The sequence below is a fragment of the Acinetobacter junii genome (assembly GCF_018336855.1).
In the GTDB taxonomy this organism is placed as follows: Bacteria; Pseudomonadota; Gammaproteobacteria; order Pseudomonadales; family Moraxellaceae; genus Acinetobacter; species Acinetobacter junii.
Genome location: NZ_CP059558.1, coordinates 922,744 through 980,414, shown reverse-complemented (window position 1 = coordinate 980,414; position 57,671 = coordinate 922,744). Strand labels below are relative to the sequence as shown.

The window sequence follows — 57,671 nt, the reverse complement described above, 5'->3', positions numbered from 1 at the left end:
AATTCGTGCATTGCGAATAATACGCGACGATGAACAGGTTTGAGACCGTCTCTCACATCTGGCAATGCACGAGATACGATTACGCTCATTGCATAATCTAAATATGAATGCTTGAGTTCGTCCTCAATGGCAATCGGTCTGATTTCCGATACGCTCATGCATACTCCTTGTTTACAGATAGAAACATCTACCTGTTTTTTATGTCTTCAATCTTACAAAAATTTAGCTCAAGGGCTTGAACTAAAAATAAAAATACAATGGAAAATTATAGCATAAAATGCTCGCAAGCTGGGAGTTTTTGATACAAATAGATTGTCGTATTTTCTTTATTTATATAGAATTTGCGGAAAATTATTAAGCAAAAATTTATTTCGGGAAATATGTCAAAACCAAATCAAAATTATCGCTACCGCGTCTCAAAACGCATGTTTAAATACTACAATCAAGAAAATCATAATATACTCTTTGGAATTGGTCGTATGCTTTGCAACGCACCATTTTCAAATGTATTTTCTCAGCATATTTTCCCCATAAAGAACAAACATAGAAAAATTGACATAGACTTCCTAAAACAAATAGTTATCCCATATCATTTAGATTATTTCCGCAATAATATACATTATACAGTTTCAACAAAGCAGATCACTCATTTACACGAAAATGAATTGCAATGGGTTCTTGAAGTCTTTCAATCAACACAAATTAACCGCTATATTGCCAAACAACTCACCCACACATTACACAACTTCCAATCAACTGAAAACCTAGAAGAAATATTCAAATATGGCATTGAATATATTTCATGGAAACTGACTGATAATCTTACCTTTATGAATAATGACTGGAGTATCAAATTTCCGACGTGGAAATGTGAAATTTCCTCACCTTACTACAAATATCATTTATTAATTATGCAGTTAACACATGGTGTAGTTGTTATATCCTTTTGTTTCCCTATTTTAAACTCTTCCCAATAAAAAACGCTCCCTTTCGGAGCGTTCTTTCACTTTATTCAGAACGAATTAAAGTTTAGATACCAATTCTGGTACAACAGTATTCAAATCACCAACTAACCAGTAGTCAGCAACGCTGTTGATTGGTGCTTCTTCGTCTTTGTTGATAGCAACAATAACTTTAGAATCTTTCATACCAGCTAAGTGCTGGATCGCACCAGAGATACCGATCGCCATGTATAGATCAGGCGCAACGATTTTACCAGTTTGACCAACTTGGAAGTCGTTAGGTACGAAACCAGCATCAACTGCTGCACGTGATGCACCTTGTGCAGCACCAAGCTTGTCAGCTAATGGGTCAAGTACTTTATGGTAGTTCTCACCAGAACCTACACCACGACCACCAGAAACAACGATGCGCGCAGCAGTTAATTCTGGACGATCAAGTTTCACGATTTCTTCGCTTACAAACTTAGAAATACCAGCATCTTTCGCTTCAGCAACAGCTTCAACAGCAGCAGAACCACCTTCAGCAGCTACAGCATCAAACGCTGTACCACGAACTGTACCAACGATAATTGCTTCATCTGATTGAACAGTTGCAATCGCGTTACCAGCGTAGATTGGTCGTTTAAATGTATTTGCAGATTCTACAGAAATGATATCTGTGATCATGCTTACATCAAGAAGTGCAGCAACACGTGGAAGAATGTTCTTACCAGTTGTTGTAGAAGCAGCTAATACGTATTTGTAACCTTTCGCTAAATCCGCAACTAAAGCAGCTACGTTTTCAGCCAATTGGTTTGCATAAGCAGCATTGTCAGCAAGTAATACTTTGCTCACACCAGCAACTTTAGCAGCAGCATCAGCAACTGCTTGAGCGCCAGAACCAGCTACTAATACAGTAATATCACCACCGATTTTTTGAGCTGCCGCAACAACGTTTAAAGTTGCACCGTTAAGTGTCTGGTTGTTGTGATCAGCGATAACTAAAATACTCATGATTGTATCCTTCTGTATTAGATCACTTTCGCTTCGTTTTTCAATTTTTCAACAAGCTCGTCTACAGACTTCACTTGTACGCCAGCTTTACGTTCAGCAGGTGCTTCAACTTTAACAGTTTTAAGTTTAGTACCAGTTGCAACGCCATAATCAGCAGGAGATTTAGTATCAAGCGGCTTCTTACGAGCTTTCATAATGTTTGGAAGAGCAGCATAACGTGGCTCATTCAAACGTAAGTCAGTTGTGATGATTGCAGGAAGTGCAAGCTCAACAGTTTGTAAACCACCGTCGATTTCACGAGTAACTTGAACTTTACCGCCGTCAACCTTAACTTCAGATGCGAAAGTACCTTGACCAGCACCAAGTAAAGCGCCAAGCATTTGACCTACTTGGTTAGAGTCGTCATCAATTGCTTGTTTACCAAGAAGAATAAGTTCTGGTTTCTCAGCATCAACAATGCCTTTGAGGATTTTAGCAACTTCTAGAGCACCAATTTCATCAGCAGTTTCAACTAAAATACCACGGTCAGCACCTAAAGCCATTGCAGAACGGATTTGTTCTTGAGCATCTTTAGGACCCACTGAAACAACAACGATTTCAGAAACTGTTCCTTTTTCTTTTAAGCGAACCGCTTCTTCCACTGCGATTTCACAGAATGGGTTGATTGACATTTTAACGTTAGTAAGGTCAACCCCACTATTGTCCGGCTTAACACGAACTTTAACGTTGGCATCAACCACACGTTTTACAGCGACAAGAGCCTTCATGTAATCCTCGGCTGTTCTAAGCAAGTAAATGTAGTGAAGAGTATTCTAACTCTTCGTTTGAAACTTTTTAGGTGCCCTATCTTGCAATGTATTTGGCATTTCGGTCAAGTCACAATTTCTGCTCGGGGTAGAAAAAAGATGAAATGCTCAGTTCAATTATTTGTAGTTGTTGATGTAATTGAATTGCTGTGTATTTAATAGGATATTCATTAGACTTTGATTTTTTTAATATTTTAATATAATTCAACAACCTAAATATCGACTATTTTTTAAATTTGATGGATCTGTAACGGATCATTTCGAGCAAATCAAATCCCCTTTTAGACTTCAAAAAATATTGGCAATAAAGTAAGAACCCAAAACGGACATGATTCACTCTCATCACATTTTAATAGTCGCTTATTAATCACCCAACTTTGCAACATAATATAACCAAATTTAGTCTTTTTGAGCCCGTGGATGGGTTTGATCATAAACTCTTGCCAATTGATCAAAATCAACATGAGTATAAATTTGTGTAGTAGACAAATTGCTATGTCCTAACATTTCTTGCACTGACCTTAGATCACCACTTGCAGATAACATATGACTGGCAAAACAATGTCTCAACAAATGAGGGTGTAAATCAACATTCACTCCAGCTCTTTGTGCTTGTAGCTTGACCCGATTCTCAATTTGTCGAGGGGTAAGTCGATTACCACGTTGTGAGATAAAAACAGCACTATCTAAGTTAAATTCACCTTGCCAGATTCGATAAATTTTCAGCCATTCAATTAGACTATCTTTCGCTTTCTGACCAAACGGAACGATTCGAGTCTTATTGCCTTTACCTGTAATTCTTAACAATTGACGATTGAAGTCGATATCTTTAATCATCAAACCTTGTAATTCAGCGAGCCGCAGTCCACTGGAATAAAGTAATTCCAGTATCGCTTTGTCACGCAGCCACAACTGCTGTTCAATTGGTTTATCTGGTGGAGCTTGGTCTAAAATTTGATGTACAGTTTCAATATCGACCATACCTGGCAAGGGTCTAGGCTGTCTTTTTAACTTAAAATCTTCTGATGGATTTTGTTGTAAATATTGTCCTTGCTCAGCCCACTTCATAAACTGGCGTATTGAGGTCAAATGACGCTGCAAACTGCTTGAACTCAACTGATCTTTTTCAACACGATTTGCCAAATATTCGCGTAAGTCAGATGCTTCAATATCGTATAAAGCTAAACTCTTGCTGTCACAAAAGTTAAAAAAATCAGTAAGATCACGTTGATAAGCTTCAATCGTATGTTCTGACTGATTTTGAATAATTCGTTCTTTTAACCACATTGATAGCAGTTTTTCAGGAGCTTCCAAGCTATATTCTCTTGTTTGCATGTGCTATTTATAGCGTAGTTTAACAAATTTTTATTCATTAAAGATTATACAAGCATCGAAGATGAACAATTGATGTAATACAATAAATTTCAAGTTTCGAGCGGTGGCTTTATATAATGCTTACTCTTCTGATCCCTTACCTGATTGCAATCACTTTACTCACCATTACACCTGGATTGGATACAACTTTAGTTATTCGCACAGCAACTATTGAAGGAAAAGCTAAAGCCTTTCAAGCAGCTTTGGGTATCACGCTAGGCTGTATTGTTTGGGGTGTAGTTGTTGCTTGTGGGTTAGGTGCGCTTTTAATGACTTCTGATTTGGCATTTAACATGCTGAAATGGATGGGAGCAGCCTACTTAGCTTGGCTTGGTTTAAATTTACTATTGAAACCACGAACTCAACTTGCAGATATAAATGATACGACGAATACTCAAAATTGGTTTGTTAAAGGTTTTTTGGGAAACTTACTCAATCCCAAAGTAGGTGTCTTTTACCTCTCCTTTCTTCCTCAATTTATTCCACACACTGCTTCTCCTGTGATTTGGACGATGGGCTTAGTCATGATCCATGTTGTGATTGGGATTATTTGGTCTATCATTTTAATCTCTGCGATGCAATCAATCTCTGCTTACCTAAAACGACCAAAGTTTATTAAGTATATGGATCGTATTACTGGCAGTATTTTTATCCTGTTTGCCTTAAAACTAGCATTTAGTAAAAGATAATCAATCCAATAGCGTGTTTGTGGAACACACTCGACATAAAGCTAAATAGTTTCTAAAAACCTATTAATTTGCAACGCGACTTCATTGGCACATTTTTCTGCCAACTGATGATCACCACCCTCGACAATATATAAATTAGATTTTTCAATTAAATGATTTAGATACTTACCTACCTCAACGGGGCTAATTGGATCATGATCACCCCAAATCAATAAGGTTTTGATATCTATCGAGGATATGAATTCCTCGTAATTGATGCTGGCTGTGATAAACCAGTTCGGATATTCTGCGTATTCTTGCTGATAAAATTCACGCCAATCTTGAACCTGAAACTGATCTAAATTGACCCCACCCGAGGTTGCAATCAAGATTAAACCTTTTATTAAAGAGGTTTTTTCTAGTGCAGCTTTGATTGCAAAGATTCCACCCATTGACTGTGCAATTAAGATTGAAGGTTGTTGAATCTGCTCAACAACATAATCACTCAAATCATCAAAACTGTTTATATCAGGATGTGCAGCCACACCATGGAAACTTGGATAGGCAATCACTTGCTTTGTGTAAGTTTTGGGAAGTTGTGCAATTAAAGGATACCAAAATTGTGTATTACCTGAAGCGCCTGGAAGAAAAACCAAGTTATTCATTATTGTCCTTGAGACTTATTATTCTTAGAGATAAACACCCTACTAATTGCAAGGTGTTTATTTACCACTCAATTTAGCTTTGGAAATATCTTAAATCAAGACGCGCATCATAAACATGCGTGGTTGGACCTGTCATCCACACCACATCGCCTTCACGCCAAGCTATATGTAATTTCCCACCAGCTAACTGAACTTCAACTTCATTAGCGAGTAAACCACGGCGCATACCACTGACAGCAGCGGCACAAGCACCTGTACCACAAGCTAAAGTCTCACCTACACCACGTTCAAACACACGTAAGCGAATATGTTTTTCATCAACGATTTGCATAAAACCAGCATTTACTCTTGCTGGAAAACGAGCATGTGATTCAACTTGAGGACCGATTCCTGCAACATCAGCCGTTAATACATCTGGCACGATCGTAACTGCATGAGGATTTCCCATGTTAACGACATCAATGTTGATGCTTTTATTATCAGCAAGACCCAGTTTGTAAAGACCTTCAGTGTCTTCGTGTTCATCCGTTAGGAATGGAATCTCAGCTGGAAGAAACTTCGGAGGACCCATATTGACACGTACCCAACCATTTGCTCCCAATTCAGGCTCTACAATACCTGCTTTTGTTTGCACACGAATCTTGGTTTTAGTCGTCAGTTGGCGCTCATGTACAAATCGAGCAAAACAACGCACACCATTACCACACTGTTCAACTTCAGAACCATCTGCATTAAAAATACGGTATTTAAAGTCAGCATCTGGAAAATCAGGCGGTTCAACGATAAGTAACTGATCAAAGCCTACGCCAAAATGACGATCAGCTAAACGCTGAATCGTGACTGTATCTAAATAAGCGCGTTGGGTGACAAGGTCAACAACCATAAAATCATTGCCCAAACCATGCATTTTGGTAAATTCTAAATACATCCAATTTACTCCTCAGGCAATAAACGTTCTTTTTCCCAAAGTGATTCGATGGTTTCACGCTCACGTATTAAATAAGCTTGATCACCACTGACCATCACTTCAGCAGCACGACCACGTGTATTATAGTTTGAGCTCATTACAAAACCATAAGCTCCAGCACCCAATACTGCTAAGACATCATTTTCTTGCAGCGCTAAATCACGCTGTTTCCCCAAGAAATCACCTGTTTCACAGATCGCACCGACCAAATCCCATGTTTTTACTTCAACATCTGAATGTGGGGCAACAGATTGAATATCCATCCATGCTTCATATAAAGCAGGACGAATCAAATCGTTCATTGCTGCGTCAATAATTGCAAAATTTCGATGATTCGTTGGTTTCAACAAATCAACCTTTGTTAATAATGCACCTGCATTTGCAGAAATACTACGACCAGGCTCCATATAAACTTTCAAACCTAGTTTTTCTAATACAGGGCGCATCGCATTTGCATATTCAGCAACGGTTGGCGGTGTTTCATCTTTATAGCGCACACCTAAACCACCACCAATATCAATATGTTTGAGGTTGATGCCTAACTTTTTCAACTCTTCAATCATTAAAACCACACGATCAAGCGCATCAACGAATGGCTTGGTCTCAGTCAACTGTGATCCAATATGACAGTCGATCCCGACAATTTCTAAGTTTAGTAAAGACGCTGCGTATTGATAAGTTTCATACACTGTATCGCTTGGGATACCGAATTTATTTTCTTTCAAGCCTGTTGAAATATAAGGATGCGTCTTTGCATCAACATCTGGATTGACACGCAATGAAATCGGAGCTTTTTTTCCAAGTTTAGCTGCAACTTTCTGAATACGATCAAGTTCAGCATAAGATTCAACATTGAAACAAGCGATGCCAACATCTAATGCTTTTTCAATGTCTGCTTCTGACTTACCCAAGCCTGAAAAAACGATCTTCGCTGGATTACCACCCGCCGCAAGAACGCGCGCAAGCTCTCCACCAGTCACAATATCAAAACCAGCACCTAGTTTTGCCAAAACATTAAGAACAGCTAAGTTTGAGTTTGATTTCACCGCAAAACAGATTTGATGATCAATAAAATCAAAAGCACGATCCATATCTAGATAATGTTTTTCCAAAGTTGCTTTGGAATAAACATAGAGTGGCGTGCCGAATTGCTGCGCGAGCTGATCAAGTGAACATTGCTCAGCATGCAATACGCCATTAATGCGAGTGAAACTCATGAAGATGTCCTTATTTACAAACTTAAGGTGAGATGGTTTTGACTACTGTGATGATGATGTTGAGTTTTCAACTTGAGTATCATCATCCTTTTGATCAGATGAGCTTTGAGATTGCGATGCATCGTTTTTGTAAAGCAAATACTTTGCTCTTTTATCATGGTTTGGATCAGACGGTAACTGTAAAGCACCAGATTGACCACACGCTGTTAATACAATACTGCTAAACAATAAACTGATCGAACAAATGACTTTAAGCATCTGAGCACCTAATTTTTACAATTCGGAGCAGTATAGCGTGAACCTCAAATTGGCTAAAGTCCAAACATAAAAAAACGCCAACATAAGCTGACGTTTTCATATATCACGGTTGATCTTATTTTTTCTTTGCGAAGAAATAACCAATGATCAGAATAATGAACCAAATTGGACTGACAATCAGAGATTTTCGAGTATCTTCATCCAATGCTAAAACGCCAATCGTACATAAGAAGAAAATAATCACGATCCAGCATGTCATCACACCACCTGGCAATTTAAAAATTGACTGCTCATGAAGTTCAGGAGATCGTTTGCGGTAGTTCATATAACTCCACATAATGATGATCCAAACGCAAATAAACAAAATCGTAGATAAGGTCGTTGCCAAAACAAATGCTGTTACTTCATCGTTAGTTCCGCTTTGTAATTTATATACAAACTGAATCAATGCACCGATGAAAATACAGATCGCGGAGAAAATCAATGCATTTGCTGGAACAGCTGCTTTAGACAAACCTGCAAATAGTCGAGGCGCTTGTTTATCTGTTGATAAACCAAAAAGCATACGACTCGTTGAGAATACCCCACTGTTCATAGATGACATTACCGAAGATAACACCACCAAATTCATAATAATTGCAGCAGAGGCAATACCAGCCTGAGAGAAAATATTCACAAATGGGCTGACTTTAGGATTAATCTGATCCCAAGGCGTGACACTCATTACGACAAAAAGAGCCAAGACATAGAAAATGATAATACGTATTGGAATCGAGTTAATCGCTTTGGGTAAGTTTCGCTGAGGGTCTTGAGTTTCAGCAGCCGTAGTTCCGACAAGCTCTACCCCAACAAATGCAAAAATTGCAATTTGGAATCCTGCAAGGAACCCTTCGAAGCCTTTAGGAAACATACCTCCATGCGTCCATAAGTTTGAAACGCTGGCTACAGTTCCCGATGTATTGGTAAAACCTGTGAAAATCATCCATAAACCCACAAGGATTAATACAATAATCGCTGTGATTTTCACCATTGCAAACCAGAATTCCATTTCACCAAATAACTTCACGGTAACGAGATTCAGACCCAATACGAATGCTATGGCAACGGTACTAATTAACAAACCACCTAAAGGCGTAAATGACTGTCCACCATTAAAAAATTCGAGGTAATAAATGATCGCGGACAGGTCAGCAATACCAATCGTGACCCAACATAACCAATACGTCCAGCCAACGAAATAACCTGCCCACGGACCGATCAAGTCAGTTGATAAATCAATAAATGATTTATAGTTTAGGTTTGAAAGCAATAATTCGCCCAATGCACGCATGACAAAGAACACCATCAAACCAATCAACATGTAAATAAATAGAATTGATGGGCCAGCTAAACTAATCGTTTTGCCTGAACCCATAAACAATCCTGTTCCAATTGCGCCACCAATTGCAATCAGTTGAAGATGTCGATTAGATAGACTACGGTGAAGCCCACTTTGCTCGTTGACCTCACCTAAATTTTGATTCGACATTTTTACAAAAACTCTCCAGTATCTTTCGTTCATTAGCTAATGATCAAATCAAAATGACAATTCGCACCATTTAATGGCATCTTCTTGCACTGTAAATTGTTTTGATGATGTTTTAGCTAACCAATTTTCTGTCTGTACAACTCAACATTTCAAGTTAAATACAAATGGGCCTGATCATACGCACAAGGATGTACCAACTCAATGCACTTTTTTGACTCCATATTTTTCAATAGCTTAAAAATTAGGCAATAAAAAAAGCAACCTCTGAAGGCTGCTTTTTTATCTAGATTTTTACTTTAATTTATTATGATATTACTTTTGTTTATTCTTAATACGATCTTCCCAGAACGTAGCATTACGAATACCAAGTTTTACTGGATCAAAAGTAAACTCTTTAACACCCGCTTTTTGCTGCTGTTCATAATCTCTTAATGCTTTAATCGTTGGTTTCCAAATGAAGTAAGTCACAATAATACCAATGATGTTAATCCAAGCCATTAAGCCCACACCGATATCACCAATTCCCCAAATATAGCCCGTCGCACTGATTACGCCATATGAAACAGAAAGAATGATGAAGCATTTGGTGATAAATAATAAAGATGGAGTTTTGGTAATATAACTTAAATAAGTAATGTTGGTTTCAGCGATATAGTAATAGGCAACAATCGTTGTAAATGCGAAAAAGAATACAGCTAACGCAACAAAGATTTGTCCAAAACCACCAAATACCGTGCTCACAGCCATTTGTGTAAATGCTGGCGAACCAATTTCAGCTGTAGCAGCAACGTTTTGTACAATAAATTGACCAGCTTCTAATGTACCTTGAACATTATACATGCCCGTGATCAAAATCATAAACGCAGTTGCTGAACAAACGAATAAAGTATCTACATAAATCGAGAATGCTTGTACTAAACCTTGTTGCGCAGGATGCTGTACCTCAGCTGCGGCAGCGGCATGTGGTCCTGTACCCTGTCCTGCTTCATTCGAATAAACACCACGTTTTACCCCCCAACCAATTGCAGCACCCAGACCTGCCATAGGTGAAAAGGCATCAGCAAAAATTAAAGAAATCACACCAGGTAACTTATCAATATTGATGAAGACAATAATTAAAGCCATCAAAATATAGCCTGCCGCCATAAATGGCACCACGAATTCAGCAAATTTTGCAATTCGTTTAATACCACCAAAGATAATGACCGCAAGTAATGCCACAATCACAACTAAAGCTAAAAGCTTATAAGTACCGACGTTTCCAAATACAATCGCACCTTCACCAGTAATTTGAGTGAATGCGTTACCAACCGCATTTGCTTGAATACCTGGTAAGAATAAACCACATGAAATAATTGCTGCAATTGCAAATAGAATCCCTAACCAACGTTGACCTAGACCACGGTCAAAATAGAATGCAGGACCACCACGATATTGACCTTGATATTCAACTTTATAGATTTGACCCAAGGTTGATTCAACATATGCGGTACTTGCTCCTAGAAAAGCAACGACCCACATCCAGAAGACTGCACCTGGTCCACCAAAACCAATTGCAGCAGCAACACCTGCAATATTACCTACACCAACACGACCTGACAGTGAAACAGCGAGTGCTTGAAACGAAGAAATACCTTGTGCTGATGAGCCTCCTTTAATGAGGAGCCTTATCATATCTTTGATCTGACGAACTTGAACAAACCTTGTTAGGACGGAGAAAAATAAACCTGCACCTAAACATAAATAGATCAGAGCTTTGCTCCAAATAATACTATTTATCCAATCAACAATTTCTGCTGCACTCATAAACACCAACCTTTTGTATAATTTAAAAATATATCAATTGATACATTTTCATTTGTCTGAGCATCAGCAATATTTATGCCATTCAATATAATTCTTATGACAACAAATGAGCAAATGCTCAAAGACCTTCCGTGGAAAAAGTGAATTTAAAGAATTTTTCGACTCAAAAACCTACTATATCTTACTTGTAAAAGTCTTATATCGTGTTATTTTTCTGAGCACTTCCCTTTAACCAGTCAATTACGAAAACACCGTTTACTCTTAATTCCTTATCAAGAAAATGAACGATATTGATCTTTTCCGTAATTACTCTACTTTTTAACTAATTTATCGCAAATTTTCAATTTTATATATGGCAAAAATTAAAACTGTTTATCGATGTGAACAATGTGGCGCCGATCATCCAAAATGGGCAGGACAATGCTCTGAATGTGGAGAATGGAATAGCCTCGTAGAAGTTCGCATAGAGCCAATCGTATCCCACAGAGCGCAATCAAAGATGGGAGGCGGTTATGCAGGTCAAGCAGCGAGCATCACAACTCTAAATAAAATTTCCGTTTCACATGAAACTCGTCTAGCTACTGGGATTGGCGAATTTGATCGCGTACTCGGTGGCGGTTTAGTGACTGGATCAGTCGTTTTAATCGGTGGTGACCCTGGTATCGGAAAATCTACCATCTTATTGCAAACAGCTACTCATATGGCAGCAGCTAAAAGTTCCGCTCTTTATGTCACAGGTGAAGAATCATTATCACAAGTCGCTTTACGTGCGCAGCGATTAGATTTACCTACAGACCAGCTCAAAGTAATGGCTGAAACCTGTGTGGAAAGAATCTGTGAAGTATTGGCTCAAGAAAGACCAGCCGTTGCGATTTTAGACTCGATTCAGACCTTATATACAGAAACCTTACAATCTGCACCGGGGGGTGTCTCACAAATCCGTGAATCAGCCGCCCTGCTCACACGTTTTGCAAAAAATAGCGGAACAGCGTTATTTATCGTGGGGCATGTAACTAAAGAAGGTGCTTTAGCTGGACCACGTGTGCTTGAACATATGGTGGATTGCGTACTGTATTTCGAAGGTCAGGCGGATTCTCGATATCGTATGATTCGTGCCGTGAAAAACCGTTTCGGAGCAGTCAACGAGCTAGGTGTCTTTGGCATGACCGATAAAGGGCTACGAGAAGTCGCCAATCCCTCCGCTATTTTCCTCAGTCGTTATGATGAAGCCATTCCGGGTTCAATTGTGATGATTAGCCGTGAAGGCACTCGCCCATTACTCGTCGAAGTTCAAGCTCTTGTTGATGATGCACATGCTCAACCTCGGCGTGTTGCATTAGGACTTGAACAAAATCGTCTGAACATGCTACTTGCGGTAATGCATCGACATGGTGGTGTTCAAACCGCGGGACAAGATGTTTATGTCAATGTCGTAGGTGGATTAAAGATCACGGAAACTGGTTCAGATCTAGCGGTATTACTCGCCTGCGCTTCAAGTTTGCGTGGTAAAGCATTACCACAACAACTGGCTGTTTTTGGTGAAGTTGGTTTATCGGGAGAAATACGCCCTGTTCCGAATGGTCAGGAACGCTTAAAAGAAGCGGCAAAACATGGTTTTAAATATGTGATTTTACCAAGAGCAAATGCGCCACAAAAAAGTATTGATGGTGTTCAAATCATTGCTGTAGCCCGTTTACATGAAGCATTGACTGAAGCAATGCAGCTTAGTGATGAGCTGACATAAAAAAACATACTTTTTTAGTTGAAATTATCAACGAATACCTTCATAAATACACTTACATCTTGGAATTAAATAGGAATTTTCGATGCAAGTACACCAGCGTGGCTTGATGGCAGCTTTATTGATGGCAACTTTGGTCGCGGCACCAGTTGCAGAAGCTAAACGTGCGGGCGGTGGCAAAAGTCATGGTATGACTCGTTCAACAACGACGACTCAATCTCAGCCAACTACAACTCAATCGTACCAACAACCTACAACTAAAACTACGACGACTCAAAAATCAGGTCCAGGCGTAGGTTCTATGGTTGCTGCTGGTGTAGCAGGTGCTGCTGTAGGTGCGGTTGCTGCAAATGCATTGGCAGATGACAACAATCCTACTTCTGCTGAGCAGCAAGCTGCGCAAGAAGAGGAAAAAGGTGGTATTCCAGGTTGGTTATGGGTACTCCTAGCTGCTGCAGTTGCATTCTTTGTATTCCGTAAATTCGGTGCAAAAAAAAAATTAGCCGCAGCTAATCCATATGCTCCAAATAATAACGGTCAAAACAACTTTGGCCGTCCTGTAAGCCCACAACCAACTATGCGTCAAACGGCTGGTGACAACACCAATATTTTTGGTCAATCAGTTGGTGGTGGTGTTGCGACTCAGGCTCCATTTGGTGGTGCCTCAATGAGTAGTGGCAATCAATTACCTGATGGGACTGAACCTGCTGCTTTCCTCCGTATTGCACGCCAACGCTTCAATCACATTCAATCAGTAAATAGCGCAAATAATATCGAAGAAATTCGTCGTTACTTGACTCCTGAGCTTTATAACTCAATGTATAGCGACATCATGGCTAACCAAGACCAAGATGTGGCTGAGTTTAGCAATCTCAATGCGATGGTTGCTGAAAGCACAACTGAAAATGGACAATATGTGGTTAGCGTTCGTTTCACAGGTACGGTAAGTGAAGATTTAAATAGCTTGCCACAACCATTTACTGAAATTTGGCACTTTGTTAAACCTGTTGGCTCGCAACAAGATTGGGTTGTTGCAGGAATCCAACAAGCATAATTGCTAATATCATTTGAAAAAGGAGCTATTCAATAGCTCCTTTTTTATTGGTGCAATTATCTGAGAAATAAAAAAAGCCACTCTCGATTTCTGAGAATGGCGGAGTGTAAACGAAATTTAAGTAAAACGTTGTTTACAATAAGGATAACCAAACATATAGGCATCTTCATAATAATTAATATTTGTCAGGAAACATATTCCACATTTGGGGAATAGCCTTCACTTATTTGAATTTTTAGATGCACATGCTGCTGATTTGAATTTCATAGATGGATAGTTTAGTGCAAAGCTAAAAATGACTAGTTACAACGTAAAAAAAAGAGCTGAAATCAATGTTTAAAACAATCTATTGGATCAGGTGACTAAGCCTTTGCTTAGCAACAGATATACTGATAGTGCAATTAGCTCAAAGATTAAAGCAATAAAAAGCCTTGCCGAAGCAAAGCTTTTATTTCTATTCTAAATATTCTAACTATACTTAAGACACAAATTGTAGGAATACCCAGTACAAGCCACCTGACAAACAGATCGTTGCAGGTAAGGTAAATACCCAAGCTGAAAGAATGGTACGTACTGTCGCAAAATTCAAACCTGATTTATTTGCCACCATCGTACCTGCAACCGCACTGTTCAAAACGTGTGTTGTTGATACAGGCATACCTAAACCATCAGCAGCAGCAATCGTACTCATCGCAACTAATTCCGCTGACATCCCTTGACCATAAGTCATGTGGTTTTTACCGATACGCTCACCCACTGTGATCACGATACGTTTCCAACCCACCATCGTACCTAAACCAAGAGCAAGCGCGACTGCGACCTTCACCCAGTTTGGAATGTATTGTAAGAATGAATCTAAGTTACTACGATATTCTTTTACCAATTTTTCTTGGTCTTTATTCATTTCAGGTAAAGCATCTGCTTTATCTAAACGTTTAAATGTCGTTGTACTTAAATACATGTCATTACGAATTTCACTCACAGCAGCTTCAGGAATATCCTTTAAGTTGCCATAAGTCGCTACACGATCACCCAAATGAGAGGTCATGCTTGCAAGAGCAGGAACAACTTCTGGAGTTTGCTCTTTGGTTTGAATAAATTTCGTCAAAACTTCACGAGCTTTTTCATCAGATAATTCATTCTGATTGACATTCAACACTGTCGCTGTTTGAGCCGAAAGCTGTTCGAATGATTGTAGATGTTGAGCATCTAAGTTTTTATTCAATGAATAAGCCAAAGGAACCAAACCAATCAAAATCAACATGATTAAGCCCATGCCTTTTTGACCATCATTTGAACCATGCGCAAAACTTACACCCGTACAGGTAAAGATTAAAATCGCACGAATAAGTGGTGGTGGTGGTTTGTTACCAACAGGAGGTTGGAACAATTCCAATTGGCGCTTAAAGATTGTTTTAACCAGTAAGAATACAATTGCTGCAAATGCAAAACCGATCAAAGGAGAAAATAACAATGCCTTCCCGACTTTGATGACTTGATCCATATCAATGCCACTGGTTGCACCAGTTGATGCATTTAACAAGTGATTCATGATCCCCACACCCAAGATCGAACCGATCAAAGTATGAGAACTTGATGCAGGAATACCTAAGAACCAAGTTCCTAAGTTCCACAGAATCGCTGCAATCAACAGTGCAAAAACCATAGCAAAGCCAGCACCACTGCCGACATTCATGATCATTTCAACTGGAAGTAATGCAATAATTCCGTAAGCAACTGCTCCACTTGCCACCATAACTCCAAGAAAGTTACAGAAGCCAGCCCACATCACTGCAACAGGTGCAGGTAAGGCATTGGTGTAAATTACGGTTGCTACAGCATTCGCTGTATCGTGAAAACCATTTACAAACTCAAAACCTAAGGCAATGAATAATGCCGTAGACAAAAGAATAACTGAATATAAACTCAAAGGTGGTACATGCGCTAAATCAGCACTCACCTGAAATCCAATATATATAAGTGTTGAAACAATGATCGTCAAAAACACCGGCATAAAGAATTTCGGTGTAGGTACATGTACATTCGTCGATTTTGCCGAAGAGTTGGCAAGCGGTGAATCCGAAACAGGAGGAATATTAGAATTCATGTAGACGGTTAGAGGATAAAAAAATCCCCTGTATTGTTTAATTAAATTATGACAATTATATGACAAAGAGATGTCATATAAAGCTGATATTTCATCATTTCAGCTCATTTTGTGATGTTTTTTGTTCTAATCTTTAGTCTATTAAATTAAATATCCCTTTAAATACAATATGATATAAAAACAAAAAGTCTTAAAAACTGTTTGTCTGATTTTGCAACAAATGCTACTAAATATGACATCAATTTGTCATATTTCAGTTCATTCGCTGGTTTTTGGAGCATTATTCCTCATAATTATTACAAATTAATGAAGGTTTTGTGACACATCAAAATTGAACTGAAGAATCAGTGCTCTGTGTTGTTGAAAATACGCGCTTTCTGTTCGCTTCTGTTACAATGCCTCAGCTTTTTATATTTGCCATATACTGGGGTTCCTTATGTCCACGCTTGCCACCCTAAAATCTCTTCTCGCCCAACGCATCTTGATTATTGATGGTGCAATGGGAACCATGATTCAACGCCATAAATTAGAAGAAGAAGATTATCGTGGTGAACGTTTCGCAGATTGGGCTTCTGATCTCAAAGGTAATAATGACCTTTTAGTACTGACTCAACCACAGATTATTCAGGGTATCCATGAAGCTTATTTGGATGCTGGTGCAGACATTATTGAAACCAACAGCTTCAATGGTACACGTGTTTCAATGTCAGATTATCACATGGAAGATCTTGTACCTGAGATCAACCGTGAAGCAGCACGTCTCGCGAGAGCGGCTTGTGACAAATACTCTACCCCAGATAAGCCACGATTCGTGGCAGGTGTACTTGGCCCTACATCACGTACATGTTCGATCTCACCGAACGTCAATGATCCAGCATTCCGTAATATTACTTTCGATGAACTAAAAGAAAATTATATCGAAGCAACACACGCCTTAATTGAAGGTGGTGCTGACATTCTATTGATCGAAACAGTTTTCGATACATTGAACTGTAAAGCGGCAATCTTTGCGGTCAAAGAAGTCTTTAAGCAAATCGGTTATGAACTTCCATTGATGATTTCAGGTACGATCACAGATGCCTCAGGTCGTACATTGACAGGTCAAACGGCTGAAGCATTCTGGAACTCAGTGCGTCATGGTGATTTGCTATCAATTGGTTTTAACTGTGCATTAGGTGCAGATGCAATGCGCCCTCACGTTAAAACGATTTCTGACGTTGCAGATACCTTTGTTTCAGCCCATCCTAATGCTGGTTTACCGAATGCATTTGGTGAGTATGATGAAACCCCAGAACAAACCGCAGCCTTTATTAAAGAATTTGCTGAGAGTGGTTTGATCAATATTACTGGTGGTTGCTGTGGTACCACACCAGATCATATCCGTGCGATCTACCAAGCTGTTAAAGATATTCCACCACGTAAAATTCCTGAGACTGTTCATGCTTGCCGTTTGAGTGGTTTAGAACCATTTAATATCTATGATGATTCTTTATTCGTAAACGTTGGTGAACGTACTAACGTTACAGGATCAAAAAAGTTCCTTCGTCTCATCCGTGAAGAAAATTTTGCAGAAGCTTTAGAAGTCGCTCAGCAACAAGTTGAAGCTGGTGCGCAGATCATTGATATCAACATGGATGAAGGGATGCTCGATTCGCAAGGTGCGATGGTGCATTTCCTAAACCTCGTCGCTTCAGAACCTGATATTTCACGTGTGCCGATCATGATTGACTCATCGAAATGGGAAATCATTGAAGCAGGTCTAAAATGTGTTCAAGGTAAACCTGTTGTAAACTCGATTTCCTTAAAAGAAGGTTATGACGAGTTTGTCGAAAAAGCTCGCCTCTGCCGTCAGTACGGTGCAGCAGTTATTGTCATGGCTTTTGACGAAGTTGGTCAGGCAGATACCGCTGAGCGTAAGCGTGAAATTTGTAAACGCTCTTATGACATTTTAGTCAATGAAGTTGGCTATCCAGCTGAAGATATTATTTTCGATCCAAACGTGTTTGCAGTAGCAACAGGGATCGAAGAACACAATAACTATGCCGTAGACTTTATTGAAGCAACGGGTTGGATCAAACAAAACTTACCACATGCCATGATTTCAGGTGGTGTTTCTAACGTTTCGTTCTCATTCCGTGGTAATGAACCTGTACGCGAAGCGATTCACTCAGTATTCCTCTATCATGCCATCAAACAAGGCATGACTATGGGTATCGTAAACGCTGGTCAGATGGCGATTTATGACGATATCAATAAAGAGCTGAAAGATGCTGTTGAGGATGTTGTACTTAACCAAAATCAAGGTGAGACAGGTCAAGCAGCAACTGAAAAACTCCTAGAAGTTGCTGAAAAATATCGTGGTCAAGCGGGTGCTACCAAAGAAGCTGAAAATCTTGAATGGCGTAATGAATCTGTCGAAAAACGTCTCGAATATGCTTTAGTTAAAGGTATTACCACGTATATCGATCAAGATACTGAAGAAGCACGTTTAAAATCAAAACGTCCGCTTGATGTGATCGAAGGCCCACTAATGGACGGCATGAACGTGGTCGGTGACTTGTTTGGTTCAGGAAAAATGTTCCTTCCTCAAGTCGTTAAATCTGCACGCGTCATGAAACAAGCTGTAGCATGGCTCAACCCATACATTGAAGCTGAGAAGTCAGAAGGACAATCTAAAGGTAAAGTCCTGATGGCAACGGTAAAAGGTGACGTACACGATATTGGTAAAAATATTGTGGGTGTTGTCTTGGGTTGTAATGGTTATGACATCGTTGATCTTGGCGTGATGGTACCTGCAGAGAAAATTCTGCAAACAGCAATAGATGAGAAATGTGACATCATTGGTTTGTCAGGTTTGATCACCCCTTCTTTGGATGAAATGGTCTTTGTTGCCAAAGAAATGCAACGTAAAGGTTTTAATATTCCTTTATTGATCGGCGGCGCAACTACATCCAAAGCACACACCGCAGTTAAAATTGATCCTCAATATTCAAATGATGCAGTAATTTACGTCGCGGATGCTTCACGTGCAGTGGGTGTCGCAACCACCCTACTTTCTCCTGAAATGCGCGGTAACTTTATTGCAGAGCATCGTGCTGAATATGCCAAGATTCGTGAACGCTTAGCGAATAAGCAACCGAAAGCTGCAAAATTGAGTTATGCAGAATCAGTCGAAAACGGTTTTAAAATTGATAATAACTATGTACCACCAAAACCAAATGCTTTGGGTACACAAGTTATTAAGAATTATCCGCTTGAAACCTTAGTTGAATATTTTGATTGGACACCATTCTTTATCTCTTGGAGTTTGGCGGGTAAATTCCCGAAAATCTTAGAAGATGAAGTGGTCGGTGAAGCAGCGACTGATCTTTATAATCAAGCGCAAGCGATGCTGAAAGACATCATTGAAAATAAACGTTTCGATGCTCGTGCTGTATTTGGCTTATACCCTGCGCAGCGTACTGGTGCAGATACTGTCAGCGTATTTGATGAATCAGGTCAAAATCGTACTCATACCTTTGAGCACGTACGTCAGCAATCAGACAAAGTGACAGGTAAACCAAACTTGTCTTTGGCAGATTATATTAAGCCTTCTGAACAGCCTGAAGATTATCTCGGTGGTTTCACGGTGTCGATCTTTGGTGCAGAAGAATTGGCAAATGAATATAAAGCCAAAGGTGATGACTATTCAGCGATTCTGGTTCAGTCTTTAGCAGATCGTTTTGCAGAAGCTTTCGCTGAACATTTACATGAACGTATCCGTAAAGAGTTCTGGGGCTATAAAGCAGATGAAACGTTGAGTAATGAAGAACTGATCAAAGAGAAATATGTCGGTATTCGTCCTGCGCCAGGCTATCCTGCTTGTCCAGAGCATTCTGAAAAAGCTGTGTTGTTTGACTGGTTAGACTCTGAAGCGAAGATTGGTACAAAGCTAACTGAACACTTTGCGATGATCCCTCCTTCTTCTGTCAGTGGTTTCTATTATTCGCACCCTGAAAGTGAATACTTTAACGTTGGTAAAATTTCTCAAGATCAGCTTGAAGATTATGCAAAGCGTAAAGGCTGGACATTGGATGAAGCAAAGCGTTGGTTAGCACCGAATTTAGATGATTCGATTGGTTAACCCCGCTCGATCCCCCTTTAACAAAGGGGGAAGAAAATCAATTCTTATCAAATAAAAGAATCCCCTCAAATTGAGGGGATTCTTTTATATTTTTTCAGGTAAATATTTTGAGAATCTACTATTTAATTTAAGCATTATTCGTGCACAATCCTCTAGAGTACCACGCTCGAGTTTCTTTAAATTAAAGAAATCGAATGTATATTCAAGTTTAGGATGTTCTTGATTTATTTCATAACGCATAAATACTGAACGTCCTGATTGTAAACATGCTAATTCATAGAAATCCCTAGTATTTTCATATTTGGGATGAATAAACCTATAGTTATTAAGTGAAAAATCAACTGATTCATCGTATTTATTATTATCAATTAAATAATTAATAAAATCTGTTCTCGTACCTTTTTGTGCTCCTGTATTACATCTCCTACAAGAAATGACTAAATTACGATCATCAAAACTATAACAAACATATTTATGCTTAGGTAAAACATGTTCAATATCAATAATAATATCTTCATCTTCTGCTAAAGTTCTTTGACAAAAAGCACACGTATTATCAAAATCTTTTTTCAACTTAACTTTTAACCTTTTTTTCAAAGGAAAAAATTCTTTGCAAGCCCATGGAGTATTTTCACATTTACACTTAATCTCACGACCTCTACCACAATTAGATTTTTTAGGGTACGGGCACTGATAACTTAAAAGACTAGTTTTCATTTCTTATTACAAACCTTTCTTCAATATCAGTTAATACCTGTCTTTGCAATGTTAAGTCACAAGCTTCTTTCATTCTTTGAAATTCACGTCTAATTTCAGCATAAGTAATTTTCTTGAGATCAAACTTATCCAACAGCTGAACACAATACCTTGATAAAAATGAATTATCTGGTGTTAACACACCAAAAACCTCCCAATACAGAGATTCGATACTATAATCCTCATCATCTTCAACACTTTGAAGTTTCTCATGTTCTACTTTAAAAATATTATATTTCACTTTTTGTATGTAATCTTGATATATATCTTTGTTCGCAACTTGTACTTTTGAAATAATTAAAGGTGAATGTGTTGCAATAAATAACTTAATATCATGTTTATAAAAATAATCATAAATCTTTAAAACATATTCTCTTTGCCATTTAGGATGCAAACTTATTTCAGGCTCATCAATTAAAATAATATTAGTCTTATAGTCCAACAAATTATTAATCAAAAACAACATGTTAGATATAAAATGCGCCTCACCTGAGCTTGTAGCATTTAAAGAAAATTCATCATTATTTTTTGAAAGAAAGATATCAACTTTAACAATATTAGATGGAAGTTCAAAACTTAAAATTTTATCTAAAAAATAATTATATTTAGTTTTATTTCTTACATCAAAATCACTTAATGACAAATAGAATCTACCCTCACCTTGATCATCCATTTGATCTAAAAATATATTGGATATTTCATCAATTTCATGAATATCATAGTATTTTTTAATTAAAGGTTTATTTCTAGAATTTAATTGCTCAGCAAGGTAATTGTATAAATTCCTTTTACAAACTCTTTTAGGAAACTTGAATAATATTTTAACTTCTCTATTAAAACCAAGATAATTAAGAACATCATATGCTCTTATAGACTTATCATCACTTAATAATGATTCAATAAAGGTCTTTTTGAGCATGTACCTACCACGATTAGCACTTATCTTCTTACTGTATTTTGAGTCAATTTTATCAAAAACTGTATTTGAAATTGCCAAAACATTATATTGATAACTATTGAATTTTTTTGCAATTTTATTTAAATACCTACTTTTTCCACTACCATTCACACCAACAAGAAAATTGATACTCTCATATTGCTCCCCATACATAAAAAACCTCAAAAAAATAAATTTATGTGCATGAATTATATAACTAAAAATAAAACATGTAAAAGATTCAACAATACTACACATTATCTTTAAGCTAATAGTAGTTCTGTAGAATCAACAATATAATTTAAAATAGATTTGTGTCGATAAAACTATAACCCTAAAATCTGTTTACGGCGTAATCTTTGCCAAAGCAGTTGTTCTGCATCAGTCATATTACTGCGTAAATCACGCGATGGAAGTTTTAAGTTTTTATTATAAGATTTCATTGTTTTTATTTTCTAAGCACTCAATCTATCCACAAACAACACTCCATCTAAATGATCAACTTCATGTTGCACAATACGTGCAGGAAAACCATCAAATGTTGTTTCAATCACCTCGCCTTGTAAAGTGTGATAACGCACTTTGATACTCTGTGCTCGTTGCACTTGCCCACGCTCATCAGGAACACTTAAACATCCCTCTTCCCCCAAACAAGTCGCTTGAGAAAACTCCAAAATCTCAGGATTAACCATCACCACAGCATCCATCTCAGGCGCATCGGGATAACGAGGATTGGGACGAGATGCCACGATAATTATACGCTTGGAGATATAAACCTGTGGTGCAGCAATTCCAACACCATTACGCTCCAACATCGTTGCATGCATCGCAGAAGCCAGTTGCAACAACCATTCACTATTAAACTCTGCATCTGAGACTAAAGCTGCTTTAATTTTTAAAATCTCTTCACCGCGTTGCGCTACTGGCAAAATTACACTCATCACAGAACCTTATAATTTTTAAATCGAACCTAGATTGATACTATTGGATAATGAATTTGGCTTCTATCATTTTCATTTAAGAATCTTGTCATAATATTTTCTAATAAAAAAACATATGGAATTAGCATGAATGCACTAACGCTTTATTTGAGTGTTCTTTTTAGTTCGATTGGCTTAGGCTATTTTATATATGGTAAGAGACAGAAAATGACTGTGCCTCTGATCTGTGGCTTATTGCTTATGCTATTTACTTATTTTATTGAGAGTACAACTATGATCAGTATGATTGGGCTAATACTTTCCATAGTTCCTTATTTTCTGCGCTTCTAGACAATAAAAAACTCTCCTTCATCAAACCGTTCTTCGTTAGATCAGTCGATTCAGGAGAGTTTATTTTTAGCTTAAATTAAAGCTGTTTCTTTAACTCATCTTCTACGATTTCAATTTCAAGTTGGCTAAATTTACGAATTTCGCCTTCAGCGTGCTTTTCAAGCATACCGCCAATCAAAGGTACTTTTACTTTCACATTCCAAGTCAATGAAATATCTACTTTTTCACTATTACCTGTAACTTTGCGTTCAGCTTTTGCTTCTAAAGGAAGGTTTGCGCCAAGTTCTACAGTCGAAGTTAGATTTTTAAGATTAGTGATATCTGAACGTTTTAAGCGGAATGCATTTTTTAATAATTTTTTAGCAACATCTGGAATGCTGACGTCAAGATTGTATTCACGACGCAAAGTATAAATGTCACCATTTACATTTGATTCAAGAATTTCGAGGTTATCCCCTGGAATACGTTTACACACTGCTTCATGCAATGATGTTTGAGCAACTAATCGTGTAAAATCTTCAATTGAAACACCGTGAATTGTTTCATTAACCGTAAATTGATGCGCCATTTTAAAATTTCCGTTTCGTTTTATTTGGGATTTCATCTCTGCTCGGAAGTATAGCATTGAGATAAAAATCGCAAAGGCTGTTCACTCTAAAATAGATGACTGCTCGGATTAATTATTTTTATTGTAGTCATGTCGCATGCCAAGTTTTACCGTGACCTTTTCAGTTCGACTGATATATAGATAGTGTCGCCCATACTCTATGATAGCGTAAAATTGCTCTGCCCCATTATCTAAGCCTGTCGCAGACCACGTCGTACCTTGCGGAAATTCATCCAACCATTCTGCTTTATAAAAATCCGAAACAGAATCAAATCCCAGATATTGATCAGGATCAGCCATAATTTTCGCAGCAACCTGATCAAACTTCTGCTGTTTAAATGCTTCTAAATTGAGTAACACTGAGATTCCTTTAGGTTAAAGTTTGATTAATAAAAAGAAGCAAACAGTCATGTGAGTTTTAAAGTAAATTACAAAAATACCGATATTTTGTTATATCTCTATTTTGCTGTGGAATTTACTGTATTGCAGCAATATTTTCAGTTTTATCATACATTTTTGATCATGGTCTAATTTGCTAGACGACGTTCAATATGCTATCAACATAATATAACTTTATCTTTTTACAACGATAAACAATAAGGAGCAAATATGTCTTATCAAAATATTTTAGTTGCAGTTGATGACTCTCCAATTTCTTATGCAGCCATTGAGCATGCACTGTCTTTAGCTAAATTATCTGGGGCAAAGGTCACGGTATTGAGTGTTGTTGCGGTTGATCCTTATGTGGGCGTAGATTTTTATCAAGTTGCACCCGCAATTACAGAGCATTTTATGCAAGCAGAGGCACATGCTAAAACACAGTTGCAAGATATCGCTCAGTCATTTACCCGTGATGGAATTCAAGTAACCACAAAAATACATCATGGTCCTGCAAGCGAAGGGATTATCTTTGTCGCAGAGGAAGTCGGCGCTGACTTAATTATTATGGGTTCTCATGGTCGCACTGGTGTTAAGCGTTTATTACTCGGTAGCGTAGCACGTGCTGTGTTGACCGAATCACATATCCCTGTGTTGATCGTTAAACAGTAATAAATAAAGCTTCAAAAAAAACCTTGTGATTTTGCACAAGGTTTTTTATTTCTTAAATTTATTAATTAACTTGCAGCCTGATAAAACGGTGCATCACCATTGATGGTGGCGCGATGCATAATCCGATGCGCATCATCATAATCAAATAAAGCCTTATGCTGTGTACAACGGTTATCCCAAATCGCCACATCACCTTCTTGCCATTGCCAACGTAAATGAAACTGCTCATGAGTCGCGTGGGCGAATAGATATTGCAATAACTCAGCACTTTCTGATTCTTCTAGCTCATTAATGCGCGTGGTGAAACCTTCGCTCACAAACAAAATCGGCTGTCCTGTCACAGGATGGGTTCTCACCACAGGATGAACAACGGGTGGATTACGTTTGAAGGTTTCCTCCAATTTCTTACGCTCAACATCATTATGCGCAAAACGTTCAATCGGGAAAGACTGACGAATATCGTGTGTAGCCGTTAAACCTTTTAACTTTTGTTGCAAGCTTTGATCCAAAGCAGCAAATGCGGCTACCCCACTCGACCACAATGTATCACCACCTACAGGTGGAATCTTGATGGCTTGTAAGACACACCCTAATGGCGGATTTTGACTGAAAGTCACATCAGTATGCCAAAGCTCGTTGTCACGTAAATCTTGCTTCCAACTGTCTAGAACAATAATTTCAGGCACATTTTCTACTGTCGGGAAAATAGGATGAATATGTAAAGAACCAAAGCCACGTGCAAGTTCAGCTTGAGCCTGAGGTACAAGCTGCTGATTGCGGAAGAAAATTACATGATGATCCAGCAATGCCTGTTGAATTTGTTGTGTGGTATTTTCATCAACCGTATTTAAATCAACATCGTGAATAATTGCACCAATGGTTGGTTTAATAACTTCAATATTTAACGTCATCTTCTACTACTCACACTTATAACTGTTGACCATACCAAGGAGAGAGTTGCTTCTGTAACCAACGCAAAAACAACTCAAAACTCACTGCAACGATCGCAATAACAATAATGCCGAGAACCACAGTATCGGTAATCAAGAATTGAGCTGCTGACTGCACCATAAAACCAATACCACGATCTGCTGCGACTAATTCCGAAGCCACTAGAGTCGACCAGCCCACACCTAAACCAATACGGATACCCGTTAAGATATGCGGTAAGGCTGTCGGCAGAATCACATGCCAAAACACTTGCGATTGGCTTGCGCCTAAAGATAAGGCTGCGCGCTCACGATTGAGCTGATGACTGATTACGCCATGAGTGCTACTGATAATGACTGGTGCAAGGATTGAAAAGAAAATCAAAAGAACTTTAGTGGTTTCACCAATCCCGAACCAGATCACCAATAATGGCAAATAGGCTAGAGGTGGTATCGGACGTAACAGCTCAACCAAAGGATCAAGTACGGCGCGCACCCATTTGTTCAAGCCCATCCATAAACCTAAAGGTATACCAATCGCAATTGCAGCAACTAAAGCCAATAAGACACGCGAAATACTGGCGGCTAAATGTTGCCATAAAGTCGCTTTCATAAAGCCTTGTTGACTGACTTCAAGAAACTTCTGCCATACCGCTTGTGGGCTTGGCAAAAACAAACTTGGAACAATTTTTAAAGCAGTGATCAAATACCAGATCACCAGCACACTGATAACACTCGATAAACTCAGCACCAAACTACGATGACGCGCAAAAAAAACACCTACAGCATTTCGTCCTGAAGCTGATTTTTTCGGGTCAATTTGTGCAAATTCTGCTGTGTTACTTAGCTCATAGGCTGTATTTTTTGCTTGTCCCGTCATACAGTCACCTCATACCCTGCTTGTTTCTGTACACGCAAACGCTCAAACAGTTGCTCACGTAATTGAATAAATTTTGGATCGGATTTAATTGTTCGAATCGATTCGCCTAGCTTATAGCGCTCTGCAAAGTCTAGTTTTAAAGTTTCAACAATCTTTCCTGGACGAGCTGTCATCAATACCAGTTGATTACTGAGCAATAACGCTTCTTCAATGTCATGGGTAATGAGGAAAAAAGATTTATTTTGTTGAATCCATAAATCCAAAACCAACTGCTGCATAGTTTCACGGGTAAATGCATCAAGCGCAGCAAAAGGTTCATCCAGCAAAATGAATGCCGCATGGCTGATCAGGGCACGTGCAATACCAACGCGCTGTTTCATACCACCTGACAGTTCCCAAATATTGGCTTGTGCAACATGGCTCAAACCTACTATCTTCAGGATGGATTCTACTTGCTGATGAATATGTTGTTCTTTTAAACCCTTAAGTCGTAAAGCAAAACCGATATTTTCAGAGACATTTAACCAAGGTAATAGCGCATGATCTTGGAACACCACTGCACGGCGAGCATCAGGTGTCGTTAGTACTTCATCATCAAGTTTGATCTGTCCTGAACTTGGTTTTTGAAAACCAGCCAAAATATTGAGCAATGTGGTTTTTCCACAACCGGACTCACCCAAAATTACCGTCAAAGTGCCCTCTTCAATTTTGAGATTAATATCTTGCAATACAGGTACGGTCTGGTTTGGAAAAGTTAAATGAAGATGCTCAGCAGCTAATACGCTCATTTCGATCTCCTATGGTTGTAAGAATTGAGTGGTGACATTGGCTTGATAGTTAGGTTTTACTTGATCTACCTTGCCTTGGCTTTTTAAGAAAGTAGCTGTATCAAAAATGTTCTCTGCAAATTCATCCGATAAAGTGGCTTGTTGCTGCTGACGATCAAGGTATATATTTCCTGAAAGAAGCAATGGAATATCTTTGGCATCAGAACCCGTCAATTGTGCGATTTTCTGAATATTGTCTGCATTTTGCTCAAATGATTTAGGATCTTGGTTATAGCTTTCAATCTGCTTTAAGCTGGTTCTCACGAAGGCGTTTAAGAACTCAGGATTTTTCTCAGCGAAATCTTTACGAACCACCCATAAATCATAGGTTGGTGCGCCCCACTCGCCGACTTCTTTCGAGTCTGTTAAGACATGACCAGTCGCTTTAACTTTGCTTAAGGCAGGTTCCCAAACATAGGTCGCATCAATATCACCACGCTCCCAAGCTGCTGTGATTTCTGGTGGACGTAAGTTAATAATCTTGACTTGGTTATCCGCAATATTCCAATGCTTGAGTACTGACAATAGGCTGTAATGCGTGGTTGAAACGAATGGCACAGCAATGGTTTTACCAATCAAATCTTGCGGGTTTTTAATGCCTGATTTGTTGCTCACCACCAATGCCTCTGAACCGCCTAATTTAGCCGTCACCAGAAAGACTTCAATCGGTAAATCACGACTTGCAGCAGCAGCCAAAGGACTAGAACCGATATTGCCGATCACTACATCACCCGAAGCCAATGCATTAACTACATCTGAACCCGCATCAAATTTACGCCATTGAATTGCTTGATTAGTATCACGTTCATATTCTCCATTTGCCTGTGCAACCTTGGTCGGATCAACACCTGTTTGATAGGCAATCACAACTGCTTTGTTGTTTTTAGACTGAGCTGGTACAGCATCTTTTTGATTTTGATAGATAATAAAAGCAACAATCGCCACAAGGACGATCGCTGTTACAATCAATGGCTTGGTGTTCTTGATGCCCATAATTAGATGATCTTTCAATAATATAGGCTTATGGTATGCGTCACACTTTATGATTAAAAATAAGAAAAAATGCGTTGTTTATGCAATTTAAAGATATATAAGCTAGATTCTTTGATCTTTAGACGTGAAATAAATTTAAGAAAAGTCATCAATTTGAATTATCAAATCAATAAAATATATAAAGAAATAAATTGGATTCATCTAGAATCATCACCTTCATATGATGTGCAATAAACTCGCGATATTCAAAAAATAAACGCTCTATTTGAGAATGATTATGCAGCAATCTGATGCAACAACCGCACCTGACCACGTTCCTTTTTGGCAAGCCTTTTTATTTTGGCTAAAACTTGGATTTATTAGTTTTGGTGGACCCGCAGGTCAAATTGCAGTGATGCATCAGGAGCTAGTTGAACAAAAGCGCTGGATCTCTGAAAAACGATTTTTACATGCACTCAACTATTGTATGTTGTTACCTGGACCTGAAGCTCAACAACTTTCTATCTACATCGGCTGGTTAATGCACCGTACTTTAGGTGGTTTAGTGGCAGGCATTCTATTTGTGCTGCCCTCATTGTTTATCCTGATTGCCTTGTCATGGATCTATGTGCAGTTTGGAGATGTCCCAATTATCGCAGGTTTATTTTATGGAATTAAACCTGCGGTCACGGCTATTGTCTTTCATGCAACTTATCGTATAGGTAGTCGTTCACTCAAGAATAAATTCTTATGGCTCATTGCAGCCGCAGCATTTATCGCAATATTTTTCTTTAATATCCCATTTCCATTGATTGTATTCAGTGCCGCTATACTTGGATATTTACTCAGTAAAAAGCAGCCACATTTATTTAGTCAGCAAGCATCTCATCAAAGTAATCAAAAAAATTATGGTGCAGCACTGATTGATGACAATACACCACCACCTGCCCATGCTATTTTTCGCTGGGCGAATCTCGCTAAAATTGTTCTTATCGCAGCATTTTTATGGTGTATTCCGATCTTACTGTTGACCTTCAGCCTAGGCTGGCAACACGCTTATACTCAGATGGCATGGTTCTTTACTAAAGCAGCCTTGCTTACCTTTGGCGGAGCATATGCTGTGCTGCCTTATGTCTACCAAGGTGCAGTGAATTACTACGGATGGTTAAACCCAACTCAAATGATTGATGGATTGGCTCTCGGAGAAAGTACACCTGGCCCATTAATTATGGTTGTCGCATTTGTGGGCTTCTTGGGTGGTTTTAATCAAGCTTTACTCGGAACTGAGCATCTGTTTCTTGCAGGTGCCGTGGGTGCAGTAATTGTTACTTGGTTTACCTTTCTCTTTTCCTTCGTTTTTATTTTCGCTGGCGCACCACTAATTGAATCTACACATAACGAGCTTAAGTTTACCGCACCACTCACTGCGATCACCGCTGCTGTTGTAGGTGTCATTCTTAATCTTGCTCTATTCTTTAGCTATCACGTGCTATGGCCAAATGGTTTTGATCATGCATTTAACTACGAAGCGGCAATCATTACCGTTGCAGCGATGATCGCACTCTTTAAATTTCAGATTAATGTTCTTTACGTGATCTTTGCTTCAGCACTTTGTGGTTTGATCCTATATCTCTTTGTTTAAACTATTAAGCTAGAGTTGAGTTATTCGACTCTAGCTTCAGTCTCAGAAATATTAAATATGATGAATTTCAACTGAGGCATGCACAATTTCTTCATGTATGGATAGCTCACGTTTGACTTGATCAGGAGTCAAATCAGCTATCGATGTTTCCAATCCTAAAATACAAGAGAATTTGCCTTTCCCGACTTTCCATACGTGTAGGTCTGTAATTTCTACCTGTGGAAGTTGGGCAATTACATCCTTTATTTCTTGTACCACGGGGTGCCCCATTTCAGCATCTAATAAGGTTTTACCTGTTTCTTGAATTAACCCCCAAGACCATTTTGCAACCAGTAATGCACCAATAATTCCAAGCAAGGCATCTAGAAAATTCCAACTAAAATATTTTGCAGCAAATAAAGCAATAATTGCGAGCACTGAAGTCACCGCATCTGCCACTACATGCAAAAATGCGGCTTTTTGATTTAAATCATGGTGATGATGGTGATCGTGTGTATGCTGATGATCATCGTGATGGTGATCATGTGAATGATGATGGTGATGCTCATGTCCACCATCATGTAATAACCATGCACAGACCAAGTTTATAACTAAACCTACAACCGCGATTGGAATCGCTTCATTGAAATGAATCGTAACGGGATTAAATAATCGTTCAATCGACTGAATCCCCATCAGTAGCGCAACGACCATCAATAAAATAGCACTGCTATAGCCTGCTAAAATTTCTATTTTCCATGTTCCAAAACTAAATCTGGAGTCACTTGCATACTGTCGAGCCATTCGATAAGCAAAGTAAGCCAAACCTAGTGCTAGCATGTGGGAACTCATATGCCAACCATCAGCCAGTAATGCCATCGAATTAAAAATCCATCCCCCTAAGATTTCTAAGATCATCATCACAGCGGTTAAAATTGTGGCGATCAAAATCTTTTTCTGGGCTAAAGGATTTCCCTGATCAAATTGATGAGAATGGCGTCTTTCTAGGTTAGTATGCTGCATTTGCTTTAACTTTAAAATATACTCCCCCTCAGTATATATTTTTTCAGGAAAAATGTATGTCTCATCTACACCATGACAAAAAAATTCTAAATCGAGTGAAGCGCATTCAAGGACAAATTACCGCGGTTGAAAAATCATTAACCGATCCAGAGAGTTCATGTATCGAAGTTTTACAGCAAGTCGCCGCGGTTAAAGGTGCTGTAAATGGTTTAATGAATCAATTAATTGAACAACACTTAAAAGAACACGTACTAAAGGATGCTGAACATATTAATGAAGAAGAAATACAAAAGTTTCTTGCTTTATTACAACGTTATTTATAGATACCAAATCTCGTGAGTGAGTTGTTCGATTTCTGATTTATCATGACTCACATACAGCATCGGAATTTTTATCTCTGCTTTGATTTTTTGAAAGAAAGGGATAATCTCTTTTTTGTGCGCTGAATCAAGAGCAGAAAGTGGTTCATCTAATAATAATAATTGTGGTGAGTACAGTAATGCACGACCAAGTGCAACACGTTGTTTTTCCCCTCCTGAAAGCTTAATCGGCATCCTTTCAGTTAAATGATCCAATTTAAGCAATTCAACAATATATTCGAGTTCAAACTGACGCTGCTCGGGGCGAATATGTTTGAAGCCAAACAGTAGATTCTGCATTACATTTTTATGAGGAAATAACTGTGCATCCTGAAATACCAAACCAATCCGACGCTGTTGTGTACTCAGGTTAATGTTCTGTGCCCGATCAAACCATGTTTGATTCTGTATTTTAATCCAACCTGATTGAGGTTTAATCAACCCAGCAATACTATGCAAAATCGTGGTTTTTCCTGAACCTGAAGCTCCAAATAAACCAATCACAGACTGATCGGATTGAAAGCGTTGATCTAGAGAAAATTGTCCTTGGGTAAGTTGGATATGACAATCAATCATGCTTAACGACCACGTTTATTTTTCTGATAACGATTGAACCATTGCGCAAACCATAGTGCAAAGAAAGCTACGGATAAGGATAAGATAATCAAACGCCAAACTGCTGCTTCAGTATCAGGTTGCTGCATCAAACTATACATGGCTAAAGGCAAAGTACGAGTTTCACTGGCAATATTCCCCACGAAAGTAATCGTTGCGCCAAACTCCCCTAAACTTCGGCAAAAACATAAAATACTTCCCACCAAAATTCCGCTGCTTGCAAGTGGCAAAGTTACCTGCATAAACGTGCCGAATGCAGAAGCCCCTAAAGTTTTTGCAGCCATTTCTAAACGCTGATCCACCAGTTCAATCGCCAATCGAATTGATTGTACGAGTAAAGGAAAGCCCATTACCGCAGATGCCAATACCGCCCCTTTCCAATTAAACGCAAACTCCAATCCTAGTGGTGCTAGATATTGTCCTATGATGCCTCGATTGCCAAAAATTTGAAGTAACAAATAACCAGGTACAACTGGTGGTAAAACTAAAGGTAAGAAAACCAGTGTTTCAAATAGTGATTTACCCCAGAACTCTTTCCTAGCTAAAATCCAAGCAATCAAAATTGCTGGGATTAAACTCACAATCAAACATGTTGCTGCCACTTTAGATGACAGTAGCAACACTTCAAGTTCTTCAGGAGTCAGAATCATCATTTAATTACTTAAGTACGCTAAAACCATATTTTTTAAATACTTTTTTTGCCTGACTGCTTTGTAAAAACTTATAGAATTTCATTGACTCTGTATTCTTCTTTACTAAACCTATTGGATAAATAATAGGTTGATGGGTATTTTCTGGAAATGTTCCAATGATGACGACATTTTTGCTGATCGCTGCATCAGTAGCGTAAACAATCCCTAACTGACATTCACCACGTGCCACAAAGTTTAAGGCTGCACGTACATCTTCTGTTTCCACTAGACGAGTTGAAACCTTATCCCACCAACCGATCGACGTCAAAGCCTGCTTTGCATATTTCCCAACAGGTACACTCTTAGTATCACCTGTACACCATTTACCTTGAACAACCCTAGTGAAATCAAAACTTTTATCTATTTTTAATTTGATTGGACGAGCTTTGGGAGCAATCACTACCAAACGATTACCCAATAAATTCACGTGATCATTTTCCGATACCAACTGTTTTTTTTGCAAATAATCCATCCATTGAACATCTGCTGATATAAAAATATCAGCTGGCGCACCTGCTTCAATTTGTTTGGCTAAAGTTGATGAACCTGCATAAGATGTTTGGATTTGAACTTTATTTTTCTGCTCATAGATCACATCTAATTCATTGATCGCATTGGTTAAACTTGCAGCTGCATATACTGTAACTTTATCAACCGCAAATGCTTGTGTGTGGCTAAATAAGCCGACGCATACAGCCAAAACATATCGGTATTTTTGTATCATCACCAATGGAACGACCTCATCCTCAGAATTCGATATATTCTTGCGAACATATCGCTTAATAAAGATACACTAAAAACAAAAATTCGCTAGCCTTGTTCTTCTTCATAGTCATCTGTTTTTAAAGCTCAATGATCTTAACGATAGGAATCAACATCATCATTTAGTGCAAAAGTCAGTTTCTTAGCAGTTCAGGGCATCATCATATCAATTCCGATACTAGCGATAGATGTTATCATCTAGACCAAACATTCTCTCAATTAATCGTTATCTACTGAAAAATATAACGATAAGCAATATTTTGCTTTTCATCGATTAATAAAATAAAGTATATTTTATATTGATGACCCCACTCTTTTAGACGAGGACGTAAACTGCTTCAATCACTTATCAAAACTGTATATATTTTAATTACACTTAACAATCTCATTTTTTATAGGTTTAACTTAAAATTATTTTTAGATAAACATGAGTGATTAATAAATTCATATTGTCTCAAATATTTACCTTTTTCAATCTCTAGTCTAATTTGTGTTTCTAAACTATTATATTTTAATTTCAATGGGTCAAAACAAAAAATATACTTACTTTTCTTATTAGATATTTTTTAAATCTTCTTCACATATATCAATCGATATTTTTCATCAAAAATATTTTCTTTATATTTAAATGAGCTATCTAACCGTCCAAACTCACTAGCTGCTTTCATATCACTTGTTTTTAGAGCACAAAGCTTATTCCCAGAGAAATCGTAGTTAATGTCCGCCACCTTCTTTTCTTTACAACCTAACAAAAAAGTGAGTAATAAAACTACCGTAATATTTTTGTACATAGCAATGTAAGGCCTCAATCAATATTTTTTTACTTATCTCAGTCTCACAAATATTTAAGTAAATCAATTTCACCGGTTTAGTGATCAAAATTGGATTTTCTATTGGGAGATATCATAAATCAATCACAAGTTGATTTTCCTGGCTCAACATATCTAACTTCTAGCTTATTATCTTTACCCACAACACAAATACTTGTATGAAAGCTTTTATTTGTATCTAAAATAATTTCGTAAGCAACATTATGTTTAATTTCATTTAATGGTATTGCAACGCAATTTTTTTCATCTATAGGTAGAGGGGTACTAGTGTATAGCTTTTCATAAGTACTTTTAAAACCTTTATTGTAGTCGATCCTTCCTAAATAAATAAGGAACGTATTATCAAGACCATAATAAGTTTTAGAATTATTTGTAAATACACATAAATGATCCTGATGAATCGTAACTTCTAATGGACGTGGCCCTTGATTACAAGAAGCAGTTGATAGTACTATCATTAATAAAAATAGAAGCTTGAATTTTTTTCTTATCATTTAAGATCTCGGTAATAATGATTTATCGTAAGGATTCAAAATAAAGTCTCTTAAAATCTTTTCAACATTTCCTAGAAGTTTTAGGCTTTGTCTATGATGTGAGCGATTAGGATTTACATTTTGCAAATAGCATGCATCAAACCAAAATTCTATTAAACGTCCTTGCTGTTCGAAATTAAATTCATTAAATTTTTTTCCTAAGTCGCGACCTAATATATCAGTATCATAAGCTTTTAATTCATTACCCGAATCAGCAGATTGTACTTCTGTGGTATAGCCACCTTTACATAATTGTTTTAGACCTAACCAACCATTCGGTGTTCCTAATTGATACTGCCAAACATGAACCATTTCATGTATAAACCAATGTCGATAGTCTCCAGTTGATTGGCTAAAGTCAGAATTTTTTAGGTAGTCAGATCGAGGTAGCATAATTTCACCAGCAGGTGTCATTGCATTTCCAGTTGCACTATGTAAATAACCTCCTATATGAATCCATACTCTTGAATAATCAATTGCATCTTTGAAGATCAATTGACACATTTTAATTTCACCAGAAGTTAGTTTTCTTTTGGTTTCAATTTTTATTTCTGTTGTTGGAGGTGGTTGATTGTTTTTTAGTCTTGATAATTTTGCTGTTGCATTTGCTACTATTATCTTAGCTGATTGACTTAATGGATCTTTATCCATGTCTATGTTCCTCATAAATAATACTAATATTTATTTCTTCTGCATTTTTATTAGTGACTAGTTCAGTAAAGCCTTGGTTATCAGTTGTACCATGAAGAGTCTCACCATTTTTATCAATTTCATAACAGACGTTACTTAAAGGTTTCCCTGTTAATTCGTCTTTTAACTGAAATCTATGCCCATAATTTTCTGAGTTTAAGAAGTTGTTAGTATTATTATTCTCAGAAAATTTATTAGACCTAGAACCACCCGCATTATCTTGAACAACCAAATTCTGCTTCGGTAACAGCTTACATCCGCAAGATAAAGGATCATTGACTCGTGCTGCTGCCTTGCCCATGACTTGCATATTCGGGTCACCAGCAATAATTGTTGCAACAGTCTGATGCTTTGGACAAGTTGCCTTATCCCCAATACAAGCTATTGGGATACCTTCGATGAGAAAGCTAGCATTTCCTGTAATCACTTGACCACCGCCTGTTGTAGGACAACCAATGACAATATAAGGTGTTGCCATAAAGTAATTACTCCGCTAAATAAGTAAAATCTTCAAAGTACTTCAAACTCTATTCGCCGGTTCTTCTTACGACCATCAGCAGTTGCATTATCTGCAACAGGTTGGCTTGAGCCTTTACCTTCTGTACTTAAACGTTCTGCGGCGATACTTTTAGCAACTAAATAACTTTGTACAGCTGCCGCACGCTCTTGACTCAATACAGTATTTTTATTGGCATCACCTGAACTATCCGTATGACCAATAATTTTGACTTTTTTGCTACCTACTTTATTAAGAGCAATTGCCATTTCATCTAGAATTTTTTTACCAGCAATAGTCAAAATTGCACTGCCAGACTCAAATTCAATAATTCGATTCTTCAAAGCATCATCAATTATTTTTTGCTCTGCATGATTCACTGAAAGCTGAGCATTAAAGCGATAAGGTTGTTGAACTAATGATTGAAAACTACTAGTTGTAGGTTGAATTTGACTTGAATCAGTCATTTTACCCGTCAAGTCCACCTGAGTACCTTTAACTCTCAACTGCCCTTGTGAAATCTTCTTCAAATCAGGAGTAATCACTCGAGCAACTGAATCACTCCAGTCAGATGGTGCAGAAACTGGACGAACCTGTATTTTATCTACGACTTGATCAGTGCCATATACCGATTGCATTTTCATTAAAATTGCTTGTTTACTAGCCTCATTTGGAACTACGCCCTCAATTACTACAGGAGCTGAATAAGTAAAATTACTAAATACAGTGATAACAACACCGAGCATTAAGCTTGACCACACATGATTCACATTATTTCTCATATTTATTCTTCTAAAAAAGTTTGTCTGAAAAGTTTTAAACCTTGATTAAGGCTAAGTTGTCTTTGACACAAAGATTGCTCTAAAGTTGCTAGACCTGCATTCTGCTCTAAATACGCATCGATCCATTGTGCTTGGATAAGGGATACCCAATGCTCGCTCTGCATGTTTTGAATAAAGATATCACTGAGTGCCATGATGTCAGCGCCTTGAAAACCCACAAATAAAATCGGTTGTTCTCTATGCAAGGTACCAATCAAAATTTCAGCATTCATCGTTTTAAGAAATTGACCAATCATTCCAACCCATAAAGTCGCGATTTCATAGCAATACATTGGATTATTAATGGGAAGAATAAGCACTTTATTTAAACGGCTAGTACCATTTTTTAATATTGGCTGAAGTAAAAGCCCCAAACCTATCATGCTCTGCGCCAACTCATATACATTGATTTTCATCAATTGAGCAAAGGAATGCATCGTATGATTTTCATAAAAGGTCTTACATTCTTCATCACTAAAAATCCGAACAGAACTAGGTAAGTTATTTAATTTATCAAGCATAATATTGGTATCACTGATGCTGCGTAATACCTTATTCCTCTGAAATAAATCCACTAAGACAGACTTATAATAGAATGGTGCCCACAATAAATTTTGATAGGGTTTTTCTACTTCGACCAACTGACTAAGTACCATTGGAAAAGCACGACCAGAGCTATCTTGACTTGCAATCATATTTGCAGCCAAAAACATAGACTCTGCAGGGTTAGCGATAAAAAAATCTAATGAGGGCAACGACTCATATCGTTGTCTGAAATCATGGCAACGCATAGCTTGCTCAAGTGCTTCAGTAATCCACTGATCAAGTACCTGAATTAAAGCATGTTGTCCTTTAGACTTCAGAAAATCTCCTCGAGAAGGCGTTTTACCATAATATAAAGGTGTTGTTTTTACTTGAAGCATGTTGATACTCCAAGTAGTTTTCTGTGCAAATCTAAGATCATGGCGTGACTCCATTACTTGATTGCGTATTGCTGCTAATCGAAGGCTGACTTACAGTTGCACTAACTGGTGTTACTTGTGCAGAAACGACTCTCACTGCTTTGTCCGTAACAACTTTATCTACTAGCTGTAAGCCAGCGTAGCCACGACTTGAACCTATGCTGCCTGAGCTATTACCACTGATCAGACGGAAATTTACTTTCAGCCATAACGAAGGTTCTGCTTTGCTGATCCAAGTCATTTCAAAACTACCATTTTGTTCTTTTCGCTGTGCAGCATCGATCAAACGGTTAATGCCATACTCTCCTGGTTCTTCGAATATCGTATGAGTTTTTCCTTCCAAATCCACAGCAGTAATACGCGCACCAGGAATTGCACCTTGATTCGGCCATACGAAGTTCACCCATTGTTGAATGCCATTTTCAAACACCATACGTTGACCATCGATATCAATGGTATATGACAAAAACTGAGGATTCTGTAATGGATAGAATTGAAAGTTTGACTGATTTGAAACAGGTGCAGCTGTAGGTTGATCTAGGCTTCCTGTCGCCATTCCATTGATAGGTGCCACATATTGCTGAAATGCCATCACAAATTGTGGGTTTAGACTAATTCCCAAATCTTTCCACGTCTTAGAAGTCAAGACATAACCACGGCGGATCACAAATGGATCTAAAGCCTCTTTCACAAAACGTGCGATACTCCCCGTTTCTCCAAAGATTTGAGCTATTTCATTACTGGTAGCTTGTAATGTCACACCAGAATTAAATGGATATTTTGGGGCTAAATTCGTTTTGAAAGGTTGATAAGCTTGAATACTCCACAATTTATTCAACTCATCCTGAGTCGGTGAAATCAAACTAGAAAATGATTGCGTCAATGGACTGATCAATAACTTTTGAATTAATTGCTGATCAGTATCCTTAAGACCGACCATCATCTTTTCATCTACATACTTCTGCGTAATATTAAATACCGATGTTTGTTCATTAATAGTCTGTTTTACGAGTGCCATTGCACTAGGACCTATCTCACCTGCTGTTTTTAAATCATTAAATTTACTGCGAACTTGAGCGAGGTTGTTCATATACTCATCAAATAATGATTTATCTTGCAAATCATCACGTTTACGTACCAGTTGATAGAACATTTGATATTCTTGAGAAATGACACCTTGTGCTTTATCTACTGCTTGAGCAGCTACTTTATCATCTGAATTATTTAAGACCTTGCGCTTAAACCATGCTACAAAACCTTTTTCTGGTACGGCCAGTTCAGCCTGCACAATAGGATTATCCCAATTTGTTTCAATGGCTATACGTTGTAGCAGTGTACGAATTGGCGAGTTTTGTGGCTCTCCCAAAATATCAATACTCTTGACTTGCTGAGAAAATTGCTCTGCTTTGGCATAATGAATACCATTCAGGAATTTCTTCCATTCCATTACGTATTCTTGCTTATATAGAGCAACTAATTGCTTGCGAATCTGTTCTGGACTACCTGAAAAAGTTAAGTCATCTGATTGACGACTATTTAGCACCCAATCTTTACTATCTGTCGGTTTATTCGCAGCATCATCAATTGCTTTTTCAACATATTCATCCCATGCTTTTTGGGTAAATACACCTGGCAATGCATAACTTCCTAATACAATCCCACGATTTTGCTCACCAACAATTTGTCCAACAGTAATCGCTGGGAAGCGTACTGCTGCACGCATTTTAATCTCGTTATAAACTCGATCACGCGCTGGCATACCGCGAATTACAGACAATAAGACTTGACGCGTTTGATCAACCACCTGTGCATCCGTTTCTAATACAGGGAAGCCTTCTTGATTAGCTAGGGTCATCGCATAGGAGAGAATCTTCTCCGCATCTTGGATCATCTCACCACGCGGCATTTGTCCACGATTAGCATCTAACCAAGAACGCCAGAAACGCGACACTTGGTCACTTAAATGACTAGTATCCATATATTCATGGTTACTCATCATTAAATACGCTTTTAATGCATTATAGGCATCTTGAGGATTACTATCTGATGGCTCTAAATATTGCTGGTTTTTGGAAACCTGTTTAATTTCGACATTGACATGATTGGCTTTTAAAGTCGCTTCATTATTTTTTACACGTTGTAAATAGTGTGCAATGTTTTGCTGCGTAGGCATCAAGACAATCTGTTTAATACCTTTCAAGTACTCGGCTTTTAGACTTTCACGTAGTTGATTACCTTGATACAAACCAAAACTAAATTTTAAGGGACGATTGTCATCGAACTCATCTAACTGTTGCAAACGTTCTTGCAAAATCAACAAAGCTTCGAGTTGAGTTGATAATTGCTGCCCAGAACTTTTTTCCAAGTGTACGACTTTATCTAGGTCTGCTTGTACATCAGCAATCAATTGCTGATTATTGCGATATGACCAAACCCAAACACCTAAAATGAATGAAACACCAATAAGTGCGGCAATAAAACCTATATAACGTTGACGCTTTTTTGCTGGATTAATATGCTGTTTGACAAGATCTTTATCACGCAAAATCACGTTTGAGAAAAGACCTTGTAAAAAGTAACCATGATTCGGTGAAATCGAAGGACTTACACTCCCCACATCCTGATTTTGAATTTGCTGTAAATGGAATTCTTGGGCAATATTTTCTGTCATAGGACTTTCAATAATGCCCTCTTGTAATGCACTGGTAAAATAAAAACCGCGAAAAACAGGTTGGAACTGATATGGATTATCCTCGAATAAAGTTCCAATAAAGCTTTTTAAAGCTGGTTTTAAAGTTTTAAATTCCAGTGGAAATGTCATTACACTTGGCGAGATATTTTGAGAATGACGACGACTCAAATGAGTGGTACTGACGCTTTTTAAACCGTCATAAAGAATGTTGTAATGCTTTTCAAATAACTCGACTGCATTATTCGATGAGTTCTGTTCATAAGGTAATGTTGCACCCCAAGCTTGATTGTATTCTTGGGACTCATAACAATCAAAAAACTCAGTAAATCCAGCAATTAAATCCATTTTTGAAAAGACCAAATAAATAGGCACTACAACTTCTAACTTCTCTGTTAAATCTTGAATACGGGCACGTAAATTTTTGGCTAATTTCAATGATTTTTCAGGGCTTTGACTGATTAATTCAGCAATACTGACAATTACAATTAAGCCATTCACAGGTGCTTTTGAACGATTTTTCTTTAAAATATTTAAGAAACCTAACCATTCAGAATGATCTTCAGAATAAACTGAATAGCGACCTGCCGTGTCTAAAAGAATTCCTTCAGTGGAAAAAAACCAATCACAATTACGTGTTCCACTTAATCCAGCCGAAACCATTTTTTGATGCGTTTCTTCAAATGGAAACTTCAAACCTGAGTTATAGATTGCAGAACTCTTACCTGCCGCAGGGTTACCAATCACCATATACCAAGGTAATTCGTATAAAGCTGCATTGCCTTTTTTATCCCCTAACTTGGATTTACGAATCAATTGAATTGATTCTTTCATTTGCTGATGAATTAACTGTAGTTCAGCTTTATCTTTATGTTGACCATATTCAGCTTGGCTATCCTTTTCAATCGCATTAGCAAGTTCTTCACCTTGTTCTGCATGATGCTTTCTTTGGATCAGCCAATAAATGCCATAAACCATTAGACCTAGTACATAACATGCTGCTAATACCCAAAAAAGCTGGCGTGGAATAGAGGAATATGAAGAAATCAGTGCCACAAATAAAGATAAAGCAATAATAGCTTTAGGATTCGTGATGTACTGCCATAGATAACCTAAAATGATATACATTGAGTTCTCGAATTCTTAATAAAGTTAATCAATCAGCAATTGCTACACTGTCCTGATCAGGGGTGATCTCAGGAACGGTCTGGATAAATGCTTTTAAATTTTGTGAATAAACAAACGCAAGATTTTGATCTGAAAGATGCGCCCCAAGCATTAGACCGAAAATTTTTGCGATACTTTGTGTATGACCTGCAATAGGTTTGCAATACAAATAATGGTGTTGCTCTATCGGACTTTGTGCAAAAAATTGCTCAAGATTTTTAATGACCTTAATTTCTGTAACATCTTCAACCACCAATACAAAGGGCTCTTCTGCTTGATATTGTGGTAAATCATGTATATCTAACTCTTTAAATATTTGATCCAAACTATTTTGATCTGTTACTAGCTTTAATTTTTTTAAAGGATGTTGTTGTTCCAATTGCATAGCTGGGGAAGCTAAACAGCTACTCCCTATAAACTCTGCAGGAATATAGGAATGATTAATCCAATACTTCTCATCAACAAACTCCTGATCAATTTCAGAATCTGCAACAATCATGAATGTAATTTCATGTGCTTGATTTTGAATACGACTTAGAACTTCTATGAGGTTGGATTCAGCAGATTCACTACTGAGATAGTGATACTCAATATGAAACTTCTGAGGAATCATTCCTAATTCAAACAAGGTTTTTTGAATACTTTCATTACAGATTTGGTCATTCCAAATATGAACTAAATCTTCAGATAATAAGATGTGTATATTGAATTGATCTAAACGATAAACTGGCTCAATCTCAACTGCTTCACTTTCATCTTCCACAGAAAAACTAGGATCAGTCCATGCCGGATGCATACGATATTCATGCAAATTTTGGCTTTCATAAAACAAACTAGATCGCTTCAGATGGTTGGAAATTGAATCTAAAAGCTCCACATGTTGATCGATTTGATGATGAATCATTGCCATGATTCGCTGTTGTCTTACAGACAAAGATACTAACTCTTCTTCTTGTTCTTGGTTCTCAACCTGCTGATCTAACTCATTTATTCGATAGGATAAAATTGGCAACCCATGATGATTAAGTAAATGAGGATCTAATTGTGGACTGGTAAATGCACGAATTCCATCTAATATCACCTCATTCTCACCTATTGAGTTGTAAGCAGTATTTGCAAATAAATTTAACTCAATCCATTTACTTTCTTTTACTGTAGATAGAGATTCAGCAATTATCTCTTGCTCAGATGGCAAGATATTTTCATTCTTATTTTTATAATACGTATATGACTTAAAAATCAGCCATGGTAAGAGTAAAATAACAGTGACAACACAAGGTAAGATTAATAAATAATTAATTAAATCAGCATATTGTGGTTGATATTCCACATCACGCCAATAATAAATAATAATCAATCCAACAAAGATAAAACTGCTAATCAAAGCCGCTAAAATTTTCTTCAACATTATGCAGCCCCTACAAGTGCATAACGCGTTTCATTGTTATGATATAAACATTCAATAGAGCTTAAAAAAGCACCATGACCTAAACCCATTTGATGATTTGAGTTCAAATACATGGGTACAACATCAGTTTTATCTAGAATTAATCGCACATCGATAAATAAAGTCGGACTACACCAAGTCTGAATGAGATGTTTCAGTTTCTTATTTAATGACTGATTGGGTAAAAATTCTAAATATTGCTCTCGGCTTAAAGGTCCGATCTGAATTTCTATTTTTCCATTAATTTGCTGAACCGTGTCACCACAAAAAGTATTTAATCCCAACAAACTAGGATTAGTTCCTCCTAAACAAGTCTTCTGTTCATCTTCAAGTTTAAACTTTTCTTTGATGAATTCTTGAATATGCACTTGTGTATCAAAGACACAGCTCAGCACTGTTTTTAAAGCATGGGCAGTATTGTTTTGCCCCTGCATTAAACCTGAGAATTCTGCAAAATATTCATCTAAATCGTGTTGTTCATGTTGAGAGCTTATGTAACCGTTTAATGCATGAAGTATATTTAAGTAATGATTAGTAGGTTCAATTTCGTAACGAACCGCCAAATTATAAACTAAACTTGCATCGACATATTTCGCGGTTAGCTTATGATTAAATAAACCTAGAAATGCTTTGATCTCTTGTCGTTGTTGCCTATTACTTTGTTTTAATTTATTCGTATATGTATAAGGTAAAGCACCTTGCGTCCCCGTTAAACCAACCACTAAGTTTGTCAGTTCAATTCGAGAGTCTGTATATTGAAGCGTTTCAATCTCTGTAGCTGGAAAACTTAAACTGAATGATGTTTCAAATTTAAAATCATCAGCCCAATTCTGCTGAGATAAAGGACGATTAGAATGACGCAATAACCGTGTTGATTGAACAAACTCAAAAGCACTTGGTTTTGTAAATATATGATCAACTACAGAAGAGTCTTGCCACCAACGTTCTGAACGCATTGGTATATCTCCTGTTGATTAAGACTATCTTTCACTAGCACATCGACAAAGCTATTCATTTGAACCTTAAGATTAAAAATATGGCTCAATAATTGGCTAAAGATAAAAAGGCTGTGTCCACGAAAAACGCGATTATCGACTGTTAGCTCAGCCCTCACACCTCGAACAAACATAGGAAAGGGTTTGGAATTGACTAATTTATTTGTGGTTGAAAATGTGAGCTGTGAAACAGCATCAATCAAAAGAATGTTTTCTTTGGAATGTGGCAAATTGTACAAAGCCAAAAGCTCTTTTACATGACTTAAAGCATCCCCCTTCATCAAAGCTAATGTATTCAAAGAAAGATGTGAAATAATGCGCCATTGTTCATTGCTATTTTTATCAAAAGAATAAGGTGAAGTTGGTCGTTTTAAAATTAAAGCTCTTCTTGCCAAACTACTATCATTCAAATTTAGAATATTATTGGTTTGGCTGAGCGCTTCATGGGGTAAATCACCATTTGAGCAAAGTAACTTTGTACTAATGAAATCTGATTTAATCTCATATGGTTTTAAATGCTTGGAAACAATCGAATAGCCGATCTGTGTATTTTTACTTGATGAAGGTAAATAGCTAAGCGAGTAAAAGAACTGAGCCTTATTATTGTGATAATGACTCATCGCAAAAAAAGGTAATACAGGAAAATGTGTCTGTTCCTGATTATTTTTTTCACGAATCATATTCATTTCAAGAATCGAATAGACTTGGTACAACTCTGGGTGATGTGCATCAGTCATCAAGCTATAATTTAGCTGTGTATGTGAAATTTTTTGTGGCTCAGCTTGTTTTTCAAATAAATTAATTGCAGGTACAGTAAATAATTTGAAATTAGCGATATTTAACTCTGAATAGTTACGAACAACAGCCTGATCATTCAAATTAAGCTTCAAATGAATCAAAAGCTCAAAAGTATTTTGCTGAACCAATACATCTTTCAAAACACTTAGGTTTAAATTCAAATAATTAAATTTCTCAGGAAAACAAAAATATTCCATCAATAATCGATAAGCATGATGTGTATGCTGATCAACAGGTAATAGACTTTCTTCCTCACTAAAGCCCATCACTTTAAAAGGATTTTCTATACGACTGAGTTGATGACCTACTCTTATTGAAAAAGATGTATCTTTACGAAAGATGCTATCTAATACTTGGAGTGGGAAATTAGATATTGCATCTAAATAAATAGGTAATGTTTCATTTACCAGCCATTGCTGAGCATCATTAAAGATTTCAAATTTAAGACTCAACGTCGCATTCTGATTTAGATGCATATGAGTGCTAGGTGAAGTTTGAAACTCTAAATCAATTAAAGATATCGGTAACAATCGAACCTGATTGGTTGTATTAAACTCACATTGAACACCTTTGAAACTACGCGACTTTAATGATGTTTTTTTGGGGATGATATGAGCTGATGTTAATTGCTTTAATTTATTAGCATCTTCAAAGCTTACTACTGTGCATGCAGGAAAATGTCTCAGATATTGAGGGAACATCACCTCAAATAATGCATGTGTAAAAACCTCATAACTATCTGCAAGCTTCTTATCAATACGAGCAGCAATCAATGAAAAAGCTTGAATTAAACGCTCAATGTGCGGGTCATCAATTTGCTCTTGGTTCAAAGATAACCGTTGAGCAATCTTAGGATACTTTTGTGCAAACTCTCTAGCCTGTTGACCAAACTCTTGTAGTTCTTTTTCATAATAAGGTAAAAGTTGTTCGATCACGATTTGCTCACACTACGTTCTAGCTGAAATTACATATTGTTGTGTTGTCGGTTTAAGCAAAGCATCAAAAAAAACAGGCTCGTATAATGGGTGGATATTTAAATAAGCTTGAATACTCAAACACAATGACCCCATGTTATGGCCATCTAACAACATCTCTACTTTGATTTGTCTAAGTCTAGGTTCATGTGCAGTGATAGATTGCTCAATAGATTGACAGATCTTATCTCGGTCTAAAGGATTAGCTGTTGATAGTCCAACAAAGTCAATAATTCCAAACTGTAAAATAGATTTCTTAGCCAATGGATATTGATCTATATCTTGAGCAAATTGCGCCGTTCTGCTATTTAATAAATCCTCTAGATCATGTGCCACCGATTCTCTTAATTGCTGAATCGACATCCCTCGTAAATAATCTTCTTGCTCTGGTACTAAACGATCAAATAATGTTGATCGGAATCCATAAGGATATAAATGATCTAAATTCATTTTTATAAGAACATAATTTTTAGTGGAAATAGAGGTTAATCACAGATCTATTAACCTCTATTAGAAACTCACAAACTATATTAAGCAGCGTAAGATGCTGTATTGTTAGAAAGTGACCATTTCTTAGTAACAGCACCTTTTGAAGTACCATTAATATCTTGTTGGTTATACGTCCATTCTACAGCAGCATATTTCAAACCAAATGCTTCAGTTGGAACACCTTCTTCATTAACAGTTGGAGTTACGCTTGAAACAAGTACATGTTTTAATTTGATTTGTAAGTATTTAATGCGTTTATCGCCATTTGCTCGGTAGAAATCAATCTGTACCTCATCAAATGTATAACCTGCAGAACATGCTTCCCATAATTTAGGACTAGTCGCATCCAAGTCTTTCACAAAAATCATATCTGAATGCTCGACACGTTCAGCAGTATGACCACCAACACTACTTGAAGTAGCTGATTTTGGTTGACGGATATTATGAGACCAAGAATTAACTTCTAACCAGCCTTTATGTTCTGAGTCACGAGATTCGCCATCTACTTTATATTTGCCGCGAAACTCGATATAAATATCTTTCATTTAAAACTTACCTCTATTTAATTTATTTAAAGTTATTATCTAGCTGATCTCATTGTTAATTTGAGGATTGCGGCAGTTCAGTGACCAATCGCAAAGAAACAGACAATTCATCCAGCTGGAAATGTGGTCTCAAGAAAACCACGGATTTGTAGTGCCCTGGTTGAGCAGGATCTTCTACAACTTTTACAGATGCTTCACGAAGCGGATATTGTGCTTTTGCTTCTTGAGAGGCACCGTCATCAAGTAATACATATTGAGAGAGCCAGTCATTCAAAAAGGCTTCAACATTACCTGCAGATGCAAAACTTCCGACTTTATCTCGCATCATTGCTTTTAAATAATGTGCGATACGTGATACAGCCATGATGTATTGAATTTGACTCGAAAGTGCTGAGTTGGCATTTGCTGTATCGTTATCATATTTCTTTGGTTTTTGTGTTGATTGCGCACCAAAGAACGCTGCATAGTCCGTATTTTTGCAATGGACTAATGGTATAAACCCTAGATCACTTAATTCTTTTTCACGGCGATCTGTAATTGCAATTTCCGTAGGACACTTAAACACAACTTCGCCATCAGAGGTTTTAAAGGTATGTACTGGCAAACCTTCAACTAATCCCCCACCCTCAACACCACGAATCGCTGCACACCAGCCATGAGAATCAAATGCGTTCGTCAAACGTGTACCAAATGCATATGCCGCATTCATCCATAAATAATCATCATGGTTTTCCCCAGAAACATCTTCAATAAAATTAAAGCCTTCTGTCACGGTACCTTCTTTGGGATGGTATGGTAATCGACCTAATACATGCGGCATCGTTAATGCGACATAACGCGAATCTTCGCTATCACGGAACGAACGCCATTGCACATATTCTGCTGTTTCAAAAATCTTAGACACATCACGAGGACGATCAATATCAGTAAATGATTCAAGACCTAAAATATTAGGACTGGCCGCAGAAATAAATGGAGCGTGCGCAGCCGCAGCCACATGTGAAATTTGCTCCAATAAGTACATATCAGACGGTGTACGATCAAATTCGAAATCGCCAATCAATGCTGCATAAGGTGCGCCACCAAAAGAACCATATTCTTCTTCATAGATTTTTTTAAATAATGTACTTTGGTCAAAATCTGTTGCACCCTGAAAGTCTTTAACCAATTCTTTTTTGGTTGTATTCAGCATACGTATTTTGATCATCGGATTGGATGGAGTTTCTTGGCAAAAATAATATAAGCCTCGCCAAGTTGACTCAATTTTTTGAAATTGCTCATGATGCATAATTTGACTAAGTTGTTGTGAAATCAACGCATCAATTTCAGCAATTCGCTTATCAATCGACAAAGTCATGTTCTCAGAAACAGTTATCGTTCCCGCCATGACTTCCTTGGCTAACTCACCAATCAAACTTTTTGCACGAATATGTTCATCATCATTACGAGCGATACGGCTTTGTTCAACAATCGAGTCAAGCAAATTTTCTGATTCTACAGCTACATTATTTACGGCTAAGGCATTTAAATTATTCACTTTTCAGCCTCCACACTTAACTGTCGAACTTGGTCCGTATTCTTTAGTACTTCGTCAAGTAAATCTTCTAATCGCTCACTATTTGAGATCTTATTGCGTAAATCTGTTAGACGCTCACGTGCCTCAACCAACTTACGTAATGGATCAACTTGCTGCACCACTTGTTCAGGTCTAAAATCTTCCATTGAATTGAAGGTAAGGTCGATCGACATACGCCCACCTTCATCTGTTAAAGTATTTTCCACATCAAAAGCTGCTCGCGGAGCCAAAGACTCCATAACTTCATCAATATTGTCTAAATCAACATTAATAAACTTCTTATCTTTAAGCTTCGTTTTGTCTAATTCAGATGCTGCAGAAAAGTCACCCATCACTCCCACAACGAAAGGTAATTCTTTTGATTCTTTACCATCTCCAACTTCAACATCATATGTAAGCTGCACACGTGGTGGTCGAATACGTTGTAATTTTTTCTGAACACTTTCTCTTTTTGCCATAGCTTTAATACCTTTGATTATTGTTTCAACGCATCGAATGGACTAGCACTCGTTTTCTGCACAACTGCATTTGATTGTTTATTTACACCAGATGGTGCCGTTGTTTGACGCTTTGAATTAACTGTTTGATTGACAACTTTTCGAACTGGCTGGATTACTTGCACTCTCTGCTTATTAGAAATACGGCGTGTATTGTTTATTTGCTGCATTTCTTTTTTTAAAGACTCATCCGTTATGGCTTTGATGTTGGATGTATCAGGTGCAGGTTGTGCTATTCGGATATTTTCACTGAGCTGCTTTGCGGGCGGATAAGTTAAATCATTACTCAAATATCGCATTTCCGCACCTTTCATATGCTGCAATGCACCATTGGCGATTTCAATACTTGAGAGAAAAACAACATCTGTAAGTGTTGCACCACGCACATTTTGTTGCTGCAACTGATTAGCCAAAGTCAAGGCATTCATCGGTTGCTTCAACTCATACATTCGCATCGCAGCCTGAGCCAGCAGATCATTTGTTTGCTGTACGCTCGGTTTATCACATATTTGTTGATATAAACCCAACAAAACCTGATCCGTTTGGTTCGCTGCCAATGGATTCTGTTTGATACATTTACTTTTTAATTTAATCGGCTTTATTTGTTGATCCGATGCATAAACAGAGCTGTCTACCAGACAGATCATTATATAAAGGACTGATATTAAAATACCTTTTCTCAAAATACGCCTCATAATTATTTAAGTTATAATTGAAGAGCTGACAATTATTGTTAAAAAACCCTCTTACTCGTCAATTTTTTCGCTTTTGGAACATTTTGGCGAATTTAACAAAAAAAGCACATACAAAGTCAACAGTAGTTACGTTTATTAACATTAAAAATTTATTTAAATATTTTCATATAAAAAATATGGAAAAATTTTTGTTTAAAAGTGACAATTTTTGTTGTAGAATAATCTGTATACCCACTAAGGGTTAATATAAGCAATTGATTTTAATTATGATATTAAACAAATAATATCATAAAACCCAAACTAAAAAATCCATCAAAAATTTGGTTTTATAAAAATTTGTGGGCTACAAATGAACAATCTCAAGGTTTTAATTTCAAAATTATCATTTCCAACTCGATCAGCATTAGAAAAATCCGCAAACTACTGTATTAACCAATTAAATTATGAAATTGAAATTGAGCATTTGTTCACAGAATTATTAAACCAAGAAAAACCAAATGATTTAATTATTTTATTTAATAAAAATAATATATCTAGCGAATTATTAACTAATGATTTAAAAGAAACTATTCAATCTCTACCCAAAGGAAATACAAGAACTCCTATTTTTTCTAAATCAATTATTCGATTGCTTGAGCAAGCTTGGTTGTTAGCATCAGCAGATGAAAATCCTCTTATTCGAAGTAGCCATTTATTAATTGCACTATTAACAGCTTCAGATTTACAGCAAATTGCATCACGAGCATCTAGTCTTTTCGAACTATTCCCTATAGATACGATGAAACATAAGTTTCTAGAATCATGTGAAAAAAGTAGTGAAAATCAGATAGATGATAGGATCAGTGATTCAGAAAGAATTACTTCAAAAAAAATAGATTTTTCAAAAACTCAGATCAAAACACCTGCTTTAGATCAATATACAATTAACCTCACTCAGAAAGCTAAACAAGGTGATATTGATCCTGTCATCGGTCGTGAGCATGAGATAAGACTTATGCTAGATATTCTGATGCGTCGTCGCCAAAATAATCCAATTTTGACGGGAGAACCTGGCGTCGGTAAAACGGCTGTTGTTGAAGGACTCGCTTTAAAAATAGCTCAGGGTTTTGTACCTGATGCTCTTAAAAAAGTTCAATTACATGTTCTTGATATGGGTTTATTACAGGCAGGTGCGAGTGTCAAAGGTGAGTTTGAAAATCGTTTAAAGCAAGTTATTCAAGAAGTTCAAACATCAACTCATCCGATTATTCTGTTTATTGATGAAGCTCACACATTGATTGGTGCGGGTGGTCAAGCTGGTCAAAATGATGCTGCAAATTTACTTAAACCTGCATTAGCCCGAGGTGAACTAAGAACAATTGCAGCAACTACTTGGGCTGAGTACAAACAATATTTTGAGAAAGATGCTGCACTAAGTCGCCGTTTTCAAGTCGTTAGAGTTGAAGAACCTACTGAAGAAGTCGCAATCGATATGTTGCGAGCTATGATTCCAGTCATGCAAGATCATTTCAAACTTGAAATTGATGACCAAGCAATTACTACTGCTGTTCATTCATCACATCGTTATATCACTGGTCGTCAACTTCCAGATAAAGCAATTAGTGTTTTAGATACAGCAGCAGCTCGTGTTGCACTGACACAAAATGCGCAACCCGTTATGTTAGATCAATTAAAAGCACAACTGCATAATCTTCAGTTAGAACAAAACATTTTATTGAGCGAACATCAACAATTTCCTATTCATCATGAGCGCCTAGATGAACTCGATCAACAACTTATAAGCTTAGTAGCTGAAATCAAAGAACTAGAGATTCGCTGGGAAAAAGAACTTAATTTAGTAAAACAAATTCAAACTCTCAGTCTGCAAGATCAGACACAAACTCAAATCACTTCATTAAGAGATGAATTAAAAAAATTACAAGGACAAACTCCTTTAGTGTATGAACGTGTTAATACTCAGATCATTAATCAAATAATTTCTGATTGGACTGGAATCCCTATTGGCAATATGGTGAATGATGAAATTAAACAAATATTAAGTCTTGAAGATAAGCTCAGTGAACGTGTCATGGGACAAGACTATGCACTATCTCAATTGGTTCAAGGTATTAAAACATCGAGAGCAAAATTAGAAGATCCGAATAAACCCCAAGGTGTATTTCTACTCATTGGGCCTAGTGGGGTAGGAAAAACCGAAACTGCATTAGCTTTAGCAAATGAGTTATATGGTGGCGAACAGCATTTGATTACGATCAATATGTCTGAGTATCAAGAAGCACATACTGTTTCATCATTAAAAGGGGCTCCTCCAGGTTATGTGGGTTATGGTCAAGGTGGTGTCTTAACCGAAGCAGTTCGACGTAACCCATACAGCGTTGTACTGTTAGATGAAATCGAAAAAGCACACAGTGATGTTCAAGAACTTTTCTACCAAGTTTTTGATAAAGGGACATTAGAAGATGGTGAAGGTCGTGTCGTAGATTTTAAAAATACGATCATCTTACTCACCTCGAATACTGGTTCCAGTGCGATTATGCAATCATGTTTAAATCAACCTGTTGCCGAATGGCCAAGTGCAGAAGGTTTGATTGAACACTTAAAACCTAGTTTATATAAACAATTCAAACCTGCATTCATTGGTCGTATGCGTATTGTGCCTTACTTTCCTCTGCATGATGACTTACTTATTCGTATTATCAACCACAAGTTAAACAAGATTGTAAATCGCATAGAAAAACAATATTCAACGACTGTGCAATATTCTGAAAGCCTCGTTGAGTTACTTTTAAATCGTTGCACAGAAGTTGATAGTGGTGCCAGAAATGTAGACAACATTCTCAATTCAACAGTTTTACCATCACTTGCAACTGAAATATTAATCGCTTTGGCTGAGCACAAACTACCCAAGTTAATTGTGATCGATACTAAAGATGATGAAATTATTTATCAGTTAGACCCTCGTGAAAAAAACACAAAAAAACGTTCAAGCAAAAAATTGAAAGCTTAAATATAAGACTGAGCCAGCATTGTGACACATATGGATATTAACGAATTACTAACACCGATTTACGATGATTCACCGTGTGGTGAAGACTGTTCCTTTTCAAATGAGTTTCATACCATCAAAAAAGCACGCACTCAAGATGATCTTTTGCTTGATCAAGGTGATTGGGTTACTGAACCCAAACAGGCTGATTGGGATTTTGTTGCGAGAACGTGTACTGATTTAATCCAAACTAAAACCAAAGATATTCGTTTACTTATATGGTTATCAGAAGCTTGGGCAAATCTATATAGCTTTGAAGGTATCGCGAAAAGTTTAGAATTAAGTCACCGCATGTTGGATAATTATTGGCTTAATCTCCATCCTGAAATTGAGGAAGATGATCTAGATCAACGTATTGGTTTATTGCAAGGTTTGATTAATCAACTCCCTATTTTGGTCAAAAAGATACCTTTAATCAACCAATCACCCTTTTATCATTTACTCGATTACGAGAATTTCTTATATCATGAAAATGTTCGTCGAAAGCAAAGCGATGAATATGATAATTCTCTTAGCTCCACTGAATTGGAGCAATTTGAAATCGCATTAAATAATACAAACAAAAACTTTCAACGCCAAAATTATCAATTCTTTACTGAAATTTTATTGCAGTGGTCAACACTGAAAAAAGTTTTAGATGACTTACTAGGGTTGGACTCTCCAAGTTTTGCCGCGATTGATTCTAGTTTAGAAAATATTCATACGAGCCTTAAAAAAATTTATAAGACTGATTTATTTGAACAATCTGAAGAAGCTAAAACACCAATAATGCAATTAGATCCCTCAGCTTCAGCACAAATAATATCGAATTCATCACTCACTCACAGCCAGTTATCTTTTCAGCCACAAGTACAATCACATGTTGAAAATCGCGAACAAGCTATGCGTGTTTTACAGGAAATCGCTACTTATTTTCAAAAAAATGAACCACATAGCCCTGTAAGTTATATGCTTCAAAAAACGATTAAATGGGGTCAAATGCCATTACACGAATGGTTAACTCAAGTGATTAAAGATGAGCATCCTTTGCAAATGTTACAGGATACGCTAGGCGTTCAACCCAAGAATGAATATGAATAATTATTGGTAAAGACTATGTTTAAAGCAGAAAAAATTCTTTGGGGTGAAGGCTTATTCTTGCGTCCTCAACACTTTCAAATCCAAGACACTTATCATGAACAACGTTTGAATCATACTGTTCGTGCATTGGTACCTTATGCATATGGTGTGCAGAAACTTAAATTTGATCAGATTCAATTATCAACTCATATTTTGGCCCTAGAAGAAGTGGAGATCATTTGGCAGGATGGCGAAATTTATCATGCACCTGCTCAAGATTTGCTACCTGAACCTTTATTATTAGACGAATTAAATTTACGCGGAGAAATGATTGTTTATCTGGCGCTGCCAATATTGCAAGCACATAAAAAAAATATAGCCGATGAAACCCGCTCACTTTCAAGTCGATATCATAATTACTTGAGCGAAACCCATGATTTATTTACGGATGCGAGTCCTGCTGAACTGAATTTCTTACGTCGTCGTGCAGAATTCAAATTATTGGAACCCCATCTGCAACCGACCCAAAATCTAGATGGTTATTTATATCTAGCTGTTGCAAAAGTAAAACGACAAAGTTCAGGTAACTTTGAACTTGATAACTGTTTTATTCCACCAATTTTGCACATCTCAGCATCAGAGCCTTTAATCAATAACTTAAAACGCACTCTGAATGTTATTAAAGCAAAAATTAAGACAATTCAAACAAATAATCGTGAAAATGAACAGAAGCTCATTGAATTTCGATCAGGTGATATTGTTTCATTTTGGCTAATCAATGCGTTAAACACCGCATATGCTGGATTAAATCATTTATTACAATATCCACAAATTCATCCAGAGCGATTATTTTCAGAATTATTACGATTAACTGGTTCATTGCTGACATTTTCAACAGCTTATGATGTAGATCATTTACCCCATTACCATCATCATCAGTTAGAAGACAGTTTCCAACAGTTGGATCTCATACTCCGTGACCTACTAGATACGATTATATCAAGTCGCTACTTCAGTATTGCATTAAAAGAAACGCGACCTTCTTATTGGGTTGGTAGTCTCGAATCAGACAAAATCACACGAGATACTCGTTTATACATTGCGGTCTCAAGTAGCATGATGCAAACACATGAATTAATTCAGATCGTGCCGCTTCGCTTTAAAGTAGGTAGTACAATTGATGTCGAACAACGTGTTATCGCTGCTCTTCCTGCTGTTCCATTACACCATTTAATGCAAGTTCCTACAGCAATTCCAGTTCGTTCAGGCGTGAGTTATTTTGAGATAGAACCACATCATGAACTCTATCAGCGCATGATTGAATCGGAAACAATTTGTGTCTATGTTCCAGCTGGATTCCAAGACATTACGATCGAATTAATTGCAGTGATGAATAGCTAAGAGAAAAATCATGACTCAACATCCTACAGGTATTCCCTCTTTATTTGATGATGGAAAAATTGGTTCAGGAACGAAAACCAATGATCAGTCACAATCTAAACTTCAAACAACTAATTTAATTGATCTCTTACATGATGGGTTTTATTTGGTTTTTCTTTTACGAAATCATTATATCCCTTCAAACCCTAATGATTTCCGTGAAAAAATTTTAGAGTTATTAAATCGATTTGAGCAACAAGCCAAACGCTTACAGTTTTCAGCTGATGACATACATGATGCAAAATATGCATTTTGCGCATTAATTGATGAAACAATCGCAACTCAACAAGATGCTGCATATTTTAACTTACAAAATACTTGGTTAATCAGCCCCTTACAATTAAGTTTGTTTGGTTCACAACTAGCGGGATACCGTTTTTTTGAAATTTTGGAGCAACTCAGAAGCAGAGGTAAAGAACGTTTAGCCTCACTGGAAGTTTTCCATTATTGTTTACTACTCGGCTTTCAAGGAAAGTATAGATTAGAGTCTATTGAAAGTCTTAATCATTTGGTGGCTCGTGTTGGTGATGAAATTGATTATTTGAAAGGTAAAAAAGCGGCTTTTTCTCCTTTTGCAGCAATTCCAGATCAAATCAAACATATTATTCATAATGAACTTCCATTTTTGTGGATTCTAATCTTCTTATTACTATTTTCCATACTCAGTTTTACAGGCTTAAGATTTATGTTGAACAAACAAAATCAAAATGCCATAGCACCTTATCAAAATGTTATTTCAGCACCGGCTGAAGAAGCCCATATCACTATTCATCTACCTTAGTTGATCGTTAAATGATTCAGGAAAAAGCGACCTCTTTGCGTATTTTGCAAAGTAACAAGAAGAAAAATTTATCTCCTCTCCTCTATGTAATGATTGGCTTCATTGCTGGAGTTGTTACTTCCTGTTTATTTGTATTCCTGTCTTTCAAATCTTGGTCATTAAAAGAGAATACAAAAATCTCTTCGCCAGAGAGTGCAACACCCTCTGAAATAATCACTTCAAATGCTCAATACACTGAGCAAGTGACAAACAATGATCAAGAGGCTAATTCAGTAGAAGATGGCAGCTTTGCACAACCCCAAGGCAATGATTTAAATAAATTTTTCCAAAGAGAGCCTGTACCAGCACCCTCAGCGAACACAGCTAAGCCTTTATCTCCATTTGTGAAAGAACAACCAGCAAAACCTTCTCAAACCTTAGAAGCAAATAAGCGAACTGAGATTAAATCACAAACAACACCCTCAACATCTCATGCACAAAAAACTATAAAAACAGATGTCAAACCTTCTAATAGTGCAGAACCTGATATAGAGAATCAAACACCAGAAGCTACCGTACAAATTAAAGTGACTCAAAAGCCATTTGCTGTGAATGAACTCAAATAGCATATGGTCACCTTAATTTTTCTAAGCTTTGCTTGTCTGGTGATCGGACTAACACTATTAATGTCTTATGAATTACGAAATAAATGTGGTCAACTTATCCATTCATTTATTCCATCTAGCAAAAAGAAAATTAGGACTGCATTACAATTTGCAGATCATATCCACGAAGCGGCATCTCCACATAAACTTCAGTCACATTGGCATCTACAGCAATGGTGGATATTAATTGCTGGTTTCTTTTTATTTGCGAGTATTCTTATATTTGCATTCACACGTCCCATCAATCCAACACGTATTGAAGCTGAATATTTAAAAGAAACTGATCCTCAAGTTTATGCATTATTAAATGGTGAAATCCTAAGCCCTCCACCTGAGGTTGATGAAACATTAATTCATGATGCGATTGTTGAAGCAACTCGCTTAGAACAAAATTACCAAGCTCAACAAGATACAATTTCGAGTATTAATGCTGCTCCGATTGAACTACCACTAACACATTCACATGGAAGCTTAGATTCATCCTTAGTTGACCGTAAGTGGGATAAAATTAATCCTCGCTATAAACAACGTTTACTCATGGTCTTTAAAATTATGAAGGAACAGCATGGTTATGAATTGGTATTACTTGAAGGATATCGTAGTCCTAGCCGCCAAAACATGTTAGCAGGCAATCCCAATACCACTCGTGCTAGAGGTTATCAAAGTTATCATCAATTCGGTTTAGCCGCAGATGTTGCTTTTAAACGTAATGGAAAGGTTGTGATTACTGAGCGTGATCCATGGGCTATGCGCGGTTATGAATTATATGGTCAAGTCGCTGAATCTGTGGGTTTAACTTGGGGTGGACGTTGGAAATCGATTAAAGATTATGGTCATACTGAGTATCGTATGCCCGGATTAAGAAAAACCAAAGAAATGGCTGAGCAATTGATTGCGGAAGGTCAAATTACCCATAGGATTTCTTAG

54 protein-coding genes and 1 pseudogene (1 of these 55 running past the window's edge) are annotated in these 57,671 nt (G+C 37.2%); 15 read left to right on the top strand and 40 right to left on the bottom strand.

Annotation, left to right across the window (positions count from 1 at the left end):
- Nucleotides 1–158, bottom strand: the 5' portion of a protein-coding gene (gene gyrA, locus H2677_RS04685; protein WP_004952913.1) for a DNA gyrase subunit A. 2,575 nt of this gene lie to the left of the window's left edge; the window shows 158 of its 2,733 coding nt (coding positions 1–158); its start codon is at nucleotides 156–158; its stop codon lies beyond the left edge, outside the window.
- A gap of 222 nt (nucleotides 159–380) precedes the next feature.
- On the opposite strand from gyrA, the gene H2677_RS04680 reads away from it, so the two are divergent.
- Complete coding sequence (locus H2677_RS04680; protein WP_212639249.1) at nucleotides 381–977, top strand: hypothetical protein; 597 nt, start codon at nucleotides 381–383, stop codon at nucleotides 975–977.
- Between the two features lie 45 nt (nucleotides 978–1,022).
- Here H2677_RS04680 and H2677_RS04675 read toward each other — a convergent pair whose 3' ends face one another.
- From H2677_RS04675 to xerA, 3 genes are all read right to left on the bottom strand, one after another.
- Complete coding sequence (locus tag H2677_RS04675; RefSeq protein WP_004952903.1) at nucleotides 1,023–1,955, bottom strand: electron transfer flavoprotein subunit alpha/FixB family protein; 933 nt, start codon at nucleotides 1,953–1,955, stop codon at nucleotides 1,023–1,025.
- Between the two features lie 17 nt (nucleotides 1,956–1,972).
- Nucleotides 1,973–2,722 (bottom strand): electron transfer flavoprotein subunit beta/FixA family protein, encoded by a 750-nt coding sequence (locus H2677_RS04670; protein WP_212639248.1) that lies wholly within the window; start codon nucleotides 2,720–2,722, stop codon nucleotides 1,973–1,975.
- Nucleotides 2,723–3,160: 438 nt separating this feature from the next.
- Complete coding sequence (gene xerA, locus H2677_RS04665) at nucleotides 3,161–4,048, bottom strand: site-specific tyrosine recombinase/integron integrase (protein WP_171053812.1); 888 nt, start codon at nucleotides 4,046–4,048, stop codon at nucleotides 3,161–3,163.
- A gap of 164 nt (nucleotides 4,049–4,212) precedes the next feature.
- On the opposite strand from xerA, the gene H2677_RS04660 reads away from it, so the two are divergent.
- Complete coding sequence (locus tag H2677_RS04660) at nucleotides 4,213–4,824, top strand: LysE family translocator (RefSeq protein WP_075696257.1); 612 nt, start codon at nucleotides 4,213–4,215, stop codon at nucleotides 4,822–4,824.
- Between the two features lie 41 nt (nucleotides 4,825–4,865).
- Here H2677_RS04660 and H2677_RS04655 read toward each other — a convergent pair whose 3' ends face one another.
- From H2677_RS04655 to H2677_RS04630, 6 genes are all read right to left on the bottom strand, one after another.
- Nucleotides 4,866–5,468: an alpha/beta fold hydrolase gene (locus H2677_RS04655; RefSeq protein WP_212639247.1), complete on the bottom strand. Its 603-nt coding sequence runs from the start codon at nucleotides 5,466–5,468 to the stop codon at nucleotides 4,866–4,868.
- A 73-nt stretch (nucleotides 5,469–5,541) separates the two neighbouring features.
- Entirely contained in the window at nucleotides 5,542–6,396 is an 855-nt protein-coding gene (gene dapF, locus H2677_RS04650; RefSeq protein ID WP_004913683.1) for a diaminopimelate epimerase, read from the bottom strand.
- A gap of 5 nt (nucleotides 6,397–6,401) precedes the next feature.
- Nucleotides 6,402–7,652 carry a diaminopimelate decarboxylase gene (gene lysA / locus H2677_RS04645; protein WP_125298421.1) on the bottom strand — a complete coding sequence of 417 codons (1,251 nt, stop codon included), beginning with the start codon at nucleotides 7,650–7,652 and terminating at the stop codon, nucleotides 6,402–6,404.
- A gap of 42 nt (nucleotides 7,653–7,694) precedes the next feature.
- On the bottom strand, nucleotides 7,695–7,910 hold the full coding sequence (gene lptM / locus H2677_RS04640) for an LPS translocon maturation chaperone LptM (RefSeq protein ID WP_004913686.1): 216 nt from the start codon (nucleotides 7,908–7,910) through the stop codon (nucleotides 7,695–7,697).
- Nucleotides 7,911–8,025: 115 nt separating this feature from the next.
- On the bottom strand, nucleotides 8,026–9,438 hold the full coding sequence (locus H2677_RS04635; RefSeq protein ID WP_126131928.1) for an amino acid permease: 1,413 nt from the start codon (nucleotides 9,436–9,438) through the stop codon (nucleotides 8,026–8,028).
- Nucleotides 9,439–9,750: 312 nt separating this feature from the next.
- Nucleotides 9,751–11,244 carry an alanine/glycine:cation symporter family protein gene (locus H2677_RS04630; protein ID WP_004952886.1) on the bottom strand — a complete coding sequence of 498 codons (1,494 nt, stop codon included), beginning with the start codon at nucleotides 11,242–11,244 and terminating at the stop codon, nucleotides 9,751–9,753.
- A gap of 352 nt (nucleotides 11,245–11,596) precedes the next feature.
- Here H2677_RS04630 and radA point away from each other — a divergent pair, with 352 nt between their 5' ends.
- Nucleotides 11,597–12,988 carry a DNA repair protein RadA gene (gene radA / locus H2677_RS04625; protein ID WP_212639246.1) on the top strand — a complete coding sequence of 464 codons (1,392 nt, stop codon included), beginning with the start codon at nucleotides 11,597–11,599 and terminating at the stop codon, nucleotides 12,986–12,988.
- 82 nt (nucleotides 12,989–13,070) lie between these two features.
- The gene (locus H2677_RS04620; RefSeq protein ID WP_129262234.1) at nucleotides 13,071–14,039 is read left to right on the top strand and encodes a Tim44 domain-containing protein; all 969 of its coding nucleotides are present in this window, start codon (nucleotides 13,071–13,073) and stop codon (nucleotides 14,037–14,039) included.
- A 478-nt stretch (nucleotides 14,040–14,517) separates the two neighbouring features.
- Here H2677_RS04620 and H2677_RS04615 read toward each other — a convergent pair whose 3' ends face one another.
- Nucleotides 14,518–16,146 (bottom strand): inorganic phosphate transporter, encoded by a 1,629-nt coding sequence (locus tag H2677_RS04615; protein WP_004952882.1) that lies wholly within the window; start codon nucleotides 16,144–16,146, stop codon nucleotides 14,518–14,520.
- Between the two features lie 436 nt (nucleotides 16,147–16,582).
- Between H2677_RS04615 and metH the strand changes: the two genes are divergently transcribed.
- On the top strand, nucleotides 16,583–20,269 hold the full coding sequence (metH, locus tag H2677_RS04610; RefSeq protein WP_212639245.1) for a methionine synthase: 3,687 nt from the start codon (nucleotides 16,583–16,585) through the stop codon (nucleotides 20,267–20,269).
- A gap of 84 nt (nucleotides 20,270–20,353) precedes the next feature.
- On the opposite strand, the gene H2677_RS04605 is transcribed toward metH, so the two are convergent.
- The 4 genes and pseudogenes from H2677_RS04605 to def all read right to left on the bottom strand — a co-directional run bounded on the left by H2677_RS04605 (nucleotide 20,354) and on the right by def (nucleotide 22,903).
- The gene (locus H2677_RS04605) at nucleotides 20,354–20,986 is read right to left on the bottom strand and encodes an HNH endonuclease domain-containing protein (protein WP_212639244.1); all 633 of its coding nucleotides are present in this window, start codon (nucleotides 20,984–20,986) and stop codon (nucleotides 20,354–20,356) included.
- A complete protein-coding gene (locus tag H2677_RS04600; protein WP_212639243.1) occupies nucleotides 20,976–22,136 on the bottom strand; it encodes an AAA family ATPase in 1,161 nt (386 codons plus the stop codon). The genes H2677_RS04605 and H2677_RS04600 overlap by 11 nt, the downstream gene beginning before the upstream one ends.
- A gap of 155 nt (nucleotides 22,137–22,291) precedes the next feature.
- Nucleotides 22,292–22,405 (bottom strand): annotated as a pseudogene (locus H2677_RS04595) (DUF559 domain-containing protein); the annotation flags it as partial.
- A 12-nt stretch (nucleotides 22,406–22,417) separates the two neighbouring features.
- The gene (def, locus tag H2677_RS04590) at nucleotides 22,418–22,903 is read right to left on the bottom strand and encodes a peptide deformylase (protein ID WP_212639242.1); all 486 of its coding nucleotides are present in this window, start codon (nucleotides 22,901–22,903) and stop codon (nucleotides 22,418–22,420) included.
- Nucleotides 22,904–23,029: 126 nt separating this feature from the next.
- Here def and H2677_RS04585 point away from each other — a divergent pair, with 126 nt between their 5' ends.
- The gene (locus H2677_RS04585; protein WP_005403039.1) at nucleotides 23,030–23,233 is read left to right on the top strand and encodes a hypothetical protein; all 204 of its coding nucleotides are present in this window, start codon (nucleotides 23,030–23,032) and stop codon (nucleotides 23,231–23,233) included.
- Nucleotides 23,234–23,309: 76 nt separating this feature from the next.
- Here H2677_RS04585 and H2677_RS04580 read toward each other — a convergent pair whose 3' ends face one another.
- Nucleotides 23,310–23,801, bottom strand: a complete 492-nt coding sequence (locus tag H2677_RS04580) for a DUF2505 family protein (RefSeq protein WP_004913708.1) — start codon at nucleotides 23,799–23,801, stop codon at nucleotides 23,310–23,312.
- A gap of 108 nt (nucleotides 23,802–23,909) precedes the next feature.
- Nucleotides 23,910–24,200 carry a hypothetical protein gene (locus H2677_RS04575; protein WP_212639241.1) on the bottom strand — a complete coding sequence of 97 codons (291 nt, stop codon included), beginning with the start codon at nucleotides 24,198–24,200 and terminating at the stop codon, nucleotides 23,910–23,912.
- 249 nt (nucleotides 24,201–24,449) lie between these two features.
- On the opposite strand from H2677_RS04575, the gene H2677_RS04570 reads away from it, so the two are divergent.
- Nucleotides 24,450–24,890, top strand: a complete 441-nt coding sequence (locus tag H2677_RS04570) for a universal stress protein (protein ID WP_212639240.1) — start codon at nucleotides 24,450–24,452, stop codon at nucleotides 24,888–24,890.
- A 65-nt stretch (nucleotides 24,891–24,955) separates the two neighbouring features.
- Here H2677_RS04570 and tauD read toward each other — a convergent pair whose 3' ends face one another.
- Genes tauD through tauA form a run of 4 tightly spaced genes read right to left on the bottom strand, consistent with a single transcriptional unit; the run spans nucleotide 24,956 to nucleotide 28,537 of the window.
- Complete coding sequence (gene tauD, locus H2677_RS04565; RefSeq protein WP_212639239.1) at nucleotides 24,956–25,801, bottom strand: taurine dioxygenase; 846 nt, start codon at nucleotides 25,799–25,801, stop codon at nucleotides 24,956–24,958.
- A 16-nt stretch (nucleotides 25,802–25,817) separates the two neighbouring features.
- The gene (gene tauC / locus H2677_RS04560) at nucleotides 25,818–26,699 is read right to left on the bottom strand and encodes a taurine ABC transporter permease TauC (RefSeq protein ID WP_212639238.1); all 882 of its coding nucleotides are present in this window, start codon (nucleotides 26,697–26,699) and stop codon (nucleotides 25,818–25,820) included.
- Nucleotides 26,696–27,487, bottom strand: coding sequence for a taurine ABC transporter ATP-binding protein (locus H2677_RS04555; RefSeq protein ID WP_212639237.1), 792 nt, complete (start codon nucleotides 27,485–27,487; stop codon nucleotides 26,696–26,698). Before H2677_RS04555 ends, tauC begins: the two co-directional genes overlap by 4 nt.
- A gap of 9 nt (nucleotides 27,488–27,496) precedes the next feature.
- On the bottom strand, nucleotides 27,497–28,537 hold the full coding sequence (gene tauA, locus H2677_RS04550; protein WP_212639236.1) for a taurine ABC transporter substrate-binding protein: 1,041 nt from the start codon (nucleotides 28,535–28,537) through the stop codon (nucleotides 27,497–27,499).
- Nucleotides 28,538–28,796: 259 nt separating this feature from the next.
- On the opposite strand from tauA, the gene chrA reads away from it, so the two are divergent.
- Nucleotides 28,797–30,140 (top strand): chromate efflux transporter, encoded by a 1,344-nt coding sequence (gene chrA / locus H2677_RS04545; RefSeq protein ID WP_212639235.1) that lies wholly within the window; start codon nucleotides 28,797–28,799, stop codon nucleotides 30,138–30,140.
- A 51-nt stretch (nucleotides 30,141–30,191) separates the two neighbouring features.
- Here the strand turns inward: chrA and dmeF are convergent, their stop codons facing one another.
- On the bottom strand, nucleotides 30,192–31,142 hold the full coding sequence (dmeF, locus tag H2677_RS04540) for a CDF family Co(II)/Ni(II) efflux transporter DmeF (protein ID WP_136695025.1): 951 nt from the start codon (nucleotides 31,140–31,142) through the stop codon (nucleotides 30,192–30,194).
- A gap of 56 nt (nucleotides 31,143–31,198) precedes the next feature.
- Between dmeF and H2677_RS04535 the strand changes: the two genes are divergently transcribed.
- Entirely contained in the window at nucleotides 31,199–31,465 is a 267-nt protein-coding gene (locus tag H2677_RS04535; protein WP_004952847.1) for a metal/formaldehyde-sensitive transcriptional repressor, read from the top strand.
- Here H2677_RS04535 and H2677_RS04530 read toward each other — a convergent pair.
- The 18 genes from H2677_RS04530 to H2677_RS04445 all read right to left on the bottom strand — a co-directional run bounded on the left by H2677_RS04530 (nucleotide 31,460) and on the right by H2677_RS04445 (nucleotide 49,762).
- Entirely contained in the window at nucleotides 31,460–32,077 is a 618-nt protein-coding gene (locus tag H2677_RS04530) for an ATP-binding cassette domain-containing protein (RefSeq protein WP_212639234.1), read from the bottom strand. The genes H2677_RS04535 and H2677_RS04530 overlap by 6 nt on opposite strands.
- A gap of 2 nt (nucleotides 32,078–32,079) precedes the next feature.
- Nucleotides 32,080–32,769 (bottom strand): molybdate ABC transporter permease subunit, encoded by a 690-nt coding sequence (gene modB / locus H2677_RS04525; protein ID WP_004952841.1) that lies wholly within the window; start codon nucleotides 32,767–32,769, stop codon nucleotides 32,080–32,082.
- 4 nt (nucleotides 32,770–32,773) lie between these two features.
- Nucleotides 32,774–33,532, bottom strand: a complete 759-nt coding sequence (gene modA, locus H2677_RS04520) for a molybdate ABC transporter substrate-binding protein (protein WP_212639574.1) — start codon at nucleotides 33,530–33,532, stop codon at nucleotides 32,774–32,776.
- Nucleotides 33,533–34,136: 604 nt separating this feature from the next.
- Nucleotides 34,137–34,361 (bottom strand): hypothetical protein, encoded by a 225-nt coding sequence (locus tag H2677_RS04515; RefSeq protein ID WP_212639233.1) that lies wholly within the window; start codon nucleotides 34,359–34,361, stop codon nucleotides 34,137–34,139.
- A 119-nt stretch (nucleotides 34,362–34,480) separates the two neighbouring features.
- Nucleotides 34,481–34,858 carry an NF045616 family extracytoplasmic (lipo)protein gene (locus H2677_RS04510; RefSeq protein ID WP_228260081.1) on the bottom strand — a complete coding sequence of 126 codons (378 nt, stop codon included), beginning with the start codon at nucleotides 34,856–34,858 and terminating at the stop codon, nucleotides 34,481–34,483.
- A gap of 36 nt (nucleotides 34,859–34,894) precedes the next feature.
- Nucleotides 34,895–35,584, bottom strand: a complete 690-nt coding sequence (locus tag H2677_RS04505; RefSeq protein WP_130575377.1) for a zinc protease — start codon at nucleotides 35,582–35,584, stop codon at nucleotides 34,895–34,897.
- Complete coding sequence (locus tag H2677_RS04500) at nucleotides 35,577–36,101, bottom strand: PAAR domain-containing protein (protein WP_212639232.1); 525 nt, start codon at nucleotides 36,099–36,101, stop codon at nucleotides 35,577–35,579. The genes H2677_RS04505 and H2677_RS04500 overlap by 8 nt, the downstream gene beginning before the upstream one ends.
- A 32-nt stretch (nucleotides 36,102–36,133) precedes the next feature.
- On the bottom strand, nucleotides 36,134–36,865 hold the full coding sequence (locus tag H2677_RS04495) for an OmpA family protein (protein WP_407929295.1): 732 nt from the start codon (nucleotides 36,863–36,865) through the stop codon (nucleotides 36,134–36,136).
- Between the two features lie 38 nt (nucleotides 36,866–36,903).
- Nucleotides 36,904–37,863, bottom strand: a complete 960-nt coding sequence (gene tagF, locus H2677_RS04490) for a type VI secretion system-associated protein TagF (protein WP_212639230.1) — start codon at nucleotides 37,861–37,863, stop codon at nucleotides 36,904–36,906.
- A 37-nt stretch (nucleotides 37,864–37,900) separates the two neighbouring features.
- On the bottom strand, nucleotides 37,901–41,719 hold the full coding sequence (tssM, locus tag H2677_RS04485) for a type VI secretion system membrane subunit TssM (RefSeq protein ID WP_212639229.1): 3,819 nt from the start codon (nucleotides 41,717–41,719) through the stop codon (nucleotides 37,901–37,903).
- Nucleotides 41,720–41,747: 28 nt separating this feature from the next.
- On the bottom strand, nucleotides 41,748–43,166 hold the full coding sequence (locus tag H2677_RS04480; RefSeq protein ID WP_212639228.1) for a hypothetical protein: 1,419 nt from the start codon (nucleotides 43,164–43,166) through the stop codon (nucleotides 41,748–41,750).
- Nucleotides 43,166–44,161, bottom strand: coding sequence for a type VI secretion system baseplate subunit TssG (gene tssG / locus H2677_RS04475; RefSeq protein ID WP_212639227.1), 996 nt, complete (start codon nucleotides 44,159–44,161; stop codon nucleotides 43,166–43,168). Before tssG ends, H2677_RS04480 begins: the two co-directional genes overlap by 1 nt.
- Nucleotides 44,125–45,933, bottom strand: a complete 1,809-nt coding sequence (gene tssF / locus H2677_RS04470; RefSeq protein WP_212639226.1) for a type VI secretion system baseplate subunit TssF — start codon at nucleotides 45,931–45,933, stop codon at nucleotides 44,125–44,127. The genes tssG and tssF overlap by 37 nt, the downstream gene beginning before the upstream one ends.
- 12 nt (nucleotides 45,934–45,945) lie before the next feature.
- Nucleotides 45,946–46,422: a type VI secretion system baseplate subunit TssE gene (gene tssE / locus H2677_RS04465; RefSeq protein WP_004913783.1), complete on the bottom strand. Its 477-nt coding sequence runs from the start codon at nucleotides 46,420–46,422 to the stop codon at nucleotides 45,946–45,948.
- An 80-nt stretch (nucleotides 46,423–46,502) separates the two neighbouring features.
- Complete coding sequence (locus tag H2677_RS04460) at nucleotides 46,503–47,006, bottom strand: Hcp family type VI secretion system effector (RefSeq protein WP_004913785.1); 504 nt, start codon at nucleotides 47,004–47,006, stop codon at nucleotides 46,503–46,505.
- Between the two features lie 55 nt (nucleotides 47,007–47,061).
- Nucleotides 47,062–48,543 (bottom strand): type VI secretion system contractile sheath large subunit, encoded by a 1,482-nt coding sequence (gene tssC, locus H2677_RS04455; protein WP_212639225.1) that lies wholly within the window; start codon nucleotides 48,541–48,543, stop codon nucleotides 47,062–47,064.
- On the bottom strand, nucleotides 48,540–49,040 hold the full coding sequence (gene tssB / locus H2677_RS04450; RefSeq protein ID WP_004952820.1) for a type VI secretion system contractile sheath small subunit: 501 nt from the start codon (nucleotides 49,038–49,040) through the stop codon (nucleotides 48,540–48,542). Before tssB ends, tssC begins: the two co-directional genes overlap by 4 nt.
- A 17-nt stretch (nucleotides 49,041–49,057) precedes the next feature.
- Nucleotides 49,058–49,762: a hypothetical protein gene (locus H2677_RS04445; RefSeq protein ID WP_212639224.1), complete on the bottom strand. Its 705-nt coding sequence runs from the start codon at nucleotides 49,760–49,762 to the stop codon at nucleotides 49,058–49,060.
- Between the two features lie 361 nt (nucleotides 49,763–50,123).
- Here H2677_RS04445 and tssH point away from each other — a divergent pair, with 361 nt between their 5' ends.
- From tssH to H2677_RS04415, 6 genes are read left to right on the top strand one after another with little or no spacing between them, the layout of a single operon-like run.
- Complete coding sequence (gene tssH, locus H2677_RS04440) at nucleotides 50,124–52,781, top strand: type VI secretion system ATPase TssH (RefSeq protein WP_212639223.1); 2,658 nt, start codon at nucleotides 50,124–50,126, stop codon at nucleotides 52,779–52,781.
- A gap of 30 nt (nucleotides 52,782–52,811) precedes the next feature.
- Entirely contained in the window at nucleotides 52,812–53,900 is a 1,089-nt protein-coding gene (gene tssA, locus H2677_RS04435; protein WP_212639222.1) for a type VI secretion system protein TssA, read from the top strand.
- 15 nt (nucleotides 53,901–53,915) lie between these two features.
- The gene (gene tssK, locus H2677_RS04430; RefSeq protein WP_212639221.1) at nucleotides 53,916–55,280 is read left to right on the top strand and encodes a type VI secretion system baseplate subunit TssK; all 1,365 of its coding nucleotides are present in this window, start codon (nucleotides 53,916–53,918) and stop codon (nucleotides 55,278–55,280) included.
- Between the two features lie 10 nt (nucleotides 55,281–55,290).
- A complete protein-coding gene (icmH, locus tag H2677_RS04425) occupies nucleotides 55,291–56,100 on the top strand; it encodes a type IVB secretion system protein IcmH/DotU (RefSeq protein WP_004913803.1) in 810 nt (269 codons plus the stop codon).
- A gap of 11 nt (nucleotides 56,101–56,111) precedes the next feature.
- Nucleotides 56,112–56,705 (top strand): hypothetical protein, encoded by a 594-nt coding sequence (locus H2677_RS04420; RefSeq protein ID WP_129262188.1) that lies wholly within the window; start codon nucleotides 56,112–56,114, stop codon nucleotides 56,703–56,705.
- Between the two features lie 3 nt (nucleotides 56,706–56,708).
- Nucleotides 56,709–57,671, top strand: a complete 963-nt coding sequence (locus tag H2677_RS04415) for a M15 family metallopeptidase (RefSeq protein WP_212639220.1) — start codon at nucleotides 56,709–56,711, stop codon at nucleotides 57,669–57,671.

Bases quoted from the DNA above. Each gene is read 5' to 3' on its own strand.
- H2677_RS04605 (WP_212639244.1), bottom strand. From the start codon at position 20,986: ATGAAAACTAGTCTTTTAAGTTATCAGTGCCCGTACCCTAAAAAATCT.
- H2677_RS04600 (WP_212639243.1), bottom strand. From the start codon at position 22,136: ATGTATGGGGAGCAATATGAGAGTATCAATTTTCTTGTTGGTGTGAAT.
- tssB (WP_004952820.1), bottom strand. From the start codon at position 49,040: ATGGCAAAAAGAGAAAGTGTTCAGAAAAAATTACAACGTATTCGACCA.
- H2677_RS04655 (WP_212639247.1), bottom strand. From the start codon at position 5,468: ATGAATAACTTGGTTTTTCTTCCAGGCGCTTCAGGTAATACACAATTT.
- H2677_RS04580 (WP_004913708.1), bottom strand. From the start codon at position 23,801: ATGGCGCATCAATTTACGGTTAATGAAACAATTCACGGTGTTTCAATT.
- tagF (WP_212639230.1), bottom strand. From the start codon at position 37,863: ATGCTTCAAGTAAAAACAACACCTTTATATTATGGTAAAACGCCTTCT.
- H2677_RS04675 (WP_004952903.1), bottom strand. From the start codon at position 1,955: ATGAGTATTTTAGTTATCGCTGATCACAACAACCAGACACTTAACGGT.
- H2677_RS04630 (WP_004952886.1), bottom strand. From the start codon at position 11,244: ATGAGTGCAGCAGAAATTGTTGATTGGATAAATAGTATTATTTGGAGC.
- H2677_RS04480 (WP_212639228.1), bottom strand. From the start codon at position 43,166: ATGTTGAAGAAAATTTTAGCGGCTTTGATTAGCAGTTTTATCTTTGTT.
- H2677_RS04620 (WP_129262234.1), top strand. From the start codon at position 13,071: ATGCAAGTACACCAGCGTGGCTTGATGGCAGCTTTATTGATGGCAACT.
- H2677_RS04460 (WP_004913785.1), bottom strand. From the start codon at position 47,006: ATGAAAGATATTTATATCGAGTTTCGCGGCAAATATAAAGTAGATGGC.
- tauD (WP_212639239.1), bottom strand. From the start codon at position 25,801: ATGACGTTAAATATTGAAGTTATTAAACCAACCATTGGTGCAATTATT.
- H2677_RS04660 (WP_075696257.1), top strand. From the start codon at position 4,213: ATGCTTACTCTTCTGATCCCTTACCTGATTGCAATCACTTTACTCACC.
- dapF (WP_004913683.1), bottom strand. From the start codon at position 6,396: ATGTATTTAGAATTTACCAAAATGCATGGTTTGGGCAATGATTTTATG.
- H2677_RS04585 (WP_005403039.1), top strand. From the start codon at position 23,030: ATGAATGCACTAACGCTTTATTTGAGTGTTCTTTTTAGTTCGATTGGC.
- tauC (WP_212639238.1), bottom strand. From the start codon at position 26,699: ATGACGGGACAAGCAAAAAATACAGCCTATGAGCTAAGTAACACAGCA.
- H2677_RS04635 (WP_126131928.1), bottom strand. From the start codon at position 9,438: ATGTCGAATCAAAATTTAGGTGAGGTCAACGAGCAAAGTGGGCTTCAC.
- H2677_RS04510 (WP_228260081.1), bottom strand. From the start codon at position 34,858: ATGATAGTACTATCAACTGCTTCTTGTAATCAAGGGCCACGTCCATTA.
- tssE (WP_004913783.1), bottom strand. From the start codon at position 46,422: ATGAATTTAGATCATTTATATCCTTATGGATTCCGATCAACATTATTT.
- H2677_RS04505 (WP_130575377.1), bottom strand. From the start codon at position 35,584: ATGGATAAAGATCCATTAAGTCAATCAGCTAAGATAATAGTAGCAAAT.
- radA (WP_212639246.1), top strand. From the start codon at position 11,597: ATGGCAAAAATTAAAACTGTTTATCGATGTGAACAATGTGGCGCCGAT.
- def (WP_212639242.1), bottom strand. From the start codon at position 22,903: ATGAGTGTAATTTTGCCAGTAGCGCAACGCGGTGAAGAGATTTTAAAA.
- H2677_RS04570 (WP_212639240.1), top strand. From the start codon at position 24,450: ATGTCTTATCAAAATATTTTAGTTGCAGTTGATGACTCTCCAATTTCT.
- icmH (WP_004913803.1), top strand. From the start codon at position 55,291: ATGACTCAACATCCTACAGGTATTCCCTCTTTATTTGATGATGGAAAA.
- tssG (WP_212639227.1), bottom strand. From the start codon at position 44,161: ATGCGTTCAGAACGTTGGTGGCAAGACTCTTCTGTAGTTGATCATATA.
- H2677_RS04615 (WP_004952882.1), bottom strand. From the start codon at position 16,146: ATGAATTCTAATATTCCTCCTGTTTCGGATTCACCGCTTGCCAACTCT.
- H2677_RS04530 (WP_212639234.1), bottom strand. From the start codon at position 32,077: ATGATTGATTGTCATATCCAACTTACCCAAGGACAATTTTCTCTAGAT.
- H2677_RS04680 (WP_212639249.1), top strand. From the start codon at position 381: ATGTCAAAACCAAATCAAAATTATCGCTACCGCGTCTCAAAACGCATG.
- xerA (WP_171053812.1), bottom strand. From the start codon at position 4,048: ATGTGGTTAAAAGAACGAATTATTCAAAATCAGTCAGAACATACGATT.
- lysA (WP_125298421.1), bottom strand. From the start codon at position 7,652: ATGAGTTTCACTCGCATTAATGGCGTATTGCATGCTGAGCAATGTTCA.
- H2677_RS04535 (WP_004952847.1), top strand. From the start codon at position 31,199: ATGTCTCATCTACACCATGACAAAAAAATTCTAAATCGAGTGAAGCGC.
- dmeF (WP_136695025.1), bottom strand. From the start codon at position 31,142: ATGCAGCATACTAACCTAGAAAGACGCCATTCTCATCAATTTGATCAG.
- tssK (WP_212639221.1), top strand. From the start codon at position 53,916: ATGTTTAAAGCAGAAAAAATTCTTTGGGGTGAAGGCTTATTCTTGCGT.
- tssM (WP_212639229.1), bottom strand. From the start codon at position 41,719: ATGTATATCATTTTAGGTTATCTATGGCAGTACATCACGAATCCTAAA.
- lptM (WP_004913686.1), bottom strand. From the start codon at position 7,910: ATGCTTAAAGTCATTTGTTCGATCAGTTTATTGTTTAGCAGTATTGTA.
- H2677_RS04555 (WP_212639237.1), bottom strand. From the start codon at position 27,487: ATGAGCGTATTAGCTGCTGAGCATCTTCATTTAACTTTTCCAAACCAG.
- H2677_RS04515 (WP_212639233.1), bottom strand. From the start codon at position 34,361: ATGTACAAAAATATTACGGTAGTTTTATTACTCACTTTTTTGTTAGGT.
- H2677_RS04495 (WP_407929295.1), bottom strand. From the start codon at position 36,865: ATGCTCGGTGTTGTTATCACTGTATTTAGTAATTTTACTTATTCAGCT.
- H2677_RS04670 (WP_212639248.1), bottom strand. From the start codon at position 2,722: ATGAAGGCTCTTGTCGCTGTAAAACGTGTGGTTGATGCCAACGTTAAA.
- tssA (WP_212639222.1), top strand. From the start codon at position 52,812: ATGGATATTAACGAATTACTAACACCGATTTACGATGATTCACCGTGT.
- modB (WP_004952841.1), bottom strand. From the start codon at position 32,769: ATGATGATTCTGACTCCTGAAGAACTTGAAGTGTTGCTACTGTCATCT.
- tssH (WP_212639223.1), top strand. From the start codon at position 50,124: ATGAACAATCTCAAGGTTTTAATTTCAAAATTATCATTTCCAACTCGA.
- H2677_RS04420 (WP_129262188.1), top strand. From the start codon at position 56,112: ATGATTCAGGAAAAAGCGACCTCTTTGCGTATTTTGCAAAGTAACAAG.
- chrA (WP_212639235.1), top strand. From the start codon at position 28,797: ATGCAGCAATCTGATGCAACAACCGCACCTGACCACGTTCCTTTTTGG.
- H2677_RS04500 (WP_212639232.1), bottom strand. From the start codon at position 36,101: ATGGCAACACCTTATATTGTCATTGGTTGTCCTACAACAGGCGGTGGT.
- H2677_RS04415 (WP_212639220.1), top strand. From the start codon at position 56,709: ATGGTCACCTTAATTTTTCTAAGCTTTGCTTGTCTGGTGATCGGACTA.
- metH (WP_212639245.1), top strand. From the start codon at position 16,583: ATGTCCACGCTTGCCACCCTAAAATCTCTTCTCGCCCAACGCATCTTG.
- modA (WP_212639574.1), bottom strand. From the start codon at position 33,532: ATGATACAAAAATACCGATATGTTTTGGCTGTATGCGTCGGCTTATTT.